Origin of the sequence: Pseudomonas sp. 65/3-MNA-CIBAN-0223 (assembly GCF_040310425.1) — a bacterium.
Lineage (GTDB): Bacteria > Pseudomonadota > Gammaproteobacteria > Pseudomonadales > Pseudomonadaceae > Aquipseudomonas > Aquipseudomonas gregormendelii.
This window is the reverse complement of record NZ_JBEOPV010000003.1, coordinates 170,697-227,522: the sequence shown is the minus strand read 5'-3', so window position 1 is coordinate 227,522 and position 56,826 is coordinate 170,697. Positions and strand designations below refer to the sequence as shown.

General features: G+C 57.7%; 51 protein-coding genes and 8 pseudogenes (2 of these 59 running past the window's edge). 21 read left to right on the top strand and 38 right to left on the bottom strand.

All coding sequences use genetic code 11. The features are described from left to right. Positions 1-304, top strand: partial view of a LysR substrate-binding domain-containing protein gene (locus AAEZ09_RS04390; protein WP_350598270.1) — the 3' end only. The gene continues 572 nt to the left of window position 1, outside the view; the window shows 304 of its 876 coding nt (coding positions 573-876); the start codon falls outside the window, past its left edge; it ends in the stop codon at positions 302-304. Positions 305-427: 123 nt separating this feature from the next. Here AAEZ09_RS04390 and AAEZ09_RS04385 read toward each other — a convergent pair whose 3' ends face one another. The 4 genes from AAEZ09_RS04385 to fae form a co-directional block, all read right to left on the bottom strand. Continuing rightward, complete coding sequence (locus tag AAEZ09_RS04385; RefSeq protein WP_350598268.1) at positions 428-1,792, bottom strand: MFS transporter; 1,365 nt, start codon at positions 1,790-1,792, stop codon at positions 428-430. A gap of 149 nt (positions 1,793-1,941) precedes the next feature. Continuing rightward, entirely contained in the window at positions 1,942-3,375 is a 1,434-nt protein-coding gene (locus AAEZ09_RS04380; protein WP_205894055.1) for an NAD-dependent succinate-semialdehyde dehydrogenase, read from the bottom strand. Then, the gene (locus AAEZ09_RS04375; RefSeq protein WP_122838341.1) at positions 3,372-4,406 is read right to left on the bottom strand and encodes an aldo/keto reductase; all 1,035 of its coding nucleotides are present in this window, start codon (positions 4,404-4,406) and stop codon (positions 3,372-3,374) included. Before AAEZ09_RS04375 ends, AAEZ09_RS04380 begins: the two co-directional genes overlap by 4 nt. Before the next feature lie 10 nt (positions 4,407-4,416). Continuing rightward, a complete protein-coding gene (gene fae / locus AAEZ09_RS04370) occupies positions 4,417-4,929 on the bottom strand; it encodes a formaldehyde-activating enzyme (RefSeq protein ID WP_205894054.1) in 513 nt (170 codons plus the stop codon). A 651-nt stretch (positions 4,930-5,580) separates the two neighbouring features. On the opposite strand from fae, the gene AAEZ09_RS04365 reads away from it, so the two are divergent. Then, complete coding sequence (locus AAEZ09_RS04365; RefSeq protein ID WP_350598265.1) at positions 5,581-5,835, top strand: hypothetical protein; 255 nt, start codon at positions 5,581-5,583, stop codon at positions 5,833-5,835. Positions 5,836-5,897: 62 nt separating this feature from the next. Then, positions 5,898-6,443 carry a hypothetical protein gene (locus tag AAEZ09_RS04360; protein ID WP_350598263.1) on the top strand — a complete coding sequence of 182 codons (546 nt, stop codon included), beginning with the start codon at positions 5,898-5,900 and terminating at the stop codon, positions 6,441-6,443. Positions 6,444-6,593: 150 nt separating this feature from the next. On the opposite strand, the gene AAEZ09_RS04355 is transcribed toward AAEZ09_RS04360, so the two are convergent. Both AAEZ09_RS04355 and AAEZ09_RS04350 read right to left on the bottom strand, forming a co-directional pair. Then, entirely contained in the window at positions 6,594-6,977 is a 384-nt protein-coding gene (locus AAEZ09_RS04355; RefSeq protein ID WP_350598417.1) for a c-type cytochrome, read from the bottom strand. Between the two features lie 290 nt (positions 6,978-7,267). Beyond that, a pseudogene (locus tag AAEZ09_RS04350) lies at positions 7,268-7,527 on the bottom strand (nuclease-related domain-containing protein); the annotation flags it as partial. Positions 7,528-7,592: 65 nt separating this feature from the next. On the opposite strand from AAEZ09_RS04350, the pseudogene AAEZ09_RS04345 reads away from it, so the two are divergent. Then, a pseudogene (locus AAEZ09_RS04345) lies at positions 7,593-7,763 on the top strand (transposase domain-containing protein); the annotation flags it as partial. A gap of 268 nt (positions 7,764-8,031) precedes the next feature. On the opposite strand, the gene AAEZ09_RS04340 reads toward AAEZ09_RS04345, so the two are convergent. The 5 genes and pseudogenes from AAEZ09_RS04340 to AAEZ09_RS04320 form a co-directional block, all read right to left on the bottom strand. Next, complete coding sequence (locus tag AAEZ09_RS04340) at positions 8,032-8,325, bottom strand: hypothetical protein (protein WP_045060703.1); 294 nt, start codon at positions 8,323-8,325, stop codon at positions 8,032-8,034. A 15-nt stretch (positions 8,326-8,340) separates the two neighbouring features. Then, on the bottom strand, positions 8,341-9,432 hold the full coding sequence (locus AAEZ09_RS04335; RefSeq protein WP_350598260.1) for a DMT family transporter: 1,092 nt from the start codon (positions 9,430-9,432) through the stop codon (positions 8,341-8,343). Continuing rightward, complete coding sequence (locus AAEZ09_RS04330; protein ID WP_045060701.1) at positions 9,429-10,799, bottom strand: trimethylamine monooxygenase; 1,371 nt, start codon at positions 10,797-10,799, stop codon at positions 9,429-9,431. The genes AAEZ09_RS04335 and AAEZ09_RS04330 overlap by 4 nt, the downstream gene beginning before the upstream one ends. Before the next feature lie 303 nt (positions 10,800-11,102). Further along, positions 11,103-11,380: pseudogene (locus tag AAEZ09_RS04325) on the bottom strand (transposase); the annotation flags it as partial. A 246-nt stretch (positions 11,381-11,626) separates the two neighbouring features. Beyond that, positions 11,627-11,908, bottom strand: a pseudogene (locus tag AAEZ09_RS04320) (short-chain dehydrogenase). A 455-nt stretch (positions 11,909-12,363) separates the two neighbouring features. Between AAEZ09_RS04320 and AAEZ09_RS04315 the strand changes: the two are divergent. Beyond that, positions 12,364-12,750, top strand: a pseudogene (locus AAEZ09_RS04315) (site-specific integrase); the annotation flags it as partial. A gap of 104 nt (positions 12,751-12,854) precedes the next feature. On the opposite strand, the gene AAEZ09_RS04310 reads toward AAEZ09_RS04315, so the two are convergent. The 10 genes from AAEZ09_RS04310 to AAEZ09_RS04265 all read right to left on the bottom strand — a co-directional run bounded on the left by AAEZ09_RS04310 (position 12,855) and on the right by AAEZ09_RS04265 (position 23,884). Continuing rightward, the gene (locus tag AAEZ09_RS04310; RefSeq protein ID WP_350598258.1) at positions 12,855-13,547 is read right to left on the bottom strand and encodes a nitroreductase; all 693 of its coding nucleotides are present in this window, start codon (positions 13,545-13,547) and stop codon (positions 12,855-12,857) included. 539 nt (positions 13,548-14,086) lie between these two features. Continuing rightward, positions 14,087-15,268 carry an acyl-CoA dehydrogenase gene (locus AAEZ09_RS04305; RefSeq protein ID WP_045060699.1) on the bottom strand — a complete coding sequence of 394 codons (1,182 nt, stop codon included), beginning with the start codon at positions 15,266-15,268 and terminating at the stop codon, positions 14,087-14,089. A gap of 34 nt (positions 15,269-15,302) precedes the next feature. Beyond that, positions 15,303-16,505: a 3-oxoadipyl-CoA thiolase gene (locus AAEZ09_RS04300; protein WP_350598255.1), complete on the bottom strand. Its 1,203-nt coding sequence runs from the start codon at positions 16,503-16,505 to the stop codon at positions 15,303-15,305. 2 nt (positions 16,506-16,507) lie between these two features. Then, complete coding sequence (locus AAEZ09_RS04295; RefSeq protein WP_350598253.1) at positions 16,508-18,022, bottom strand: 3-hydroxyacyl-CoA dehydrogenase; 1,515 nt, start codon at positions 18,020-18,022, stop codon at positions 16,508-16,510. A 10-nt stretch (positions 18,023-18,032) separates the two neighbouring features. Then, complete coding sequence (locus AAEZ09_RS04290; protein ID WP_350598251.1) at positions 18,033-18,977, bottom strand: electron transfer flavoprotein subunit alpha/FixB family protein; 945 nt, start codon at positions 18,975-18,977, stop codon at positions 18,033-18,035. Then, a complete protein-coding gene (locus AAEZ09_RS04285) occupies positions 18,977-19,726 on the bottom strand; it encodes an electron transfer flavoprotein subunit beta/FixA family protein (RefSeq protein ID WP_350598248.1) in 750 nt (249 codons plus the stop codon). The genes AAEZ09_RS04290 and AAEZ09_RS04285 overlap by 1 nt, the downstream gene beginning before the upstream one ends. A gap of 64 nt (positions 19,727-19,790) precedes the next feature. Continuing rightward, positions 19,791-20,933, bottom strand: a complete 1,143-nt coding sequence (locus tag AAEZ09_RS04280) for an acyl-CoA dehydrogenase family protein (protein ID WP_045060695.1) — start codon at positions 20,931-20,933, stop codon at positions 19,791-19,793. An 11-nt stretch (positions 20,934-20,944) separates the two neighbouring features. Further along, entirely contained in the window at positions 20,945-22,141 is a 1,197-nt protein-coding gene (locus AAEZ09_RS04275) for an acyl-CoA dehydrogenase family protein (RefSeq protein WP_045060694.1), read from the bottom strand. A 48-nt stretch (positions 22,142-22,189) separates the two neighbouring features. Next, positions 22,190-23,050, bottom strand: a complete 861-nt coding sequence (locus AAEZ09_RS04270) for an enoyl-CoA hydratase-related protein (RefSeq protein ID WP_350598246.1) — start codon at positions 23,048-23,050, stop codon at positions 22,190-22,192. A 57-nt stretch (positions 23,051-23,107) separates the two neighbouring features. Beyond that, positions 23,108-23,884, bottom strand: coding sequence for an enoyl-CoA hydratase (locus AAEZ09_RS04265; RefSeq protein WP_045060692.1), 777 nt, complete (start codon positions 23,882-23,884; stop codon positions 23,108-23,110). 227 nt (positions 23,885-24,111) lie between these two features. Between AAEZ09_RS04265 and AAEZ09_RS04260 the strand changes: the two genes are divergently transcribed. The 6 genes from AAEZ09_RS04260 (at position 24,112) to AAEZ09_RS04235 (ending at position 30,503) form a co-directional block, all read left to right on the top strand. Then, entirely contained in the window at positions 24,112-25,707 is a 1,596-nt protein-coding gene (locus AAEZ09_RS04260; RefSeq protein ID WP_350598244.1) for an AMP-binding protein, read from the top strand. A gap of 47 nt (positions 25,708-25,754) precedes the next feature. After that, entirely contained in the window at positions 25,755-26,522 is a 768-nt protein-coding gene (locus tag AAEZ09_RS04255) for an SDR family NAD(P)-dependent oxidoreductase (protein WP_045060690.1), read from the top strand. A 31-nt stretch (positions 26,523-26,553) separates the two neighbouring features. Further along, positions 26,554-27,336 (top strand): enoyl-CoA hydratase-related protein, encoded by a 783-nt coding sequence (locus tag AAEZ09_RS04250; protein ID WP_019689441.1) that lies wholly within the window; start codon positions 26,554-26,556, stop codon positions 27,334-27,336. A 59-nt stretch (positions 27,337-27,395) separates the two neighbouring features. Further along, positions 27,396-28,535: a cyclohexanecarboxyl-CoA dehydrogenase gene (gene aliB / locus AAEZ09_RS04245; protein WP_350598240.1), complete on the top strand. Its 1,140-nt coding sequence runs from the start codon at positions 27,396-27,398 to the stop codon at positions 28,533-28,535. Positions 28,536-28,608: 73 nt separating this feature from the next. After that, positions 28,609-29,088, top strand: coding sequence for a MarR family winged helix-turn-helix transcriptional regulator (locus AAEZ09_RS04240; protein ID WP_045060689.1), 480 nt, complete (start codon positions 28,609-28,611; stop codon positions 29,086-29,088). A 113-nt stretch (positions 29,089-29,201) separates the two neighbouring features. Next, positions 29,202-30,503 carry an OprD family porin gene (locus AAEZ09_RS04235; RefSeq protein WP_052673004.1) on the top strand — a complete coding sequence of 434 codons (1,302 nt, stop codon included), beginning with the start codon at positions 29,202-29,204 and terminating at the stop codon, positions 30,501-30,503. A 261-nt stretch (positions 30,504-30,764) separates the two neighbouring features. Here AAEZ09_RS04235 and AAEZ09_RS29380 read toward each other — a convergent pair. Continuing rightward, positions 30,765-30,888 (bottom strand): annotated as a pseudogene (locus tag AAEZ09_RS29380) (efflux RND transporter periplasmic adaptor subunit); the annotation flags it as partial. A gap of 128 nt (positions 30,889-31,016) precedes the next feature. Continuing rightward, the gene (locus AAEZ09_RS04230) at positions 31,017-31,649 is read right to left on the bottom strand and encodes a trimeric intracellular cation channel family protein (RefSeq protein WP_350598238.1); all 633 of its coding nucleotides are present in this window, start codon (positions 31,647-31,649) and stop codon (positions 31,017-31,019) included. 528 nt (positions 31,650-32,177) lie between these two features. On the opposite strand from AAEZ09_RS04230, the gene AAEZ09_RS04225 reads away from it, so the two are divergent. Continuing rightward, a complete protein-coding gene (locus AAEZ09_RS04225; RefSeq protein WP_045060687.1) occupies positions 32,178-32,363 on the top strand; it encodes a ribbon-helix-helix protein in 186 nt (61 codons plus the stop codon). A 239-nt stretch (positions 32,364-32,602) separates the two neighbouring features. On the opposite strand, the pseudogene AAEZ09_RS04220 reads toward AAEZ09_RS04225, so the two are convergent. Further along, positions 32,603-33,603 (bottom strand): annotated as a pseudogene (locus tag AAEZ09_RS04220) (SulP family inorganic anion transporter); the annotation flags it as partial. A 140-nt stretch (positions 33,604-33,743) separates the two neighbouring features. Between AAEZ09_RS04220 and AAEZ09_RS04215 the strand changes: the two are divergent. From AAEZ09_RS04215 to AAEZ09_RS04200, 4 genes are all read left to right on the top strand, one after another. Then, positions 33,744-33,974 (top strand): hypothetical protein, encoded by a 231-nt coding sequence (locus AAEZ09_RS04215; RefSeq protein ID WP_045060686.1) that lies wholly within the window; start codon positions 33,744-33,746, stop codon positions 33,972-33,974. A gap of 400 nt (positions 33,975-34,374) precedes the next feature. Further along, the gene (locus AAEZ09_RS04210; RefSeq protein ID WP_045060685.1) at positions 34,375-35,619 is read left to right on the top strand and encodes a malic enzyme-like NAD(P)-binding protein; all 1,245 of its coding nucleotides are present in this window, start codon (positions 34,375-34,377) and stop codon (positions 35,617-35,619) included. 353 nt (positions 35,620-35,972) lie between these two features. After that, a complete protein-coding gene (locus tag AAEZ09_RS04205) occupies positions 35,973-36,734 on the top strand; it encodes a YoaK family protein (protein ID WP_045060684.1) in 762 nt (253 codons plus the stop codon). Between the two features lie 343 nt (positions 36,735-37,077). Then, positions 37,078-38,091 carry an isocitrate dehydrogenase gene (locus AAEZ09_RS04200; RefSeq protein ID WP_045060683.1) on the top strand — a complete coding sequence of 338 codons (1,014 nt, stop codon included), beginning with the start codon at positions 37,078-37,080 and terminating at the stop codon, positions 38,089-38,091. 537 nt (positions 38,092-38,628) lie between these two features. Here the strand turns inward: AAEZ09_RS04200 and AAEZ09_RS04195 are convergent. Beyond that, complete coding sequence (locus tag AAEZ09_RS04195) at positions 38,629-38,859, bottom strand: hypothetical protein (RefSeq protein ID WP_045060682.1); 231 nt, start codon at positions 38,857-38,859, stop codon at positions 38,629-38,631. 520 nt (positions 38,860-39,379) lie between these two features. On the opposite strand from AAEZ09_RS04195, the gene AAEZ09_RS04190 reads away from it, so the two are divergent. The 3 genes from AAEZ09_RS04190 (at position 39,380) to AAEZ09_RS04180 (ending at position 41,870) form a co-directional block, all read left to right on the top strand. Further along, complete coding sequence (locus tag AAEZ09_RS04190) at positions 39,380-39,646, top strand: hypothetical protein (RefSeq protein ID WP_149658773.1); 267 nt, start codon at positions 39,380-39,382, stop codon at positions 39,644-39,646. Positions 39,647-40,964: 1,318 nt separating this feature from the next. Further along, a complete protein-coding gene (locus AAEZ09_RS04185) occupies positions 40,965-41,174 on the top strand; it encodes a hypothetical protein (protein ID WP_350598233.1) in 210 nt (69 codons plus the stop codon). Positions 41,175-41,426: 252 nt separating this feature from the next. Continuing rightward, on the top strand, positions 41,427-41,870 hold the full coding sequence (locus AAEZ09_RS04180) for a hypothetical protein (protein WP_350598231.1): 444 nt from the start codon (positions 41,427-41,429) through the stop codon (positions 41,868-41,870). A gap of 445 nt (positions 41,871-42,315) precedes the next feature. Here the strand turns inward: AAEZ09_RS04180 and AAEZ09_RS04175 are convergent, their stop codons facing one another. After that, positions 42,316-42,753, bottom strand: a complete 438-nt coding sequence (locus AAEZ09_RS04175; protein ID WP_350598228.1) for a lysis system spanin subunit — start codon at positions 42,751-42,753, stop codon at positions 42,316-42,318. A gap of 11 nt (positions 42,754-42,764) precedes the next feature. On the opposite strand from AAEZ09_RS04175, the pseudogene AAEZ09_RS04170 reads away from it, so the two are divergent. Next, positions 42,765-42,947 (top strand): annotated as a pseudogene (locus tag AAEZ09_RS04170) (tyrosine-type recombinase/integrase); the annotation flags it as partial. Between the two features lie 283 nt (positions 42,948-43,230). Further along, positions 43,231-44,685 (top strand): tyrosine-type recombinase/integrase, encoded by a 1,455-nt coding sequence (locus AAEZ09_RS04165; protein ID WP_057005066.1) that lies wholly within the window; start codon positions 43,231-43,233, stop codon positions 44,683-44,685. 205 nt (positions 44,686-44,890) lie between these two features. Here the strand turns inward: AAEZ09_RS04165 and AAEZ09_RS04160 are convergent, their stop codons facing one another. From AAEZ09_RS04160 to AAEZ09_RS04105, 12 genes are all read right to left on the bottom strand, one after another. After that, positions 44,891-46,093, bottom strand: a complete 1,203-nt coding sequence (locus AAEZ09_RS04160; RefSeq protein ID WP_057005065.1) for an MFS transporter — start codon at positions 46,091-46,093, stop codon at positions 44,891-44,893. Further along, positions 46,093-46,833, bottom strand: a complete 741-nt coding sequence (locus tag AAEZ09_RS04155) for an alpha/beta fold hydrolase (RefSeq protein ID WP_057005064.1) — start codon at positions 46,831-46,833, stop codon at positions 46,093-46,095. Before AAEZ09_RS04155 ends, AAEZ09_RS04160 begins: the two co-directional genes overlap by 1 nt. Positions 46,834-46,875: 42 nt before the next feature. Continuing rightward, entirely contained in the window at positions 46,876-47,733 is an 858-nt protein-coding gene (locus tag AAEZ09_RS04150; protein ID WP_350598225.1) for a cache domain-containing protein, read from the bottom strand. Then, on the bottom strand, positions 47,730-48,614 hold the full coding sequence (panC, locus tag AAEZ09_RS04145; protein ID WP_350598222.1) for a pantoate--beta-alanine ligase: 885 nt from the start codon (positions 48,612-48,614) through the stop codon (positions 47,730-47,732). The genes AAEZ09_RS04150 and panC overlap by 4 nt, the downstream gene beginning before the upstream one ends. A gap of 4 nt (positions 48,615-48,618) precedes the next feature. Further along, entirely contained in the window at positions 48,619-49,170 is a 552-nt protein-coding gene (locus AAEZ09_RS04140; RefSeq protein WP_057005061.1) for a glutathione peroxidase, read from the bottom strand. Positions 49,171-49,194: 24 nt separating this feature from the next. Beyond that, the gene (locus AAEZ09_RS04135) at positions 49,195-50,319 is read right to left on the bottom strand and encodes an acyl-CoA dehydrogenase family protein (RefSeq protein ID WP_057005060.1); all 1,125 of its coding nucleotides are present in this window, start codon (positions 50,317-50,319) and stop codon (positions 49,195-49,197) included. Positions 50,320-50,361: 42 nt separating this feature from the next. Beyond that, positions 50,362-51,162 carry a crotonase/enoyl-CoA hydratase family protein gene (locus tag AAEZ09_RS04130; protein ID WP_057005059.1) on the bottom strand — a complete coding sequence of 267 codons (801 nt, stop codon included), beginning with the start codon at positions 51,160-51,162 and terminating at the stop codon, positions 50,362-50,364. Beyond that, entirely contained in the window at positions 51,159-52,232 is a 1,074-nt protein-coding gene (locus AAEZ09_RS04125) for an acyl-CoA dehydrogenase family protein (RefSeq protein WP_057005058.1), read from the bottom strand. The genes AAEZ09_RS04130 and AAEZ09_RS04125 overlap by 4 nt, the downstream gene beginning before the upstream one ends. After that, positions 52,232-53,380: an acyl-CoA dehydrogenase family protein gene (locus AAEZ09_RS04120; RefSeq protein WP_057005057.1), complete on the bottom strand. Its 1,149-nt coding sequence runs from the start codon at positions 53,378-53,380 to the stop codon at positions 52,232-52,234. Before AAEZ09_RS04120 ends, AAEZ09_RS04125 begins: the two co-directional genes overlap by 1 nt. Positions 53,381-53,490: 110 nt before the next feature. Further along, positions 53,491-54,798 (bottom strand): amidohydrolase family protein, encoded by a 1,308-nt coding sequence (locus AAEZ09_RS04115; RefSeq protein ID WP_057005056.1) that lies wholly within the window; start codon positions 54,796-54,798, stop codon positions 53,491-53,493. Positions 54,799-54,911: 113 nt separating this feature from the next. Beyond that, positions 54,912-56,189, bottom strand: coding sequence for a cytochrome P450 (locus AAEZ09_RS04110; RefSeq protein WP_057005055.1), 1,278 nt, complete (start codon positions 56,187-56,189; stop codon positions 54,912-54,914). A 139-nt stretch (positions 56,190-56,328) separates the two neighbouring features. Next, positions 56,329-56,826 carry the 3' portion of a carboxymuconolactone decarboxylase family protein gene (locus AAEZ09_RS04105; protein WP_169850674.1) on the bottom strand. It continues 6 nt past the right edge of the window, so the window shows 498 of its 504 coding nt (coding positions 7-504); the start codon falls outside the window, past its right edge — the gene reads right to left on this strand; the stop codon is at positions 56,329-56,331.

The following is a 56,826-nucleotide window of genomic DNA, read 5'->3' as shown; positions in this document are numbered from 1 at the left end:
CAAGCGCTTGAGAGTTTGGGAGAATTGGTTGGCGGCAATGGGCCGTGACGATATCGATGCCGCTCAGGGGCTGGAATTCAGCACGCTGGATCAGGTGATTCACACGGCTCTGGCCGGTGGCGGGCTGGCGGTGATTGACCGGCAGATGATCGAGAAGGAACTGGCCAATGGCAGCCTGCTGCCGATCACTGCGGTGGAGGTGGTCGGGCCGTATGGGTATTGGCTGGATGTGGCGAATGACAAGCAGGGATTGTCGAAAGTGCGGTTGTTTGCGGATTGGTTGGGGTTGGTCAGCAATCCATAGAACACAGATGCCCCCTGTGGGAGCGAGCCTGCTCGCGAAAGCGCAGTGCCAGTCAACATAGATGTTGATTGTCACGCCGCCTTCGCGAGCAGGCTCGCTCCCACAGGGTATTGGTGGTCAGTTTTAGACCGGTGCCACGACCTTCACCGCAACAGGCGCGCCACCCTCAACCGGACTTTGCGCCTTGCATGCCTGGCTCAGCGTCAGGGATTTTGTCTCCGGTGCCCAGGCCCAGGAAATCATCGCACCAAGCGCCAAAATCGCCGCCAGAATTCCCATGGTAGGGCTCAACCCAATCCCCGCCACGCTCACCGGCAACAGGAAGGTACTGACCGCCGAACCCAAACGGCTCACCGCCGTCGCAAGGCCAATCCCGCTGGCCCGCACTTCGGTCGGAAAGCTCTCGGCCGGGAACACGCCTACCAGGTTGCTCACCGCCGACAACACCAGCGTGAACACGCCGAACACCAGCACCATCAGGAACGCCGCACTGCCCGGCAACACTGCCAGCAGGAACAACGCTACCGCGAGGATGATGAACGAGTTGATCAGGAAGCCCCGCCGCGAAAACTTCACGGTGCACCAGATCCCGATCAATGCTCCGAGGATCAGCAGCATGTTCAGCATCAGCTCGGTGCCAAAGCCTTCCGCCAGGCCCATCTTCTGCAGAATCGACGGCAGGAAGGTATAAATCGCAAAATACGGCATCACGATGCAGACAAAGAACAGGCAGTTAAACGCCGTACGCTTGCGGTATTCGCGGCTGAACAGCACCGCGTAGCCGGAACGGGTTTCGGTAGAGCGGTTTTCGTCGAGTTCGACGTTGTCGCCCAGGTGTTTCTTGACGATCGCTCGTGCTTCGGTGATGCGCCCCTGATTCACCAGCCAACGCGGCGACTCGGGCGTACCGATACGCGCGATCAGAATCAACGCTGCCGGGATCGCCGACGAGGCCAACATCCAGCGCCAGGCATCATCCCCCAGATTGAGCATCGCCGTGCCGACAAAGGTGGCGGCGACGTAGCCGAAGGTCCAGATCACGCTGAACGAACCGAGCAACACGCCCCGGTGTTTCTTCGGCGAAAACTCGGCCAGCATCGCGTGGCCGACGCTGAAGTCACCGCCCAGGCCGATGCCGATCAGCACCCGGCAGAGAAACAACTGCATCGCGGTTTCGGCGTAGAACTGCATCACCGAGGCAATCGTGATCAGCACAAAACTGACCAGGAAGATTTTCTGTCGGCCGACCCTGTCGGCGATCCAACCGAAGAACAGGCTGCCGAGAAACAGCCCGATCAGTGCCGAGGCGCCAATCAGGCCCTGCCAGAACGCATCGAGGTGCATTTGGGGGCTGAGCAGTGTGAACGCAATACCGATCAGGCCGAGAATGTAGCCGTCGGTGAAGTGCGCGCCGAAGGTCAGGCCGGCGATCTTGAGATGGAAGCGCCCGATGGGCAGGTCGTCGATCTTTATCGATTGAGCGGACATGTTCGTCTCCAGTTGTTGTTATTGACGGAGAAATGAAACCTGTGGGAGCGAGCTTGCTCGCGATGGCGGCCTTTCAGCCGATATCCATGTTGGATGTGCCGGCCCCATCGCGAACAAGCTCGCTCCCACAGGGTTTACCGCTGTTCTCTCTAGAGGCCGCCCATTAACAGGTATTTGATTTCCAGGTAGTCTTCCAGGCCGTACTTGGAACCCTCACGACCCAGGCCCGATTCTTTGATGCCGCCGAACGGCGCGACTTCCGTGGAAATGATCCCTTCGTTGATCCCGACCATGCCGGCTTCCAGGCCTTCGGCCATGCGCCACACGCGACCAATGTCACGGCTATAGAAGTAAGCCGACAATCCGTAGGGCGTGTCATTCGCCCGTTGCAATACTTCGGCTTCGTCCTTGAAGCGGAAGCATGCCGCCACCGGACCGAAAGTTTCATCCTGGGCGATCAGCATCTCGCTGTTCGCGTCGGTGAGGATGGTCGGCTCATAAAACGTGCCGCCCAGCGCATGTCGACGACCACCGCACAACAATGTGGCGCCCTTCTCCAGAGCATCACCGACATGCAGTTCAACCTTGGCCAATGCTGCGGCGTTGATCAGCGGACCTTGCTCGGTTTCACCGTCCAGCGCACTGCCGACGCGCATCGCGGCGACCGCTTCGGCGAGCTTGCCGGTAAAGGCTTCGTAAACGCCGTCCTGAATGAAGAAGCGGTTCACGCAAACACAGGTCTGCCCTGTGTTGCGGAACTTCGAAGCCATGGCGCCTTTGACGGCGGCGTCCAGATCGGCGTCGTCGAACACAATGAACGGTGCATTGCCACCCAGTTCCAGCGAGACCTTTTTCAAGGTCTCGGCAGCTTGGCGCATCAGCAATTTTCCGGTGCGGGTCGAGCCGGTGAACGACAGTTTGCGCACAACGCTGGAGGCTTGCAGCGCCCCGCCAATCGCCACCGCATCACCTGAGATGATATTGAACACTCCGGCCGGAATGCCCGCCTGCTCGGCCAGCACCGCCAGGGCGAACGCTGACAGCGGGGTTTCTTCCGAGGGTTTGAGAATCATCGTGCAACCCGCCGCCAACGCCGGGCCGACCTTGCGGGTGACCATGGCCAACGGGAAGTTCCACGGAGTGATCGCCGCGACTACACCGATGGCTTCCTTGACCACGATGATGCGTGAGTCGGCCTTGTGGCTCGGGATCACATCGCCGTAAGCGCGCTTGGCCTCTTCGGCGAACCACTCCAGGAAGCTTGCGGCGTAGACCACTTCGCCCATGGCTTCGGCCAACGGCTTGCCCTGTTCGCGACTGAGCAAGGTGGCCAAGTCCTTCTGGTTGCTCAACATCAACTCGCTCCAGCGCTTGAGGCGCTGGCTGCGTTCCTTGGCGGTCAACTTGCGCCAGGCCGGCAAGGCACGATTGGCGGCCGCGATGGCCAGGTTGGTTTCTTCGGCGCCGGCCTTCTGCACCTCGGCGATGAGTTCGCCGTTGGCCGGGTTGAGTACCGGATAAGTCACACCACCGCTGGACCATTGGCCGTCGATGAAATTGCCGTTACGGATCAGCGCGCTCATGCCACAGCCTCGGTCAGATTGAAGCGCTCCAGCCCCGGACGGGCCGAGCGCAGGATGCGTTTGCCAGCGGTGTAATCGTTGATCACATCGCACGGGGTGTAGTTGCGTTCCAGCTCATACAGTTCTTCGGCATCGAATTTGGTTTCCAGCGCCGCCAGGGCACTGTCGAACTGTGCGGTGGTGTCAGCGCCCACCAGCATGCAATCGACACCAGGATGGTTGGCGACCCAAGCCTGGGCGATCTGCGCGTTCGACACGCCACGGGCACGGGCGACGCGTTGTACCGAATGAGCAATCTCGAACGAGGCTTCGTCGCTGTACATCTGCTGGGTGAAGAAGTCGGTCTGGTTGCGGGTCGACTGCACATCGCCGGTCAGCAACCCACGGGCCAGCGGGCTGAACACCGAGACACCCAGGCCCTGATCGCGGCAGAACGGGATCATCTCGCGCTCTTCTTCGCGGTAGGCGCAGTTCAGTTGCAGCTGCATGTTGATCGGCTTGACCCAACCATTGCGTTCGCAAGCCATCAGGATCTTCGCCAGTTGCCCGGTGAGCATGGTTGACACGCCGATGTAACGGGCCTTGCCGGAGCGCACGATGTCGTTCATCGCGCTCATGGTTTCTTCAACCGGGGTATTCACGTCGAAGTAATGCAGCATGAACACATCGACGTAATCCATGTTCAGACGTTTCAGCGAGGCGTCAATGCTGTCCATGATGTGCTTTCGCGAATGCCCACTGGCATTGATGCCGTTGCGGGTGCCGTAGCCGACTTTGGTGGTGATCACCAGGTCTTCACGCCGAGCCAGGCGCTTGACGATACGCCCCACCACCTCTTCGCCGACGCCAGCGGAATAGAAGTCCGCCAGGTCGATGAAATTCACCCCGTTGTCCAGGGCGTGAGCGACGATCGGCTCACTTTGCTTCTCATCAAAAATCCACGGTTTCCAGTCCGGGGTACCCATGTTCATAGTGCCCAGGCACAGGCGGGAGACTTGCAGGCCGGAGTTACCCAAACGAATGTATTGCATGGCGCAGACCTCAGACTTTTGGGGTGTAGAAAGGGTTGCTGATGTGATCGACCACATCCGCCAGTTGCGCGGTCTCCGGCTTGCCGGTCAAGGCTGCGCGGATCGCGGTGCGGCAGGCGTTGTAGTTGTTCAAGTACACGGCATCAAGGTCATCGCAGGCCGGGTTGACCCAGTTAGCAGTAACGATGGCCCATTCGTCTTCGGCCTCTGGCGGCAAGGTGCCGTCCAGCAGGGCTTCCAGAACAGCCTTGGCGATCCCGGCCTGGGACGCGCCCCAAGTGGCGTTGCCGTGCATGTCGCTGCTGATCGCGGCTTTGTTGACGTAAAGGGTCATCGGCTTGACCGGAATGTTCGGCTGGGCGATCACCATGAATGGGCAATGCCCTTGGCTTGGCGACGCCAGGCTATTGGCAAATGCCTGTCCCGCCGGCCCGTTGCGCGGCCCGATCAGAATGTTGATGTGCGCGGCGTTCACGCCAGGGCCTTCGAAACCTTCACCGATGTACAGGTCGAGTTCTTTCATCAGTCATTACTCTTTTTGGATTTTTTGGGTGATCAGAAGCGCACGCGGATCGTGAAGACCGAGGGGCGGATATCGGGGTTCGAAGAGCGCAGCACAGCGCTGGCGAGGCCGCGGCGGTGAGGATCAGTCATGGTTGCAAACGCTCTTTTTTGTTGTTGATGAGCTGTGTTTGCGATTTTTTAACACTGGGGATTCGAGGGGCTGTAACCATTAAAAGTAATGGGGGCATGAGTTCTGGTCATACCCGGCAAAACTCAAGGGCGAATCAAGCCGAAAACTTGGTGCTCGGTAAAACTGTGCGGGTAAAAGGAGGGAATTGGATCGGGTCAGGATTGGTGAAAGTCGCAGGGTAAAAACTGTACCCGTTCAGATTTCCAGCCCGCTGAAATGTCGAAAATTAGCATAGCGGGCTATGGTTAAGGCTAGGGCATATAACAAGCCTGAGGAGAAGATCATGACCAAGTCTGGCGGAACCAAAAGCAGTTCAGGCGGTGCCGGGAAAGGTTCGGGTGGACAGCCGAAAAGTGCGCCCGTAGCCAATCTGCCCAGCACTACGGGAAATAAATCTGGCGGCGGAAGAGGAAATGCTGCGCCGAAGAATCAGTGACCACGGCTTAATCAAAAACACCACGCTCGCGGAGGGAGAAATAATTGGCAGATCTTATTCAGGGACTCGACGGACCAAGGACAGCGCAGCAGGCGCTATTTTATGACCTGGAGGATGCGGCCGCAGTGATCGGCTGGTCGATGAGTGAGCTGACGCGTATGGCGGGCTGCGGAAAAACGCCAGACGAAGCCAATGCGCTGATCAAGATCAGCGCATTACTCAAGGCTCAGCAAGAAAAAATCAGCCACTATGCAAGTGAAGTAAAAGCGGGGACTATTTTGCGAAGCGAGGCTGAGTGATCGGCTGCTACTTTCACACTGACTGCCCCTCAGCAGCAGAACCTTCTGGATATGGACATTCAATGAAAAACAGCAAAAATCTACTCGCCCTGTCATGCCTCATCGCCGTCTCGCTGCTTGGCGGCTGCGCAGCGTCCGTAAAAAGCGGTGGCGCTGAAACACTGACGATTGACGAGGCCGCCAAGAAGAACCTGGTAGTGAATATCCAGGGTAACGGCAAGGTCCAGCAAAACGAGGACTGGATTCGCCTTAGGCAAGAATGGAACCAGGCCCTCAAAGATGAAGCTACCCGTGCGGGTTACCGCCTCTCCGAATCTCATGTAGCGGACTCCGCAGTGAAGGACGGAGTGGGCATCAAAATCAACGTCACCAACTTCCGATACCTGACACCTGGTGCGCGCTATGCTGCGGGCGTGATGGTTGGTAACTCCTGGATCAACTCGAGTGCGGATTACTCGGATTTGAAGTCCGGGCGGTTAATCGGTAGCCGCACCTATGACACTTCTTCATCTGCTTGGGAGGGGGTTATGTCAGCAATGACTCAAAAGCAGGTCGAGGCGATCGCTCAGCAGATTATCAGCGACATCAAGAGCGCAAAAACACAGTAATTCGGTGCAGGCATTGGGGGAGTTTCCACCCCTCGCGGCTCGGCCATGGAGCTGCCTGTTCATGTAAACCACAACTGCATCGGCATCGTGTTGAGTCGCCACTCATCCGACTGCCGTCGCCAAATTCGCTTGCCACCTCACCTTTCAAAATCATCGATTTTTTGAGATCACACTGCTCATGTATTGATTCAGATCCCGAAAATCTTTAACCCTCCAGGCGTACGGCGACAGCTTTACACCATTCTCTTGCAACGTTCGTGGAATCAGGTCGCCATTTGGACGCAGTATTATCGATGACACAATAACGCCAGGATAGTCATTCAGTCGTTTCTTGAATGCGGATGTAGTCAGATCAGGTGTAGGAGGATTGCTTTTATTAGCCAGTGGTCCTGTCCTCTTGATATCTACTCCGTGGCACATGGAACATCTCTGCGAATAGAGATTTTTTCCATTGGCATTATCCGCGAAGGACAGTGATGTTTGAGTTAGCGATAAAATTCCTAGTGAAGCGATTAATAATGTTTCCACTCTCATTTTTGATGTGGCCTTCGTTGTACAAATCAGAGCTGTAGACACCCATCCGCGAGCACTCACGCCCTCCGCGTCACGTGAAAAGCCCAAGAACCCGCCCGACCCTGGCCTAGCAATCCATGCATGGTAAAGAGCCAGAGTCAGGCAGGTGGTCAAATCCTAGCAGATTGGATCCAAAACAGCATTTGGACTTTTTAGGTAGTGCGGTACGCAACGATTTCTACTCGCTCGCCCTTCGAAGCTGCGGCAAAATTTCTCGGCCAACTTCATCCGGCGCAAGCTCAAGTGAATCGGGCTCCCGCCAATGGAGGCTGCTGAAAGGACTTGATATAGCGGATGAAGCTGACGCCTTGGTGACATTGTCCGGCATGGCGGTCTTGAAGCTGCCGCCGCCCACGAAGGCGATTACCGAATGGATGTGCCCGGGCGGAACGCCTAGCAGCGCTTCTAGCGCCTTCAAGTGCTTGTAATTCTGCCGCAGAGGGTTCTGGAACCTTAAGCGATGCCGGAAAATCTGCTGTGTCTACTGGGCCTGGCGCTCACCTCGGAAAATCGTACGTCCGGCCAGGTCATCTACCCAGCACCGCAAAGGTGATTAAAGCTGTGGTTTATGACTTCGGCCCGAGCCGGGCCGGTGAGCATGCGCGTAACTTCCTCGGCACGTGCCAATCGTCACGTATGAATGGGCACGATCCGTATGCCTACCTCAAAGAGGTGCTAACGCGACTGCCGGCGCAGCGGGCGAGTGAGATTGAACGACTGCTGCCGCATCGTTGGGTATCTGCCTGAGTCATGCAAGGTAACTTCGGCGGACGCTTATAGATCTCCGAAGCTTCGTGCGTGTCTAGAAGCCCGGGGGCGATTCACCACATTTGGAAGCGGAAAGTGGCAGCAGCGGCCTTACAAAACTACAGCTTCGTCACAAAAGTCCGCGCCTGATACAGCGCAAAGCTGCTAAGCACGATAATAAGGGCGACTGCGAGCATGTCGGCCCCCGGAAAACCCCAGAATTCAGACATAGTGCTTCCTTATTGATAATAGTAAGTAGCAACAACCATCAGGCCAGCGCAGTGTCGCGCATGCGTTGACGGCCAAAGTCGTTAACCCTGAATTTGAACAGCACTCGGCCGGCACCAAAATAGGCCTGATCATCTAGCTTCTCCTCAACACTTTCGATGATGCCGCTGGAGAACAGGTCCGTCAGGGTGACACGGGTGTTACCGCGCCAGTAGGCACCGCTAATACCGTACTCACTCATCAGCGTATCTGTGATTTGCCAGTCCCAGATACCGACGTCCTGCTGATCGTTGATCAACTGGAGAATGCGGCCCTTCATATGCAGTTTATTCATGGCTTGCTCCCATCATCACGAGGTAACTGCATCAGCGGCAGTGCCAGTTTTTTTGCGGTCGGTTGATACGGCGCGCACGACTTCGAGCACCTCATCACTTTCGGTGAACATCACAAACCCGCCCGCCACAAACAGCACCAAACCTGCCAGGAAGTTCCACTCGGGAAACTTCAGCGTGAAGGCGGCGAGGAAGATCACCGCAAACAAACCATACAGCGCGGCAATAGCTTGCCCGCGGCCGACGCCAATCAGTGGGAACGACTTGTACCAAGAGACGTAGCAGAAGGCGAAAGTCACGCCCGCTAACGTCAGCCAGCCGATGGCGGCCCAATTGAATGTGGCGACCACGAGTTCGACTACCGGCTGATCGGTAAACAAATAGATGGCAGGCAAAATCAGTGCGACCCAATACAGCACTTCAGCGGTAAAACGCACTGTAATGCCTACATCCGGGTCGGCAACATCGAGCCCGCGACCGGCGATTGCGCCCTCTACACCCCAGCCAATAGCAGCCATTGCACCGCCTAAATAACCCAGCCAGCCGGTGTCACCGGTGCCGGTGATTTCAGCAATGATGCCGGGTGCATACACCGTCACACCGCCGGTTAAGATGATGAAAATACCCACAGCTGCACGCAGGGTGATTTTCTCCTGGTACCAGAGCCTGGCCAGCGTTGCGCCGATGACGGGGTACATCAATGCAGAAATCGCCGCGAAGGCCCCGCCGATATAACCGATCGCCAAATACGAGCCAAAGATGGCCATCGGACCGCCAAAGATGGCGCCGATGAAGAACCACTTAGAGATGTAACGCATCTGTTTGATGGTGCGAACGTACTCGCCCCACTTGCCCAGTACCCCGTTCCAAACGAACAAGAAGAACAACACGGCAACGGCGTTGAAGGTGGTCAACACGGCTGCCGCCAACAGGAACTCGGCATTGGTGTCGTACTTCAGGTCTACATAAGGCGCTTCGAACCAAACCGCGGAGCCTGGCACGTACCAAGCCCCCCAGAGCACTGCGCACCACAACGCCCACGTAAAACCCCAGCGGATGCTGCTGGTGGTAAAGCGCGACCGCGCCTGGCTCAGGCTTGGCTGATTCATGTAGATACCTTTGCTGGCTTCGATTGCTTGCCGTGCAGGAAGGCTTCCAGTGAATCGTCCATCGCATCCATCCACGGCGTGTGATGCACGGGCGCCATGGTGCCGGTCAGCGTGGAGCGGTAGCTTTTATTGCGATAGCCGAGGATGTCCGCTGCTTTGTGATGCTCCCACTCCTTGAAAATATCAGACACGGCGAGAACATCGAAGGGTGGGTAATCGGTCGATTCAAGCAGGTCGAGTATGTAGGCACCCTGATAGTCGATGGCTTCAAAGGGATCAGCCACTTGCTCTTCGCGGGCCACCCATTCACGGGTGTCGCTGGCCATGGCTTGTTCTGCTGGCAGCTTGATACGACCCAGCATAATGTCCCGGGCATACCAGGCCTGGGCATCGAACATGTTGAAGGTGTAGTACTGATCCTGCATGCCGAGGAACATTAGCTTCGGATTAGCCAAAGACACGATGCCTTTGTACAAACCTTCCGGGTACAGCCGGTTGTGCGTGGTCAGCGTCAGCTCGTTGGGCAGAAACGGGAAGTGATGCCGATACCCGGTGCACAGGATGATCGCGTCGACCTCTTTGCTGGTGCCATCCTTAAAATGTGCGGTCTTGCCGACCACACGGGTGAGCAACGGTACTTCGGCGAAGGACTCTGGCCAATCAAAGCCCATAGGCTTGGTGCGATAGCTGAAAGTAACCGACTTGGCGCCGTACTTGTGGCACTGCGTGCCGATGTCTTCTGCCGAGTAACTGCTGCCAACCAGCAGCAAGTTTTTGCCTTGGAACTCGCACGCATCGCGGAAATCATGGGCGTGCAATACGCGACCGGGAAACTGCTCCAAGCCTTCGAAGTAAGGCGCGTTGGGCGTCGAAAAGTGTCCCGTGGCAACGATTACGTGATCGAATTCTTCGGTGATCAGTTGGTCTTGGTTGAGGTCGCGCACGGTGACCGCGAACTTGCTGGTGCTCTCGTCATAGGCAACCCAGTGCACCGCTGTATTGAAGCGGATGTGCTGGCGCACGTTGCTTTTGGCTACGCGGCCGATGATGTAGTCACGCAACACGGCGCGTGGCGGATAGGAAGGAATCGGCCGGCCGAAGTGTTCTTCGAAGCTGTAATTGGCGAACTCCAGGCATTCCTTGGGGCCGTTTGACCAGAGATACCGGTACATGCTGCCATGGACGGGCTCGCCATACAGATCCAAACCAGTGCGCCAGGTGTAATTCCACATACCGCCCCAGTCACTCTGCTTTTCGTAACAAACGATCTCGGGGGATTCAGCGTCGTCGCAATGGGCGGCTTCGAAAGCACGTAACTGTGCCAAGCCGCTAGGGCCGGCGCCAAGAATGGCAACTCTAAAAGTCATAAAGACTCCTTCCTTCAGGCGCTTCATCGCACGCGGGATCTTGGCCCAAGCGACGACTGAACGCGGAAAAGAGTGACGCTCGTACCGGTATCGGTCGGGCCATCAAGCTCTGAGTGATGCGCACTAAAATCGGCTTAACCGATGGCGCGATGTGATGAAGGCTGCATCTGTCGGTGAAACAGAAGGCCGGGGGTGGGCAGGCCACCAATGAAGCGAAGGTTCTCGAGAAAACGCTGGAAGGCAGCGTTCGATCCGGTCAAACAGGAGAAAAAGTGCTTGAAACCGTTCACAACGTTAACACAGCTGACGTAGGGATAAGCCTTTTTCCTGCAAATAACCATTGATGATGGTGAAGATCGCATGGGCCAATTTATGTATTTCCAGCAGGAGCCGAAGGTCATGATCGTGGTGTCTTCGGAGGTAGGCGCGCTGAGGGTCAGGCGTGCAGACTGGCGTATTGGCGTGATTTCATACAGCGCTTCCATCGTCGGGTCGCTCAGGGAGAGCCAGTTTTGCAGCAAATGAATGCGCAACATGGTTTCCAGCGGATAGGGTTTTCGACCACCGGTCGCGGTAGGGAAGGCAGTTACCTGCTGCCCCCGCACAGATCCGTACGTGCGGAACTACCACATACGGCTCCTGCCGAGTCTGCACGGCTGGTTTTGAGTTTGTCCGATAGCAGGAAAGCCCAAACATAAGGTTGATCGAGTCAGTCGTATGTTCGGGCTTTTACGCTGCAGGCCTCGCTGCGTTTTACCCTGGGCAAAGGTTGCTTTACCTCAAGACGCAAAACTCAGGGTTTATTTCCTGATGTTATCGGAAGCCCTCTACTCTCTTGAAGAGGCGGGCTCTTTGTCCATGCGCCGCGCGATGACATCAAGAACGTCGCATCCGTCGCGCAGCGGGATACATCAGAGCAAAGCGAAGTCACTGAGGATTACAGAGTCGGTGTTGATGTCACCACGCATCGCGAGATTTTCCAGCATTTGGGTGACGGCACCAATTCTATAGCTGGCGGTGCTGAGTAGAGAATGGAGCGGCTGCGTGGTATTCACGTAAAGCGAAGGAAGGTCGTCGGCGTTGCTTGTTAAAGCCATGTATTCATTCATGAGTAAATCTCCACTATTTAGAGGTTTACCAACCAATCGTCGCCAAACGAAGGGGTGGCAACTGTACGCAGGTTGGCGAACCGGAGTGGAAGCCGGCAGACCCGAAGGTCTCCCGCGCACAGCTGCCATTACGACAACTTTGCGCATGCAAAAACGCCTGCAACGAAGCAAACGCTTTTGCATTCCACTGCGGGTCGCCAAACCCGGACGCCATATGGGCGACGGGCGGACTATAAGTCGCGTCGGGGTGCTGTGCAAGGGATTGATGGAGATGGGGATACCGAGAGCAATGCAGGGTTTTTCACGAGCCCCGTGAAACACAGGACACCGTTTCCCCCTACGATAAGGGATCGGCAAACGGGTAAAAGGGAGGCGGCCGAAACGAGCAGCCAGGCTTGAAGAGCGACGACGAGCAACTGGTGGTGCCGAATAACCCGGCTGAGTCGATCATCGAGCTGGATGATGGGCATGTGGACGTGAAAGTGGTGAGCAAACAGGTCCGCGATCGCCAGGCCCGGTTCAAAAACCGCAAGGCCCTCTCCAGACGGTGCCATGACGATACCCTGGTCCTTGCCGACGGCCACAACGGCGACTGGACTCCGCATGACCTGCGTCGTACGGGGGCGACCATGATGCAAGCCTTAGGCGTTAGCCTGGATGTCATCGATCGCTGCCAAAATCATGTACTGGCCGGCTCTCGGGTGAGGCGCCATGACTTGCACCACGACTATGCACAAGTGAAGAAAAACGCCTGGAACCTGTTAAGCGACCGACTCAATGCCGTGCTGTCCTCAACTTACGAGCACACGCCAAACGAGTCGATGTTGTCTTTTCCATCGTAAGCGGCGACAGCGACCCATCGCTTGCGGTAATCGTTCGTTGCTGACTTACCGAGCGGCCTGATTGACCCCGGGCAGTGCGCCCGGGTTTCACAAACCGGTTGGTCCTAGTTACCCTGCGCCCGCGCTTTGAAACCATGAAAAGAGGTAAACGCGGCCACCGGTTCGCGGTGTGTCTGCAGGCTGTTTTCCGGAGCGTCGCGGTCTTCATGCCCCAGTGCGATACCGCACACCAGAATATCCTCGTCCGCGAGTGGCACATGGCGGCGGACGATCTGGTGATACGAGGCGAATGCTGCCTGTGGGCAGGTGTGTAATCCCTGGCCGCGAGCGGCGAGCATGATGTTTTGGATAAACATGCCCAAGTCTATGTAGCTGCCGGTATTGAGTCGGCGATCAAGGCTGATCAGCAAGCCGATCGGCGCGTCGAAGAAGTGAAGGTTGCGCAGGTTCTGGCGCTCGCGTGCCTGCAGGTCGTTGCGGTCGATGCCGAGCGCTTCATAAAGACCAAAACCGGAGGCGCGGCGACGGCTCTGGTAGGGCTCGAACCAGCTGTTCGGATAGTACTGATATTCGGGATCATGTCCCTCGGCCTCAAGCGCCGTGGATTCCAGGATATCGGTACACAGCGCCTGCTTGGCATCGCCGGTCAGCACATGCACATGCCAGGGCTGTAGATTGTTTCCGCTGGGCGCCCGTGAAGCTACTTGCAAAATATGTTCAATCACCGGTTTCGAGATGCCCAGGGGCAGGAAGCGGCGGACCGACTTGCGTGAACGTATGGCATTATCTACATGCATGGATAGTCTCCGGATTTAGAACAAATAGCCCTAGGCACGCGTTCTGCTTCGATTTTCTGTGATTGGTGACGGTACTGATCCATCAGTCCGGTTCAGCATCTCTATCAGGTTGCGAGTGATGGTGCCTGCCTGGTCTAGCCTTGGGCGCCGGGTCAATACCTATTGACCGAGCCGGGCACATCGCCGGTGGCAATCAGCCTGAAGGCGGTTGATTATTTCGTCCGGCACCTCGAACCAATCACTGTGTTCATACCCGGAAAACCGAGGATTGCTGCTGACCCACAAACGCAGTTGCTGCACGGCGACAGGCGCGAAAAAACGCACCTGGCCTGACCAACCAGTTGCTGATATAGATGTGAAATTCCACATCCCTGAAGATCAGCGAGCCTATCGCGGTGCCGTGCTTGGGCACGGTACGCCAGCACGAGAAATGGTCCTCTACGAACAATCTGTATTCAGAACCACTCGGCCAATCACTTCGCTCAGGCTTGACACCCACATGGGTATCGGGCCTAGCGAAAAACCTTTTCAGGCTAGCATCAGAAAAATGCCTGGATACCGGTCTGCGCGCGGCCGAGGATCAGCGCATGCACGTCATGGGTGCCTTCGTAGGTGTTGACCACTTCCAGATTGACCAGATGACGGGCCACGCCGAACTCATCACTGATGCCGTTCCCACCCAACATGTCCCGCGCCAGGCGCGCGATGTCCAGGGACTTGCCGCAGCTGTTGCGCTTCATGATCGAAGTGATTTCGACCGCGGCAGTGCCTTCGTCTTTCATCCGTCCCAGGCGCAGGCAACCCTGCAGGGCCAGGGTGATTTCGGTCTGCATGTCCGCCAGTTTTTTCTGGATCAACTGGTTGGCAGCCAACGGTCGACCAAACTGGTTGCGATCAAGCACGTACTGGCGCGCCGTGTGCCAACAGTCTTCGGCCGCACCCAGCGCGCCCCAGGCGATGCCGTATCGCGCCGAATTCAGGCAGGTGAACGGACCGCGCAGGCCGCGCACTTCAGGGAAGGCGTTCTCTTCAGGGCAGAACACGTTGTCCATGACAATTTCGCCGGTAATCGACGCACGCAGCCCAACCTTGCCGTGGATAACCGGAGCACTCAGACCCTGCCAGCCCTTCTCCAGGACAAAGCCGCGAATCTGGCCTTCGTCGTCCTTGGCCCAGACCACAAAGACATCGGCGATCGGGCTATTGGTGATCCACATTTTGCTCCCGGTGAGACGGTAGCCGCCGTCGACTTTTCTCGCCCGGGTAATCATTGAGCCCGGATCAGAACCATGGTTCGGTTCGGTCAGACCGAAGCAGCCAATGTAATGACCGCTGGCCAGCTTCGGCAGGTATTTCTGTTTGGTGGCTTCGTTGCCGAACTCATTGATCGGCACCATCACCAGCGAGGACTGCACGCTCATCATCGAGCGATAACCAGAGTCCACGCGCTCGACCTCCCGGGCAATCAGGCCATAGCACACATAGTTCAGACCGCTGCCACCGTAGGTCTCGGGAATGGTGGCGCCGAGCAAGCCGGTCTCGCCCATCTCGCGGAAAATCGCAGGGTCCGTCTGTTCGTGACGAAAAGCCTCCAGCACCCGGGGCGCGAGCTTGTCCGCCGCGAACTGTTGGGCACTGTCGCGGACCATGCGCTCTTCTTCGGTGAGTTGCTGATCCAGCAGCAGTGGGTCGATCCAGTTGAAGCTTGCCTTGTTGGCCATGGGTAATTCTCCGGGTTAGTTCTTGTGATGTTTGTTAGTCGAGGCGTTCAATTACGCAGGCAATGCCCTGGCCCAGGCCAATGCACAAGCTGACCAGGGCGAAGCGCCCGTTGCTGCGTTCCAGTTGACGCACCGCGCTGTAGGCCAGACGGGCACCGGAAGCACCGAGCGGGTGACCGATGGCAATGGCACCACCGTTTGGGTTCAGGCGCGAATCATCGAAGGCCACGCCGAGTTGTCTGGCACAGCCGAGCACTTGCGCGGCAAACGCTTCGTTGATTTCGATCAGGTCCATGTCGGCCAGGCTCAAGCCTGCGCGCTGCAAGACCTTGGTGCAGGCAGGCACCGGGCCGAGGCCCATCAGGCGCGGTTCGACACCGGCCACGGCACCGGCCAGGATGCGTGCGCGCGGCTTGAGGCCGGCCTTCTCACCGATGGCGCGCGAGCCAATCAGCAGCGCAGCAGCGCCATCGTTGATGCCCGAGGCGTTGCCGGCGGTAACAACGCCGCCGTCAAACAGAGGCTGCAGGCCTGACAGCACTTCGAAGTTACTTTGGGGACGCGGATGCTCGTCACGTTCGACCCGCTTCGGTGGCTGCTTGCGCCCTTGGGGGACCTCGATCGGCAGAATTTCACCGGCCTGGAAACCGTCCCGCACCGCCGCGTCGAACAGCACCTGACTGCGAGCGGCGTAGGTGTCGGCTTCTTCGCGAGTGATGCCCAGTTCATGAGCGATGTTGTCCGCCGTCTGCGGCATCGAATCGGCACCGAACCCGGACTCTACCTTCGGGTTGGGAAAGCGAGCTCCGATGGTGCTGTCGTAGACATGGAAGTCACGGGACCAGGCGCTTTGCGCCTTGGCCACCACGAACGGCGCCCGGCTCATGCTCTCGACGCCGCCTGCAATAAACAGCTCGCCTTCGCCGGTGCGCACGGCGCGGGCAGCATCCAGCACGGCGGCGAGGCCGGAGCCACATAAACGATTGACGGTCAAACCGCCCACGGCCGTCGGCAGACCGGACAACAGAGCCACATGACGCGCCAGGTTGCGCCCGTCCTCACCGGCCTGGCTGCTGCAGCCAGCGATCAGGTCTTCATAGTCGCCCACGTCGAACGGGTTACGCGCCACCAGGGCACGCACCACACTGGCCAGCAGGTCATCGGGGCGCACACCGGCCAAAGCCCCTGCGTGGCGACCGAACGGCGAACGCAAACCATCATAAATATAGGCCGTCATGCTCAATCCTCAGCAGTGGTCAGTGGCAGGCCGAGCTGGACCCGGCGACGCAGCCAGGGGCTGACCCGATAGCGTGGCTCCTGATACAGCTCATGCAGTTGGTGCAGGATCTGCTGGATCTGCAACGCACCGTAATGGTCACCGAACCCCAGCGGGCCATGGGGGTAACCGAGGGCCAACTGCACCGCACGGTCCAAAGTGGCGGGCTCGGCGATACGGCGCTGGGCAATCTCGCAGCCCAGGTTGACGATCCCGGCGAGCACACGCTGGGCGATGAAGCCCGGCGAGTCATTGATGACCTCCACCGGTACGCCATCGGCACCCAGGGCCTGGCGTGCCTGCGCCAGCACCTGCGCGTCGAGCGCCGGTTGGCGCATCAGTACGCGGCGCGTGTCGAAGCCGACGAAGGTCTCCAGCGCCAGGCTGCGTCGCGGCGGCAGTCGCTTGCGGGCGATCACGCTGCTGGCATCCTCGCCCAGCGGCGTCACCAGGCAGATGGCGCTCGCACTGGGCTGATCACCCTGTTCCAGCACCACGCCGGCAACAGACAGAATCGCCGCTATCCGCTCGCGCATTGTCGAGTCACCGCAGTCCAGCCAGAATGGCTGGGTGATGGCCACCTGCGGCGGCGTCTGCTGCGCTTCCTCCACGACACTGCCATCCTGGTAGCGATAGAAGCCCTGCCCTGTTTTGCGCCCCAACAAGCCACTGGCCAGACGGGGTGGCACCAGCGCCGACGGGGTGTAGCGCGGGTCCTGATAAAACTGGGTATGAATCGACTCCATCACCGCATGGGAGACGTCGAGGCCGACCAGGTCGTACAGCTCGAACGGCCCCATGCGAAATCCGAGGCAGTCCTTGAGGATGCGATCGATTTGCGCCGGGGTGGCAATCCCCTCGCCCAGGATACGCAATGCCTCCGGACCGAAGGCCCGACCGGCATGATTGACTAGGAAACCCGGAGAGTCTGGCGTCGTCGCGGCAAAATGTCCCGCATGCCCGGCCAGTGTCGCCAGGCGTTCGATCACCTGCGGATCGGTCAGCTCGCCGCGTACCACTTCGACGATCTTCATCAGTGGCACCGGGTTGAAAAAGTGAAACCCGGCCACCCGCTCGGGATGCTGACAGGCACTGGCAATCAGGCTCACCGACAAGGAAGAGGTGTTGGTTGCCAGCACCGCATCGGCCCTGACCACTTGCTCCAGCGCGCGGAACAGCCCCTGCTTGGCGTCGAGGTTTTCAACGATCGCCTCGATCAACAAATCACAATCGGCCAGGGCCTCAAGGCTTACGGCCGGTCGCATGCAAGCCAGTGCGGTCGCCAGTGCTTCACTGCTCAACTTGCCCTTGGCTGCGGAGCGCTCAAGCAATGCCCGGTTAGCTTGCAGCGCCTCTTCCGTCGCTTCGCTGCGGCTGTCGTACAGCAGAACCGGAACGCCTGCGGTGGCGAACAACTGAGCGATCCCCCGGCCCATGGCGCCGCTTCCGATCACACCGATTTGTTTGAAAGTATTCACAAGCACCTCCTCAGATCGCCCGTTCCAGTTCCGGCACGGCGTCGAACAGATCCGCCACCAGGCCGTAGTCGGCCACCTGGAAGATCGGCGCCTCTTCGTCCTTGTTGATCGCCACGATGACCTTGGAATCCTTCATGCCAGCCAGGTGCTGGATCGCGCCGGAGATGCCCACGGCGATGTACAACTGCGGCGCCACGATCTTGCCGGTCTGGCCGACCTGCATGTCGTTCGGCACAAAACCGGCATCGACGGCGGCGCGCGACGCCCCAACGCCCGCGCCGAGCTTGTCCGCCAGCGCATAAAGGTGTTTGAAGTTGTCGCCGTTCTGCATGCCACGCCCACCCGACACGACGATCTTCGCGGCGGTCAGCTCCGGGCGATCGGACTTGGCCAGTTCTTCACTGAGGAAAGTCGACTGACCGCTATCGATGACCATGGCGAGCGTTTCGATGACGGCTTTTCCACCTTCGGCGGCAGCGGCGTCGAACCCGGTACCGCGCACAGTGATCACCTTTACGGCGGCAGACGACTGCACCGTCGCGATGGCGTTACCTGCATAAATCGGGCGCTTGAAGGTGTCGGCGCTTTCGACCGCGATGATCTCGGAGATCTGGTCCACATCCAGTTGCGCGGCAACTCGCGGCAAAATGTTTTTACCGTTACTGGTGGCGGCAGCCAGGATGTGGCTGTAGCGGTCAGCCCCTGCTTCTTGAACAAGAGCGACTACCAAAGGAGCGACGTTTTCCGGCAGTTGGTGAGCGTAGGCGGCGTTGTCGGCCAGCAGCACTTTCGTCACGCCAGCCACCTTCGCCGCCGCTTCTGCCACGGCACCAGCGCCCTGACCTGCGACCAGCACATGAATGTCGCCACCGATCTGCTGCGCAGCGGTCACTGTATTAAGGGTGGCAGCTGCCAGTGCTGCGTGGGTGTGTTCAGCGATAACCAGGATAGCCATTAGATTACCTTCGCCTCGTTTTTCAGTTTCTCGACCAGTTCGGCCACCGACTTGACCTTGATCCCGGCGCTACGAGCGGCCGGCGCTTCGACTTTCAAGGTGTGCACGGTGCAAGCGCAGCTGACGCCCAGAGCGCTGGGCGTGAGCACCTCTAGCGGCTTCTTCTTGGCTTTCATGATGTTGGGCAGCGACGCGTAGCGCGGTACGTTCAAGCGCAGGTCGGTGGTGACGATGGCCGGCAGTTTCAGAGCAACCGTCTGTGCGCCGCAGTCAATTTCGCGGGTCACCGCAACGCTGTCGCCGCTGATGGCGACTTTCGAAGCAAAAGTGCCCTGACCGTAGCCGCTCAATGCGGCAAGCATCTGGCCGGTCTGGTTGTTATCGCTGTCGATAGACTGCTTGCCGAGGATCACCAGTTGAGGCTGTTCCTTGTCGACAACAGCTTTCAATAGCTTGGCCACGGCCAGGGAAGTCAGATCTTCGGCAGATTCGACGAGGATGGCGCGGTCGGCACCCAGGGCCAGCGCCGTGCGCAGTTGCTCCTGTGCCGCACTGCTGCCGATGCTCACGACCACAACCTCAGTGGCAATGCCCTGCTCTTTGAGGCGTACCGCTTCTTCCACGGCAATTTCACAGAAGGGATTCATCGCCATCTTGACGTTGGCCAGGTCGACGTCGGAGTTGTCCGCCTTGACGCGGACCTTGACGTTGAAATCCACCACACGCTTTACCGCCACCAGTACTTTCATAGTGTGTTCCCGTCTTGGCGCGGTGACCTGTGCCCGAGGCGGTCACCGCTTTTGCAGTGATTGATCAGGCGCTGCGCAGCAAGTCTGCGTAGGCCTGCAAATGGTGGTCGTCATCACCCAACTGATGACCCAGCATCACTAGGCGCTTGGCGTGATGGGCCAGGTTGTATTCCCAGGTCATGCCGATACCACCGTGCAACTGGATCGCTTGCTCGGCGATCAGGCGTGCGGCGCGGACAATCACGAATTTGGCGGCGGCTAGTTGCCGGCTGCGCTCATCGCTATCGGCCTGATCGGCCACGCAGGCGGCAAGGATTGCCATCGAGGTGGCCATTTCCAGTTCGCCGCGCATGTCGGCCATGCGGTGTTGCAACACCTGGAACTTGCCGATCGGCGCACCGAACTGTTTGCGCGTCTTGAGGTAGTCGAGGGTCAGGCGAAAGGCTTCCTGCATGCCGCCGATGGCTTCGGCGCACTGTCCAGCAATGGCTCGGCCCTGCTGATAACGCAAGGCCGGCAAGGCCTCGCCGACATCGCCCAGCAGCGCAGCGCTTGCCACAAACACATCGTCCAGGATCAGGTCGCTGGCACGCGGGCCATCGATGCAGGGGTAATCGCGACGCTGCAGCCCCTGGGCTTGCGCCTTGACCAGAAACAGGCTGATGCCTTGTTCGCAACGAGCATCACCGCCGGTGCGCGCCGACACCAGGATCAACGCCGCACTGGCAGCGCCAACCACAGCAATCTTGCGTCCGGACAGACACCAGCCCCCCTCGACCGGGCGCGCCTGGGTCAGCACATCGTGCAATTGGTAGTGGCTTTGCAGTTCTTCCAAAGCCACCGCCAGTTGCAGCGAGCCTTCAGCCACTTGCGGCAACAGGTCTGCCTGCTGGCTGGCATCGCCCAGTTGCTGCAGCAGACCGGCCGCGTGAATCTGCGACTGCAAGAACGGCTCCAGGCACAGGTTGCGACCGAGCTCGGTCATGATCAGCATGTTGTCCACGCCGCTGCCACCGAAGCCGCCATGTTCCTGGGCAACCGGCACCGAACACAGGCCCAGTTCGGCCATCTGGTTCCAGAACGCCGGGCTCATGCCGGCTTCGCTGTGGTAGTAGCCTTCGCGGGCTTCGAAGCTGTAGTGATCGCGGGCCAGTCGGGCCACGGTATCTTGTAGCATCTGCTGCTCGGAGCTGAGTGTGAAGTCCATTGCTTACCTCCTTAAAGCTCAAGAATCATCTTGGCGATGATGTTCTTTTGAATTTCATTGGAGCCGCCGTAGATAGACAGCTTGCGCAGATTGAAATACTGGCTGGCGGGGGCGGCGCTGTAGTCGGTGTGCAATGGGGTTCCGGCAAAATCGTCATGCAGTTCCGCTTCGACGAAAGGCAACGCCTTGGCGCCCAGCGCCTTGCGCAGCAAGTGGCTGATGGCTTGGCGGATTTCCGAACCCTTGATCTTCAGGATCGAACTTTCGGCGCCCGGAACCCCGCCGGCCTGGGCTGCGGCGAGGATGCGCAGGGTGCTCATCTCGATGGCCAGCAGCTGAATTTCCACTTCGGCGACCTGCAAGCGAAACTGCGGGTCGTCCAGCAACGGCCGACCGTTGCGCAGCTCCTGCTCGGCGACCTGCTTGAGGTGTGCCAGTGCGGCCTTGGACTGGCCGATGCCGGCCTGCCCGGTGCGCTCGTGGGTCAGCAGGTACTTGGCGCAGGTCCAGCCCTGATTCTCTTCACCCACCAGGTTTTCCAGCGGTACGCGGACGTTGTCGAAGAAGACTTCGTTGACTTCGTGCTCGCCTTCAAGGGTGATGATCGGCCGCACGCTGATACCGGGCGTGGTCATATCGATCAGCAGGAAGGAAATGCCCCGCTGCTGCTGGGCTTCGCTGTCGGTGCGCACCAGGCAGAAAATCATGTTGGCGTGCTGGCCCAGGGTGGTCCAGGTTTTCTGGCCGTTGACCACATAGTGGTCGCCCTGACGCACGGCGCGGGTCTTGAGGCTGGCCAGGTCCGAGCCTGCGCCCGGTTCGGAATAGCCCTGGCACCACCAGTCTTCGCCGGACAGAATACGCGGCAGGTAATGCGCCTGCTGCACTGGGCTGCCGAACTTCATGATCACCGGCGCAACCATGTTGACGCCGAAGGAGATCAGGCGCGGCGCACCGAAGGCGGCGCATTCCTCTTCGAAAATGTGTTTTTGCACCACGCCCCAGCCAGTGCCTCCAAAGGCCCTTGGCCAATTGGCTGCGTACCAGCCGCGCCGGGCGAGGATCCGCTGCCAGCGTTGGTGGTCTTCTTTGCTCAGACGCTTGCCCAGGCGAACTTTGGTGGCGATGTCTGCCGGCAGCGCGTCACGAAGAAAGGCACGCACCTCAGTGCGGAACTCAAGTTCGGCAGGTGTGTAGTGAATGTCCATGCAAAGTCCTCGATCGATGGTCAGGCCAACACCAGGCTGGCCGCGGGTTCAGCTCTGGCGGTTCTTGGCCGCCTGGCGCCGGGCAAAGAAGTCTTCGATCAGCGCCGCGCGCTGGGGTGAGGCCATGCATTCGAGAAACAGCGCGCGCTCATGTTGAAGGCCTTCGATCAAGGGCAGCCGGGTCGCCGCCTCGATCGCGGCGACGCAGCGCGGCGCTGAAAAAGAATCGGGCCGAGTGCGGGCGATGTCGCTGCGCTGCGCGGCAAACAAGGCGTTCGCCTCGGCAGGTTCAGTGGGCACCGCAGCCTGGCCAACGCGCCGCACGGGGGCCTTTTCGGCCAGCAGTTGCCGGGCATGCTTGAGGCCAGCAACCAGCGGCTCGTCGCTGTACAGAGCATCGACAAGGCCAAGATCCAGCGCTTGTAGCGCCTCGATCGGCTCTCCTCCGATGATCATCTCCAGCGCTGTGGCCACACCTACCAGGCGCGGCAGGCGCTGGGTGCCGCCACCACCGGGCAACAGACCCAGGCGGGTTTCGGGCAAGCCAAGCCGGGTGGCGCCGTTGGCAATGCGGTAATGACACGCCAGGGCAACTTCCAGTCCGCCGCCCAGCACTGATCCGTGCAACACCGCCAGCACAGGCTTGTTGCAGTTTTCAATTGCCAGGGTCAGTTCTTGCAGGATCGGCGCTTGGGCAGGCTGGCCGAACTCGCGAATATCAGCACCGGCGATAAAAGTCTTCCCTGCGCAACAGAGCATGATCAACTCGACCTGCTCGTCGCGCTGCGCCTCCATGAAGGCTGCCAGCAGCCCGGCGCGTACGGCGTGGCCCAAGGCATTGACCGGCGGGTTGTTGACCAGGATCAGGGCCACGCCGCCCTCGCGGGTCAGTTGCACGACTGAAGTCATCGGACAGCTCCTATTGCTCTTGTTGTTTGTATGTTGCTGGTCCATCAATCGCGGGAATCAGCGATGGGTCCACACTGGCTTGCGCTTCTGCGCGAAGGCCTGCATGCCTTCCTTCTGGTCCTGACTGGCGAAGCTGGCGTGCATCAAGCGCCGCTCGAACTGCACACCCTCGGCCAGCGTGGTTTCGAAAGCGCGATTGACCGCCTCCTTATTCAGCTTTACCGCAATGGCCGGGTGACCGGCGATTTGCGCAGCCACGGCCAACGCTTCATCGAGCAGATCGGCCAGGGGTACCACACGGCTGATCAATCCCAGGCGCTCGGCCTCATCGACCTCCATGAAGCGCCCGGTCAGGCACAAGTCCATGGCCTTGGCCTTGCCGATGGCCCGGGTCAGCCGTTGGGTACCACCGGCACCGGGCAACGTGCCTACCTTGACTTCGGGCTGCCCAAAACGGGCGTTGTCGGCGGCGATAATCATGTCGCACATCATCGCCAGCTCGCAGCCACCGCCCAGTGCCAGACCGGCAACCGCTGCAATCACCGGTTTGCGGCAGCGAGTGACGGTTTCCCAGTTGGCCGTGACGAAATTCTCCAGGTACACATCGGCAAAGCCCTTGAACTGCAATTCGCTGAGGTCGGCGCCGGCCGCGAAGGCTTTGTCGTTGCCGGTAATGACGATGGCTCGAATCTGCTCGTCGGCCTCGAAGGCAAGCAACGCCTGGCCCAGCTCGATCATCAAGGCGTCGTTGAGCGCGTTGTAGACGGCCGGGCGATTAAGGCGGATCAGGCCAACGGCCGCTCGCTGTTCGACAAGGATGTTCAGGAAAGCCATGTCACCTACCTCTTGTTATTCGGGGCTGGCTTCGACTATATCCACCGAAAAATATAAAGACAACATGTTGACATATTAATTTTCAAAGCATTATCTTCAGCACATCGAAAGGGCACATCCAGATTCAATGAAAACAATAACTGCAACCCTGAAGAGTCGACCTCGAAATGAATATCTGCACAGGCTCACCACCAGATCGTCATTCCAGAACTAGTGCGCGTAATGACATGTCCATTACAGATTTATGGAGCACGCAGCTTGTCCGAGGCGCAGATGACCTCGCCCTGACCAGCTATCAGGCGGGTGAGGACAGTCCTGTCTCGTTTACCTACGCCGAGCTGAATACGGTGGTCACTCGCATGGCAGCCGGGATGGCCGCCATGGGTGTGGAAAAAGGCGGCGTGGTGTCTTGCCAGTTACCGAACTGCTGGCAGATGACCGCCTTGCTCCTGGCCTGCGCCCGCCTCGGTGCGGTGTTCAATCCGCTGATGCCGATCTTTCGTGAGCGCGAGTTGCGCTTCATGCTCGACCACGCCCGCAGTCACTTGCTGATAGTGCCGCAACGCTTCCGGGGGTTCGATTACGCCGGCATGGTGGAAGGCCTGCGCGCAGAACTGCCGGAACTGCGCCACGTACTGGTGATCGGTGCTGACGGCGACAACAGCTTTGAACAGCAACTGCTGAACCAGGAATGGGAAACACACTGCGATACCCAGAGCCTGTTTGCCCAGCGCCACCCCCATGCCGATGACATCGTCCAGCTGCTCTTTACCTCCGGCACCACCGGCGAGCCCAAGGGCGTGCTGCATACCTCCAGCACCCTGCTGAACAACGTTGGCCCCTACGCCGAACGCCTGGCGCTAGGCCGCGACGACATCATCTTCATGGCCTCACCCATGGCGCATCAGACCGGTTTCCTGTACGGCATGCTGATGCCCATCTACCTCGGTGCGTCAGCGGTATTGCAGGATGTCTGGGATGCGCACACCGCGCTGAAGATCATCGCCGCCGAGCGCCCGACCTTCACGATGGCGTCGACACCTTTTCTCGCCGACCTGATCGAGCTTGCGCCTGAGCATCGTGATGCGCTGTCGAGCCTGCGGATTTTTGTCTCGGCGGGCGCGCCGATTCCGGAAAACCTGGTGGAAAAGGCGGGCAACAGCCTCAACGCGAAAATCGTCTCGGCCTGGGGCATGACCGAAACCGGTGCCGTCACCATGACCCGCCCGCAAGACGATCCCCAGCGAGCCATTTTCACCGACGGCGTGGCCCTGCCCCTGGTGGCAGTACGGGTGGTCGACGATGCCGGGCTTGAGATTCCAGCTGGCAGCGAAGGTCATCTGCAAGTCCGCGGCGCCAGCCTGTTCGTCGGTTACCTCAAGCGCCCCGATCTTTATAGCGTCGATGCCCAGGGCTGGTTCGCCACCGGTGACCTGGCCCGCATGGATGACCAGGGCTATATCCGCATCACCGGGCGGACCAAGGATGTGGTCATTCGTGGCGGCGAAAACATCCCGGTAGTGGAGGTCGAGAACCTGCTCTACAAGCACCCGGCCATTTCGGCGGTGGCACTGGTCGGCTGCCCCGACGAGCGTCTCGGTGAACGTGTCTGTGCCTACGTCACCTTGCATGGCGGTTATACGGACCTGAGCCTCGAAGACGCCGTGGCCTTCCTGGTCGAACACCACCTGTCGCGCAACTACTTGCCCGAATACCTGGAAGTGCTGCCTGCCCTGCCCCGCACACCGTCCGGAAAAATCCAGAAATTCAAACTGCATGAGCGGGCCGCGAGCATTCGCATCGACCCGGTCAGGCGCCGCTGACGCACTCACTCGAATCATGCATTACAACTGACTTGGAGAATGCCCCTATGAAAGGCCTTAGTGGAAAAACCGTGATCATCACCGGCGGTGGCGGTGGCATCGGTCGCGCCGTCTGCCAGCGTTTCGCCGCCGAAGGCAGCCTGGTTGCCGTGCTCGATCGCGACAGCGCCGCCGCGCAAACCACCGTCGACCTGATCCGCGAAGCCGGTGGCAAAGCGGTTGCCTACGCCGCCGACATCGCCGATTACGCCGCCATCACCGACACCGTGGCCTCGATCGAAAAAGACCTGGGCGTACCGACGGTTCTGGTCAACAACGCCGGTTTCGACCGTTTCATGCCCTTCCTCAAGACCGAGCCCAAACAGTGGGAGCAGCTGATTGCGATCAACCTGACCGGTGCCCTGAACATGCATCACGTGGTGTTGCCGAAAATGCTCGAGGCCGGTGGCGGCAAAGTCATCAACATCGCTTCCGATGCCGCCCGCGTCGGCTCCTCGGGCGAGGCCGTGTACGCGGCCTGCAAGGCGGGCCTGGTGGGCTTGAGTAAAACCCTGGCGCGGGAACTGGCGACCAAGAACATCAACGTCAACGTGGTCTGCCCCGGCCCGACCGACACTGCGCTGCTCAAGAGCGTGGCCGAAACCTCCAGCAACCCGGAAAAGCTTCTGGAAGCGTTCAAGAATGCCGTACCGATGCGTCGCCTCGGCCAGCCCGAAGACTACCCGGGCATCATCGCCCTACTCGCCAGCGACGATGCCAACTTCATCACCGGACAAGTGATCAGCGTGTCCGGCGGACTGACGATGGCCGGCTAAGCCCGACGACCCACTACCAGGAGTTATTGCAATGAACTACGAAGACATCCTCTACCAGGAACTCAACGGCGTCGCCACCATCACCATCAACCGCCCGGAGCGCTACAACGCGTTCCGCGGCCAGACCTGCATGGAGTTGCTCGACGCCTTCAACCGCGCCGGCTGGAACAAGGAAATCGGCGTCATCGTCTTCACTGGCGCTGGCGACAAGGCTTTCTGCACAGGCGGCGACCAGGGCGCCCATGAAGGACAGTACGACGGTCGCGGCTTGATCGGCCTGCCGGTCGAAGAGTTGCAGAACCTGATCCGCGAAGTGCCCAAGCCGGTGATCGCCCGGGTCAACGGCTTTGCCATCGGCGGCGGGCACGTATTGCACGTGGTCTGCGACCTGAGCATCGCCTCCGACAAAGCCGTATTCGGCCAGGTCGGCCCCAAGGTCGGCTCGGTCGATCCGGGTTACGGCACCGCGTACCTGTCTCGCCTGATTGGCGAAAAACGTGCCCGCGAGATCTGGTACCTGTGCCGCAAGTACAGCGCCCAACAGGCACTGGACTGGGGCTTGGTCAACGCCGTGGTGCCTCACGAGCAGCTCGATGAAGAAGTGCAGAAGTGGTGCGAGGAGATTCTCGAGAAGAGCCCGACCGCCCTCTCCATCGCCAAGCGCTCGTTCAATGCCGACAGCGCCAACATCGGCGGTATCGGTGGCCTTGGCATGCAAGCCCTGAGCCTGTACTACGACACCGAAGAATCCAAGGAAGGTGTCGCAGCCTTCAAGGAAAAGCGCAAGCCCGAGTTCCGCAAGTTCTACAAGTGAGCCCTGTGCCGGCAACCATCCCGTTGCCGGCACAGCACCTGAATGTCCTGGAGAGCATCATGAATTTCGCCTTCACAGAACAACAAAATGCCATCCGCGAAAGCGTTGCACGATTCAGCGCCGACGTCCTCGCCCCCGGTTACCGTCAGCGTGATCGCGAGGGCCGCATCGAGCGTGAAGTCATTGCGCAAATGGGCGAAATGGGGCTGCTCGGCGGCGAACTGCCGGCAGCCTTCGGCGGCAGCGACCTGGACTGCGTCACCGCCGGCCTGATCATCGAAGAACTGGCCCGTGGCGACTTCAATGTGGCGTATATCCCGCTGCTGACTTCGCTCAACGGCCAGATCATCGCCCAATACGCCGAGTCCTCGCTGGCCCGAGAATGGCTGGGCGAAATGACCGCCGGGCGCAAGGTTGCCTGCATCGCCCTGACCGAACCCAGCGGCGGATCGGATGCCGCCAGCCTGCGCCTGAAGGCCGAGCTCAAGGGCGATGTCTATGTGCTGAACGGCGAGAAAACCTCCATTTCCATGGCCGACCAGGCTGATGTCGCCGTGGTCTTCGCCCGCACCGGCACCGTGGAACAACGCGCCAGCGGCATCAGTGCCTTTCTTGTACCGATGGACCTGCCGGGCATCAGCACCACGCGTTTCGAAGATACCGGCGAGCGCGCCATCGGTCGCGGCTCGATTTTTTTCGACAACGTCCAGGTACCGGTCAACCATCGCCTGGGCGATGAAAACAAGGGCTTCAAGCAAGTCATGCAAGGCTTCGATTACAGCCGCGCCCTGATCGGCCTGCAGTGCCTGGCCCTGGCCCAGCAGTCGCTGGATGAAACCTGGCAGTGGCTGACCGAGCGCAAGGCCTTTGGCCAGGCCTTGTCAACCTTCCAGGGCTTGACTCACCCTCTGGCAGAATTGCAGACCTACGTGCATGCTGCGCGCCTGCAGTGTTATTACGCCTTGTGGCTCAAGGATAATAAGATGCCGCACAATGCCGAGGCGGCCATGAACAAATGGTGGGGGCCGAAGCTCGCATTCGATGTGGTCAAGCAGTGTTTGCTGGCCCACGGGCACACTGGTTACGGTGAGGATCTGCCGTTTGCCCAGCGCTTGCGCGATGTACTTGGCCTGCAAATCGGTGACGGCACCGCGCAGATCATGAAAAATATCATTGCCCGTGAGTTTTTCCCCCATTGACGCCCTGCCTGCTCTACCAGGCCGGGCGCTCATGCAACCGCGCTTGACCTCACGGAGCCGACAAGGAGCATCCATGAACAACAGCGACACCCGATCCGTCCCGAACAGGTTGTTTTTCCGGTTGTTCCAGACCGGCAACGTCCTGCAAAGGCAGGTCCAGAAAGAAATGGGCATCAGCACGGTGCAATGGGCCGTGCTTGGCGCACTTTCACGCCAAGGCTATGAAGGCGGTATCTCGTTCTTTGAACTGACCGAGTACCTGGTCGTCAGCCGACAAAGCCTGGACGGCGTGCTCAAGCGCATGGAGCGCGACAACCATGTGCTGCGCGTGCCGCACCCGGACGACGGGCGCGCGCGCCTGGTGCAATTGACTGACACCGGAAAGGCGTTCTGGGATTCATTGCAGGAGCGGATCCAGACGTTTTACGAGCAGGGCCTGAAAAGCTTCAGTTTCGACGACGGCATCAGCCTGCTGCATTTTCTCAACAAACTACAAGACGACATGGCGGCCATATCGCTCGGCAACGAGCAGCAAGACGACGAGGCGCAATAGGCTGACCCCATCCTTCCTGCCCTCGCCGAAGCGTCACTGTTCATGAAAACCTGAAAGCCCCTGTGCGGGGCTGCTGAACAACAACTACTCACAGCAGGCAGGAACTTCTCATCATGCGTACAGCCAATCCCGTCACCGGGCATCTGGCCGGGCCGACTCGTGCCCGGTATTTCTTGAAAGTCCCTTTTGTCTCGGCGTTATTGCTCACCACCCAGGCCCAGGCGGACCTGCTCGGCGACAGTCATCTGAGCTTGGAAACACGAAATTTCTACATGAACCGCGACTACCGCGATGCGGGTCTGTTTGATGGCCCGCGCCATGACGGGAAACCGCAAAGCAAAGCTGAAGACTGGGCACAAGGATTCATCCTGCGCGGCAATTCGGGATTCACCGAAGGGACGGTTGGTGTAGGCCTGGATGTACTGGGGCTGGTCGGCGTCAAGCTCGACTCCGGTGGCGGCAGCAGCGGCACCGGCGTGCTGCAGCGCAATCAACGGACCGGCGAACCCGTCGATGAGTACAGCTTCCTGGCACCGACCGCCAAGCTCAAGGTCGCCAAGACCCTGGTTACCCTCGGCGACCACGAACCGGTGATGCCGGTACTGTTTCGCAATGACACGCGCCTGCTGCCACAAACCTATCGGGGTGGCCAGGTCGTCTCCACCGACATTCAGAACCTGAGCCTCACTGCCGGGCAATTTCGCCAGGCCCATCAGCGCGACTCGTCCGACTACGAAGACCTGCGCATGGCGGCCGACGGTTCCACCGGCGGCGTGCCCACCGACCGCTTCAACTATGGCGGAGTGACCTACGCCTTCCTGCCCAACCTAAGTGCTACGTTTTATCGTGCCGAACTGAAGGACAACTACAGCCAGAATGCCGCCAGTCTTCTGTACAAGACGCCTTTAAGCGAAAGCGTCAACTTGAAGGCCGACCTGCGCTACTTCGGCAGCGCTGATGAGGGCCGGACCAACGTCGATAACCGCTACCTGGGCAGCATGTTCACCTTGAGCAGCCGCGGCCACTCCCTGGGCCTGGGCTATCAGAACCAGAGCGGCGACACTGGCCTGCCCTACCTGTTGGTCGCCGACCCATGGGCCTTGAACAACGGCACTTACCAGCCCTTCGTCCGCGCCAAAGAAGACTCATGGCAACTGCGTTATGACTTTGACTTTGCCGTCCTGGGCATCCCCGGGCTCACCCTGATGACCCGCTACATGCGAGGCGATGATTTCGATATTCGAGGGGTTGCCGCCAAAGAGTGGGAGCGTAATACCGACATCGGCTACGTGATCCAGAGTGGGCCTTTACGAAACCTGAGCCTGCGCTGGCGCAACGTCACTTATCGCGGAAGCGAAACGACGGATGTCGACGAAAATCGCCTGATCGTCGCTTACACGTTCAAGTTCTGGTAATCCGTTAGGGTATTGGTCTTCGCCAATTGTCCCTGAATTGGATTCAGACTGCGTGGCATCACCATAACCCAGGTACGGATATACCTGGGTTGTGCCACCGCGACGTCGAGGGCCTGCTTCAATTGCTGCCCTTCGCGACAGGCAAGAGTCGGCCAAAAGCAATGGGATGGACTCTTCCTCACTTCGGCATCTTGAGTGCCAGACTGAAGGTGCGAACCACAGTCAGCTGGCCTAAACGGACGCTGCCTGCACGCGGGTTTGCCCGTAGAGCTCAACCGTCGCCGCCGAGCCACAGCACAGGATGTAGCGTCTCGGGTAACTGGATCACGGCCTCGCGGTGCCCTGAATGGGCAACGCGTACCACCATTTGTCCCGCGCAAACCATGTCTTGCGTGAGGAAACAGGGTGAAGGAAAAAAAGGCTGCAGGTGCAGCCTCAAGGATGGGGGCAGAGATGACTAAGCATCACTCATGTTTTCTTATAGAGCGTAGCTTTGTCGGCCAGGCAACAAGATCAATCGACTACATGGAACCTGGGTAGCATCCATTTCCAACGAATGGCGGCAATACGGCTGACAAAAACGAACGCAATGGCGATTGCAGACGCCACTTCAAGAGAAATCTGAAAATCCAACAGCGTGATGTAGGCGACTGCACCCAAAATACTGATGGATGCATAAACCTCACGTTTAAACACCAACGGTATTTCGTTACACAACACATCACGCATCACACCCCCGGCGACTGCGGTAGCTACACCCATGATCACTGCGATGCTGGGAGGGAGGTTTTGCTGAAGAGCCATATCTGTTCCTCTGACCGTAAATACAGCCAATCCAAATGCATCGGCTACCAACAACACCCTCTCGTTGAAGGTTTTCAAGGTCCTCGCCCAAATCATGGTTCCTAGCGAAGCACTAACCCCTACCAAAAAGCCATTCTCATTGGAAACCCATTCGATCGGATAATGTGCCATCAGTACGTCACGCAAGGCACCGCCGCCTAAAGCGGTGACTAAACTGATGGTGATCACACCGAACCAGTCCAACGATTTTCGCCCTGCCATCAGGGTGCCAGTCACTGCGAAGGCTGCAACGCCTGACAACTCACAGTAATAAATCACCCAACCAGCGTGGTAAGCCTTCATTTACGGAACCAGCCTGTACTGCAAATGGGAGAAGTTCTTGAAATGAAGCACCCTCAAAGACTCACATTGAGGTCTAATTACATTATCATATCATGATAATAAAATCATAACTGAGGCGAGCGATGAATACAGGGCAATAGACACAGCGGCGTATCGTCATGAGGGTTATCCACTTGGAAAAACCACTGTCGAATCAAGCGTGCGGGTCGAAACGATAGGTGACCTGGCAATGGCGTATAGCCCAGGGGTCGCGCGGCCTTGCTTGGCAATAGCCAAAAATCCGGACGACGTTTCCCAAGCCGTTGGATGGGCGCCTGCATTCGGGGGTAGCTGGAGCAGAGGCTAGATCGGCAATTGATTCGGGCGAGGCCATCTATCCCTTCATTTACCCGTTTCTGGTAAGCGTACCGTCGCCATTTTCTGATCACGGTCAATCTAGTTAACTGTCACGAACCTAATCGGTGACAAATAAATCCCCGACCATTACAATTTGATTAACATCGACCGTTTTAGGGTACTGGCAATTCCATGGAAAATAAGACTGCACGACTAACTGTGCTCATTGATCCCGTCAAGAAAAAAGCGCTTGAAGAGCTGTGCGCGTCTCAGGATCTGACGCCCTCTCAGGTCGTTCGTCAGCTTATTCGGGACTATCTGGAGACGCATGGCGTGTCCTACGCCACCAAAAGCAAAACTGCGGCCAATGGTAAGTGATTCATCTGCGCCTGAGCGGGCACGACGAATGCCTGCTCATCGCTCCTTCTACTCTCTTGCACCTATCTCTAGCCCTGTGGCTCGGAGTAGCTGCCCAGTGCACCACTGAAGTCAGCATGATAATGCTGTGAGCCGAGTGCCTGAAGAACCCCTGCCTTGTCGAGCTTGCCAAGGACTTTTTCGTTGGCTTCACACAACTTCACGACAATGCTGCGTTTACGCAACTGCTCAATAACTTCGAGCAGAGTGATCAACGTGACGGCGTGCGCAAAACCCGCAATGGGGCTGTTGCCGCCGTTGCGGATGTTGGTCGCAGTTCGAGCGATCGCGCCTGTCGCAGCAAAGCCACCCAACAGAGGAGTGACCAGGCTGGCAATGCCTTGTCCGATTAACTCCTGATTGGAGTCATGTTTGGTGCCGGCCATCCCGTCGGCGACAGCAGCAGACAACAGCGACCCGATCGCCCCCAGCATCGCGATCGCGAACGCAGGACCAATCAATTCAATGATCTGCGGCAGCGTTATTTCAGGAAGGCCAATTTTGGGCAGTCCTTGAGGAATCCCCCCGAATGCACTCCCGATCGTTGCCACGCAGTAGAATGTAAAACAGGAATGCAACGCCGTCACAACGACCATGGAAATCAGAGGACCAGGAACACGCCTTACGCCTGGTACTTTAGACGCGAGTATCACCAACAGCGGCTCAAAAGGGCTAAGAGGGTCGTTGGCACATGGAGTGCGGGCAGAGCCTGGATGAGGTGCCAAAGCCGCTCATGAAAATGGTCGCCACTGATGTTCGGCAAGCCCAAAAAGTCTTTCCACTGCCCGACCCAAATGATCACGCCGATGCCGGCGGTGAACCCAACGATCACGGGATCGGGAATGAACTTGATAAGTGCGCCAAGCTTGGTGATGCCGGCAGTAACTATATTGCACCCGCCATCATTGTCGCGATCTGCAAGCCATCAATGCCGTACTTGGCTGTCACGCTGGCCAAAATGACGATGAACGCCTCAGTAGGGCCGGCAATCTGTAGTCGACTCCCGCCGAAAAGCGAAACCAATAAGCCACCAACAATTGCCGTGTAGATTCCTTGCTCCGGCTTGACGCCCGGGGCGATGGCAAACGCCATGGCCAAGGGTAACGCCACGACGCCGACTATGACCCACGAGACGATATTTCGGAGCCAGTGCTTGCGCCCCTAGCAAGCCCGCTTTCCAAGCTTCTCGTATGGCAATCATGACTAGCCTCACGCTGGCGGCATGTGCATACTATTCACACGTAGTGATAATACCAAAGCAATTGGCCTAGCCTCGTACGACACCAGCGACCCTGTAGATACAGTGTCGAGAGCGCAGAAACATATGCCCGGAGACCCCGAATGAAACGCGAAGACGTCAAAACCAAACACGGTGAAGGCATGCACTTCGACACGCATGTGATAGTCAACCCGGCCAATACACACGAGTGGATCATTCTTTTTAAAAAGGAAGCCGGGAGAAGCTATTTTCTGGTCAATGACAATGAGGAAATTGAGTCATTTGGACACCTCGATGAACTGATCCGCGAGCTTCGAGAGCTGGGTATCAAGTCCGCCGAAGTTCATTTTTGATTGTTCCACCCAAGGCGTTCGATCATGTCAGTAAAGGTTGATCATGGCCTCCTCCCCTTTCGCTCCCCGCTATTTTGATCCGCTACACCGCGCTCATCCGCGCCACTCGTTCACCCCATGACTTGAGTGTCTGACGCGCAGGGCATTCGAGCGCGCAAAAAAAATGGCCACACAAGGTGGCCTAAGACGGGTTCAAGCATAGGAGGATCTCTATTGACCAATAGATACAGGCCCACCCTGAAGTCTTAGGGCCAATAGAGTGGGTCCGCTGGCTGATAAACCCCTTCATCAGCAGCGCGCAACTGACAATTTGATCCTGGTCTGTGGATCAGGACCTCGTTGCCTATCATTATAATAGTGTTAGCATGTGATTGTAATCAACATCTAATTAGGTGCTCGCATGACTACCGACTTCAAGAAGGCTGCACTGGATTACCACGAATTCCCAATCCCAGGAAAAATCAGCATCGCGCTGACCAAGCCTGCCGACACAGCCGCCCAGCTCGCACTGGCCTACAGCCCAGGCGTAGCGGAGCCCGTACGCGAAATTGCGAAGAATCCAGAGAACGCTTACCGCTTCACCGGTAAAGGCAATCTGGTGGCCGTGATCACCAACGGCACGGCCATTCTGGGCCTCGGCAATCTAGGCCCCTTGGCCAGCAAGCCGGTAATGGAAGGCAAAGCATTGCTGTTCAAGCGTTTCGCCGGAATCGATTCGATCGATATCGAAGTCAATGCCGAGAGCTCCCAGGCCTTTATCGAGACCGTCGTGCGCATTGCCGACACCTTTGGTGGCATCAACCTGGAAGACATCAAAGCGCCTGAGTGTTTTGAAATCGAAGAAGCACTGATCGAACAGTGCAGCATCCCAGTCTTCCATGACGACCAACACGGTACGGCCATCGTCACTGCCGCCGGCATGCTCAATGCACTTGAGATTCAGGGCAAAACCCTGGGTAATGCGAGAATTGTTTGCCTCGGCGCCGGTGCAGCTGCCACTGCTTGCATGCGCCTGCTGCTTAGTCTCGGCGCTCAAAAAAGCAACCTATACATGGTCGATCGTGTCGGTGTTATCCACTCCGCTCGGGAAGGCCTCAATCAATACAAAGCACAGTTCGTTAACGACGGTGGCCCTCGTACGCTGATGGAAGCCATGACCGGTGCTGACGTGTTTGTCGGCCTGTCTGGAGCCAATCTCCTACCGGCAGAAGCATTGGCAGCGATGGCACCTAACCCGATCGTGTTTGCCTGCTCGAACCCGGACCCTGAAATCAGCTACGAGCTGGCCATGGCCACACGTGATGACCTGATCATGGCGACCGGTCGCTCTGATTACCCTAACCAGGTCAATAACGTTCTGGGCTTTCCGTTCATTTTCCGCGGGACGCTGGATGTTCGCGCAACCCGGATCAACGAAGCGATGAAAATTGCGGCGGTGGAAGCACTGCGCCAATTGGCCAAAGAGCCGACACCGGTGCAAGTGCTGCAAGCATTCAACGTCGATAAACTTGAGTTTGGCCGCGATTACATCCTCCCCAAAGCGCTCGATGCTCGCTTGCTCGGAGCAATAGCCGGTGCAGTGGCCAAGGCCGCTATCGACACCGGCGTTGCGAAGCTGCATTACCCGGCGCACTACCCGCTTTAAGCTGACGTCAATCATGCAGAAGTGCAGCAGCTATAAGACCTTTTTCACGGTTGGCAGCTGTTGCACCCCGGGTTATCCAGCCGCTGCACCTCCTGAATATCGACAGTCCGCCATTTTGCAAAATTACCCGCTTTTGGCCTATCGCCAAGTGAAGCTATCGCGATCCCCGGCAGGCAATCAGCACGCAGGTTTGCCATCCCAGGCAGTCCTGATCACCGATCAGAAGAAACGGCAGCCATCGGCTTCAACACTCAACGCGCAGCTCCGTCCAAATCGCGAGGACCAGGTGATATCAGATATACATAATCGGTTGGCTTTTTTGCTCCTCATCTGCTTGAGACAAGGGTGAATAAATGCCGATCAAATATGTCAGGAGTCTCACCGGGCGAAGGCGTACCACCGCCGCAAACCGACATCTTGGCTTCTCCTTGGCCTTCGTCGCGGGAGCAATCAACGCTGGCGGTTTCCTGGCAGTGCATCAGTACACCTCACACATGACGGGCATCGTCTCTTCGATGGCAGACAACAGTGTGCTGGGAGCCTACGACCTGGTACTTAGTGGCGCCGGCGCATTGTTGTCTTTTCTGGTTGGGGCTGCGTGCTCTGCGGTCATGGTCAATTACTCCCGACGCAGACGGATGCACAGTGAGTTTGCAGTGCCACTTTTGGTCGAGGCCTTTCTGCTTATCTGCTTTGGCTTTCTGGGCGCCCAACTATCCACAGTGAATGGTTTGTTCGTGTCAGTCACCGTGATGCTCCTGTGCTTCATCATGGGGCTACAAAACGCGGTGATCACCAAAATTTCAAAAGCCGAAATCCGAACGACACACATCACCGGCATCATCACGGACATCGGAATTGAGCTGGGAAAACTCCTCTACTGGAATGCCGCCAGCACATCGACACACCCAAAAGTTCTCGCCAATCGGACCCGGCTCAAAATACTGATACTGCTGGCGCTGAGTTTTTTCTTCGGCGGCGTGATGGGGGCATTTGGGTTCAAGCACATTGGTTACATCTCAACGGTACCGCTCGCGATGGTTCTGGTGACGCTGGCAATCGTGCCTGCCTTTGATGACGCCAGGCTTTTTGTCCGCCGCGCCATGCGAAAGTGAGCCAATGACTTTTGCTGAGCGCGCCCACCGCAAACATTAACATTATATGTTAATGTTATGCGCGTATTCGGTGGAGCAGTGACAGCACGCTTGATCCGGTAGCTCGCCCCGTAACAGCAGCATCCTCGAGTAGTTCTGTGCGGCGCGAGATCTGACATCCGTCTCAGGATGACCGTCATTTGATCCGCGATGACCTGCGCAGTCACGGCGCGGAGGATGAAACACAGCACACTGGCGCGGTGAAAGCCGTCAGACAGTCAATGCCTATCAGCAGACTCGTGACACCAGTCTCAATGACCCAATCAATACAGCAGGCTGACAAAGCTCTGTTAAGGAAGAGACCATGAGCAGAACAATCGCAATCATCAAGGGCGACGGCATCGGCCCCGAGATCATGCAAGCGACGCTACGCGTACTCGACGCCCTTGACTGCAATCTTCGCTACGACTTCGTTGAGGCCGGCCTGGAGGCGTTGCAGCAACATGGACAGCTGATGCCACCCGCCTCTATCGATACGATCGCCAAACATGGCATCGCACTTAAAGGCCCTCTGACGACACCGATTGGCCGTGGGTTCTCATCGATCAACGTTCACCTTCGCCGCCATTTCGATCTCTACGCCAATGTTCGACCAGCGATCAGTTTCCCGGGAACCCGTTCGCGCTTCGAAGATATCGACATCATCACAGTGCGCGAAAATACCGAGGGGGCTTACTTACCCGAAGGACAGAGTATTTCAGAAGACGGCGAAGTCGCTTTGGCGAGCATCCGCGTAACACGCACCGCCTCCGAACGCATCGTGCGATACGCGTTCGAGCTGGCTCGTAGCAAAGGCCGCAAGAAAGTTACCGCGGTGCACAAGGCCAACATCATAAAGTCTTGCTCCGGTTTGTTTCTTGAGGTTGCGCGCGAGGTCGCTGCGGATTATCCGGAAATCGAATTCCACGAAATGATCGTCGACAACGCCTGTATGCAGTTGGTAATGAACCCCCATCAATTCGATGTCATTGTCACCACCAACCTGTTTGGTGACATCCTTTCAGACTTGTGCGCAGGCCTGGTGGGTGGATTGGGCTTGGCGCCCGGGTCTAACATCGGCGCCGATGCGGCCATCTTCGAAGCGGTCCACGGTTCGGCACCGGACATCGCTGGCAAGAATATCGCAAACCCTTGTGCATTGTTGTTGGCTGCCGCGGACATGCTTGATTATATGGGCATGGTGGATAAGGGGACACGCATTCGTACCGCTATCCGCGTTGTTTTGAAAACCGCCTGCGATCAGGTGACACCGGATATGGGGGGAACCGGAACGACTGAGTCCTTCGCTGACGCCTTGGTGGCCTACTTGCGTGACTAGATAGACGTAATCGCCAGCTCAGTCAGAGCTGGCGTTTTTATATCCTGCGCTACGGCTACCGCCCCTCTTTGATTGAAGAGAAATCAAAATGCCCAAGAGGGGTAGGTCTTTACCCATCAGCACCGACTACAGGCAAAATTACCCACGAATCACTGGCGCCCCTTCGCAACAGGAAGACAGGCAACCCGATTAAAAAACCTCCTGGTGCTCCTCTGATTGGAACTTATAACTCGTCGAGTCTTGCACCACCCTCAAGCAGGGAATCTTGTTATTTTTGTTATGTTTCAATCTTTATAATAAAACAAGGGCAACACATTTAATTACTTACTGCAGTTTCTGTCGCCGGTTGCCGGCACTGCATACGGGTATATATGTGGAGCTTCTATACGCTCTTTCAGCTTTGCAGCATAGTCCTTTGCACCCTGCTCATTGCGGAACTGAATTCGCCGGACACCTACACACACGGACCATAGATCTTCACTCTGACTAGACAGATGTTCGACCCTGACAGACATGACGACACTCCAAGAAAAAAATTCAAAAATGAATTTCAGCCACCTTGATACCGATTTCACGCAGCTCATGAATCAAATCATCAAGGTGTCGGAAGGGTTCAATTTCTTCATTGTCATTGACCAGGAAAAAGCTTCTTCCTGCTTCCTTTTTAAAGAATGCGATCCACTCCTGGGTGTTGGCCGGATTGGCAATTAAATGGGTGTCAAACTGAATGCCTTCAGCGTGTTTGATTTTTACGTCCTCACGTTTCATGCAGCTCTCCAAGCGCTCACATCTTTCTGTTCTCATGCGTGATTTGCCTCCCGGCAGTTGAGCAAAACCGTCGCTCCCGCCTGAGGCAAGGTCGAGCAGATTGCCTTTCTATTATCACCGCATGATAATATTATGCACATATGAACCCCCGGAGGCTAGTCATGAACAAAACCACCGATCTCTATGAGGTACCCCGGCCTGAGCGCTGCCACCCAATTCTTTGTCTTTGAAAGCCCACAACCTTGCGGGTAAGCGTCAAGTGATAAAGCTCTGACGGCCAGATCGAGGACATAGCCGAACCCAAAAAGCTCTCACGATCAGCAATGAGCTATCAGCTCCACACCCTGGAGGTAATTGCCTGTACGGGTTCATAGTGACTTACTTCACCGTGATGATTGCACCTTCAAGTGCACATAGGACGTCATTTTAAAAGACATGAGATGAGTCCCTCGCCACAACGGATCGCCTTTGCTTTTGATTTACCGCGTACGGTTTCTGAATTTTAAGGACGAAAGTCATCATGCGAAAAACAGAAATTAAAATGTGTGTCCCGCTCAATGTACCGACACTAGAGCCCGGGCAGCGATTGTTGGTTTGCCTTGAGCAATGCGTCGTCGTCCAGCAGCGAGAAACAAAAATCTATCAGGTTGTTTTTGACTGCAAAGCACCTAAAACAACACGAATTCTTTGGACAGAGGACGAGTGGATTTTCATCGGCAGGCACAAGCAAAATGCTGAAAAAGATCCTTTGCTGGCTACATTTGTATCAACACTAAAAACTGAGTAGAGGGTTTCCTACATAATGTTAAAAATAACTATCAGTGTAGGGCATTAACTGCTTAAAGACGCTTAACGCTGATTACTTGCAGGGGCGTACTTTAAATATTCTCTCGAATCAAGCCCGTGGCCATTGATCACCAACAATGGAACTCCCATGGAGCGCTCATAATCTGCGCGAAGCGCGAAGAAGCTGTCCTCCGCCCGGCCGTCGAGCAGCGGCATCGGCATCGGGTCAGTTTCTGTGCATATAGAAAAGCTGCCCATGTCTCACACGCCAGCTTTGGCGCCTGGCAGCTTGCCCCATGGATAACCGCAAACCTGCAGGGCTGATACGAGCATCATCATGTGGTTTGGGAATGACGATCGGTTTCGCTCTAATGCAGCTGACTGTCGATCCATTGCCCAGCCGCCGCCATCGCCTCGGCCAGCGCACTGGGGCCGAGAAAGCCATCAGATGCTGGGGTGTAAAGCTGTATGGATATCGTGAAGTTTCCACCTAGAGCCAGTGGTTTTGTGGGGGTAAAAACAATCAAAAATAAAAAAGGGTCGCGAGATAAAATCTCGCAACCCTTTGAATTATATGGTCGGGACGGAGTGATTCGAACACTCTACCCCTAGCACCCCATGCTGCAGGGGCGCTAAAGAGCTATACAGAACAGTCCTTTGGAACGGCGCCCACTGCAATCGATGCCTGACCATGACTAACCGTGTTTTACGAATCCCCGCAAAAGTCCCTACACCCTGCATCCCGGCGTCCTGCCGACCGCACAAACATCAACCTCGCCAAATATTTCAGCAGCTTTTCTAGCTCTGCTTCGAAAATCACAAAGAGTGTTTCCGCGCCACCCAGAGCACTGTTTTTTTTTGACGTCAAAAATTGATGCTTTGCCATTATTTCGCCACCAGCTACGATCCGCAGACGACCTATGCATTGGGTAAAATATGAGCATCGCACCGAAGCATGGCTGGAAATGGGCCTACAAAAAACTGCGCGGACTGGACTGCTCACGACGAGCGGCCTTTTACAGGGCGACGCTCTATTCAATTCGAGGCGATACGGGATCGTTTTACGTCGACCGGAGCTGGGAGAAGGTCCGCCTTCGTCGTTAATTGTGTGCCATCAACAGGAAGTCCGGATCATTCTTACTCCGGGCGTCTATGGCCCAGCCCAAGACCACACTTCAGTAATGCAGCAGTAACATCGGGAATGGCCTGCAGGTCTTTTGTTTCGCGAGTGTGCATTGACGATTGTCTAAAACCTTCTGCCGACCGAATACCAACCCTTTTTTTGACTGCTACGCCGACCTCTTCACGGAGGAATCTCGATGCCCAACTCAGACCTGCTTCCTTCACTGCTCTTCAAAATCAACGAAAACCAGCTTGCCCTGGAGGCTGCCATCATGGAGCTAAAGATTTGGGTCGAGCAGCGCGCTGCAACCGAGGTCGGTGGCAATGTGAGAGGTGCCTTGGAAACGATCGACAAAAATGAAGAGTTCATCAAGATGACGCTGGCGGTGATGATGACGCCGGAGTGATCGCTCACAGGCAGAAATCGGCCGATTCTGTTGAAAAAATCGGCCATGGTTCTTGCGGCATAAAAGTGCGCGTCACAGGATGAGGGTTCAGCGACAGTGGCCTCGAAACGCGGGGCCATGGAAAACATAGGCGTGTCTGAAAATGGCACAGTTCTACCGATGACCGCCCATCAGCTAGATTCCGCGCCCGGAGCAGGCCACTAAACTTCACAAGGGGGATGAATCAACGCACTTCAAATCAGGAGCTCTGTGATGAACAGAAAATCTTGGCTGGCGTTGGTAGTGACGGTAGGGGCGATTTCAGGTTGCGCAATCAGAACCGAGATTGTCGATGTCCCCCTCAATGCTACCCCGCAAAACGCAGAGCATGTCGCTCGAGCCACCCTCAGTCCGGTGGGCAACCAAACCAGTATCTGGCTCACCGTCGCTGGTGTCCCTCACGACTTGGCCGTACCTAGCCGCCTCGTTAGTGCTATCTACTCTGGCTCGTGCCAGCGGTTGAGTGCACAACCGGTATACGAGACCCGTCAGGCCAACAGCGTCGAGTATCCATCGTTGGCCCCGCGTACCCAGCATTGGGCCGAGGCGCCGGTGGCGCTGAGCGAACTGACCAAGGGTGACTATGTCTTGCTCGTTCGCACAAGCTCAGCGGACGGTAGCCGCCCCCTTTTCTGCGGCAACATCAGCGCGAGCTAGGGGCACATCAAGCAAATCGCTCGGAACCGTGGCCTGCTCAAATCTGCCAGGCCACGGTGAGGCCTTCATCAGTACTGCCGCCAATACTGAGGTGCCAGTAGCCGCAAGGTCCACGCACGCCATCGGCGTAGCTTGTCAGGGTGGCGATACCAAGCCTTCGATTGATCGAAAGGTGGCGTCAAGCTCAAGCCTGATCACGCCGCAAAAGCCTGCGAATCTGCGGTTATACAACCTCGAGCGAATGATGAGCATCTTTGGCATTTGGGGATTGCTTGAAGCGATCAAGGCATGATCATATCGCTGCAACGTCGGTAAGAGGCTATGTTGACCGCACAGACCAATCGTTACTTCCTACTACCAACTTCACAGGCAATCCAAAAAATCTCAGCCTTGAACGTATCAAGTGTGTTTTCGCACAGTCTGGGTCGATTGTAGCCCCCAATCATCAGCGCAAAACTTCCCTTACATATGCCTGGCATGAAGCCAGCGCAATCAATCCTTGGTCGCCGGCGTCGGTGATTCCGATAATTCGTTGAGCATGCGCTGGGTCAAGTCCGGCGCGCGCTCCTCCCTGAACCACGCCGCCGGCGCCGGTATCGGCTGGCACTGAACAGCCACTGGCTGTATCCGTTGCGTCGAGAAGGACTGACAGCCGCAAATCAGAAGTGGCAAGGCGATCGCGCAGGCGAGCTTGGTCTTTTTGAGCACCGCTCAGCTCCTTGTAGTGGGCTTGGTCGCTGGCCGCCAGTCGCTGCTCGAGCGCCAAGCGTTGTTCCTGATCCGCGCGCACCTGGGCGGCGGCTGCGTTGCTGAAGAAGGTCAGGTCTGCCTGATACGTGGCGGACTGCTCGGCGAGTTGCTTACCGTAGCGCCAGTCCAGCACCTTCCATGCCCCGCCTACGTGCGGCTGGCGTGACGGAGGAAGATCGGAAAGCGCTGCTCGGCCACAAGAACGGCAGCATCACCAGTCACTACTCGGGCGCTGAGCTCGGGCATTTGATCGAAGCTGCGAACATGGTATCAGCAACCGATTCGCGTGGACCGGTCCTGACAATCTTGAAGAGGAGGCAGGCGTGAAAAATCGAGAAGTCACGCAAAAGTCACGCACATGAAAAAGCCCAACTCGCTAAAGTTGGGCTAAGTCATTGAATAATATGGTCGGGACGGAGTGATTCGAACACTCGACCCCTAGCACCCCATCTCCTTTTTCATACTTCTTGAAAGATTCCAAAATTTTACTCTGGATTTTTCTAAGCTAGTATTTACTTGAGCTCCAGCGGTGTTCTGCTCTACGAGAGTCCAGGAACGTCCATCAAGAGCCGACGTTTTTGTGGGGGTAAAAGTAGGGGGAGTCCATTTCATGGCCAAAATCACCATCAAAGAACTTGAGTCGCTGACCGTCAATGATGCCGGCCGGATCCTCCGCGAGGATGGTAATCTCGCCGGTCGAATCTCAGTCCGCAAGGACGGCGTGTCAGTCAGCTTTTTCTACCGTTATCGCTGGGGCAATCAAAACAAAGAGTACGCCTGCGGAACCTGGCCGCGCAAATCCCTGACGGACATCCGCAAGGCCCGCAACCAGGCCCGGGCGCTCATTGATGAGCAGATCAATCCCAGCGAGCAAAAGAAAACCGCCAAGGCCCAGGCATACGCCGCTACTAACGTAGAGGCTGAACAAGTAAAAACGACGAAGGTGAAAACGCTGACCGTCCAGGATCTGGCCAGCGCGTGGCTGCTGGATGGCGTAGCGCGGAAAGATGGCAATGCTGAATTGCAACGACGCTTTAACAAGGACCTTTATCCGGCACTCGGCAAGACCGCGGTGAGCAGCGTCTCCGAACACGATGTTCGGGCGCTGATCCGCGCCGTGGTCAACCGCGGCGCTCACCGGCAAGCCATCAGTTTCTTCGCCGACCTCACTCAGATGTTCAGCTGGGCCAGAAAACGTCAGCCCTGGCGGGCCTTATTGATCGAGGGCGATCCGACGGAACTGGTCGACATCTCCCCTCTGATCCCAGCCGACTACGAGGCCGAAAGAAGCCGCATCCTTTCACCGGCTGAGCTGTTGGAACTGCACAACCGCTTCCAGCAAATGACTGCCGATTACAACGCCCTGCCCGCCGGGCAAAAATACGACGGCATACGGCCGCTAAAGAAAGAAACCCAACTCGCACTCTGGATCAGCCTGGGTACGCTGTGCCGGATTGGCGAGTTGCTCCAGGCCGAATGGAAAAATGTCGATCTTGACCGGCAGACCTGGTTCCTCCCCAGTGAAAACGTCAAAGGCACCCGGGGCAAGAAACAGGACCACCATGTGTTCCTCTCGCCATTTGCCCTGCATTTCTTTCAGGAACTCAAGACGCTGACGGGAAACTCTGAATGGTGCTTTCCCAACAAGCAGGATGATGGGCATGTGGATGTGAAAGTGGTGAGCAAACAGGTCGGCGATCGTCAGGCTCGGTTCAAAAACCGTAAGGCCCTCTCTAGACGGCGTCATGACGATACCCTGGTGCTTGCTGACGGCCAGAACGGTGACTGGACCCCGCATGACCTGCGCCGTACCGGCGCGACCATGATGCAGGCCTTGGGGGTCAGCCTGGACGTCATCGATCGCTGCCAAAATCATGTGTTGGCCGGCTCTAGGGTGAGGCGTCATTACCTGCATCACGACTATGCCGAAGAGAAGAAAAGCGCCTGGAACCTGTTGGGCGATCGGCTCAGTGCCGTTCTTTCCTCAACCTACGAGCATCCTCCGGTCGAGTCGATGATGTCCTTTCCAGACTACGCAGCCGCAGAGACTCTGCCGTCGTCATAAGTCGAATTCTTATAACGCTGAACTCCTTGTAGTTATGTATATATCGCTGAGAGCTCGGTTCGGGTCGATTCCGACCCGACATGACACGCAGCAATCGGCCAATAGCGGTATAGCTGGTTCTGTTATTTTCCCGCTGACAGATCGTCGGAGAGCTTACTTGCACGTCAGTTATGTGAAACAGAGGTATGCTATTAAACAACTAACACTAATCGCGTATACGCCCCTTCCGCCATAGGCAGAGCACTACCAGAAACCCGCCCATCGACATCAGTGCTGCACAGAGAAATATCGCAGCAAAACCAAAACCTGACGCAACCAGGCCCATCACCGGACCGGCCATCCCCACTGCAATATCGAAGAATAATGAAAGGGCGCTGAGCGCCGAGTTACGGTTCGCGGCCGGAGTGCTAGCCAAAGTCTCCACCCCAAGCCCCGGATAGACCCATGACACCCCTATCCCGGTTAACGCCCCGCCGGCAATGGCCAGCGCAGGCGAAGGCGCGAGCCATATCAGCAGCATGCCCAATGTCTGCACAAGCAGGCAGCCGCCCACCACTTTGTACCCTCTGAATCGCTGCAGTATTCCTGGCGACGACAATCGGGCAACGATAAAACCTGCGCCGAAACCACTTAAGCAATAGGCGGCGTAATCCCAGCCGAGACTATCGAAATACAGTGCGACGAACGCCGTAAGCCCGCCAAATCCCACCGAGCTGCAAACCAGGACCAGGCCATTGGGCATGACGGCGAACAGGACTCGGTGAAATGCCAGACGGGCGCCTGCAACCAATGGCGCTGGGCGCTTGCCCAGAGCCAAAAGCAGGAACGCCAAGCCAAGCAACACGGTGCACAACCCCACACTGGCGATACCCATCGAATTGCGCAGCAGCACACCCAGTGGCGCGCCAACAGCCGTGCCGCCGTAAGCCGCTATTCCGTTCCACGACATGACCTGTGCCGCCCGCGGGGCACCACATAACCCGATGGCCCAGGTGCAGCAGGGCGTGGAGATCATGGCCGTGGACGCCCCCAACACCAGCCTCCCCAGCAGTAATAGCGTCAGGGTCAACCAGGGTTGGGTGGGCAGGATAATGGCGAGCGCCGTCAGGGCGCCGCTCAACATCAAGCCACTGAACCCGCACACAACCGCGTATTTGGCACCCAGGCGATCGGCCACACCACCGGCCAAGGGGCGGGCCAGGAGCGTCGCCAGGTATTGCGAGCTGATAACCACGCCGGCGAAAACCGAGGTCAGGCCCAGGTCATTGAGGACATAGCCCGGCAACACCGCAAGCGGCAAGCCACTGCATATGTACGAGATAAAGTTGAAGCTGATAATGGACAGGATCAACCAATCGCTGCGGATTGCCTTGCCGTTGCTACGGATTGAAACACCGATATCGCTCATCACTCATGCCGCTCTATACCTCGTATGACATCCGCCAGTAGCTGCGGGTGTGATACGAACGGCTCGTGCGCCGTATCTATCTCAATAACCACGCCCGCGCCAGCACGTTGCGCAAAACGGCGTTGCCAGTCGACGGGCAGGATGTTGTCGCGCAGTGTGATGATGTAACTCGCCGGAATCATTCCCAGGTATCCCGCACGACTGATGGAGTCTGTCGCCACACAGAGTGGCGTCGTGTCCTGGCTCGCTTCGCTTAACAACCAACTCATGGTTTGCTCACTCAAGTCCTGACCGAACATGGCCACCGCCAGCGCTTGAGGGGTTGTGTGCGCGGGGTCCAGCGGCCAGCCGACATGTTCCGGGCTTTCGCCATGCAGCGTTGTGCCAAGTAACTCCAGAATCGATTGGCCTTCACTGGGCAATGCGCAGGCCAGGTAAACCAGCTGCGAATATAGTTGCGGAGCAGCCAGCACCATCATTGGCAGCACGACCCCCGCAATGGAATGCCCAAGCAACACGGCCTGGTTCACACCGAGTGCATGCAGGTCGTCATTAAGCTCCTTGACCACATCGTCGAGCCGCAGGGACGCAACATCTCGACCGCGCTTCTTGCCGCACCCAGGCATATCCAGAGTGATCACTCGTTTGAAACATCCGGGTTGTTGGTTTAACGCCTCCACAAAAGGCTTCCAACACCACGAGCCATGGTTGCCGCCATGCAGCAATACTAAATCAGTCATGCGCACACTCCTTGCTGCGGGCGCCGGTGGTCCCTGTTTTGATCACTTGATTGCATAGCAGCCCACGGCGACGACGTATCCATTAACCCGCTGCAGAAAAGTCCTCTTGTATTCATTCTGCCCCGTCATAGGGTTACGCCATTGATAAGTGATCTCCCCTGCTTCATGCGTGTTCATCTGCTTGAGTATGTCCTCGCCAATCGGCTTGCCGTCGGTAGAGCGCAATGACTTGAAGTCGGTGCCGATCAGCCGGGGCGAAAAGCCGTGAGCGATGAACCGCCTGGTTTTCAGGTCCACCACAAAGGCATAGAGATCATCCTGGGTGAGCTGCTTATCGTGCTGATTAATGCGCCCGACAGTGGCTTTTGCGTCGCTGGCAACTTGCGCCGAAATCTGGCGCAGCAGCTGTTGTGCCTGTTCAGGGCTGGACCGTGGCATGTAGTAACCCACGGAGATCACCCGATCTTTCACACGTTGATAGAACACGCGCTTACGCTCGACCTTACCGTGTTGCCAGTTCCACCAGCGGTATTCGGCGCTACGCACGATGCCGTCGTCTGGCTGCGAAATCGCTTGCTGGAATGCAGCCTTGAGGTCGTCGTCCAGAATGCTGACCACCGGTTTTCCGACCAGTGAAACCGAAGGCCCTCCGCTGGCAAGCATCACGCCGGAGGTATCGACAACGTAGATGTACAGCTCTCCATCGACATAGGCTCCCTGGCGACTGAACTCAGCCAGGGCGGTGTCGCCCTTGGCTTTGTATTCGGCGACAGCTTTTAACAGCAAGGCGTTGGCACGCTGGGTGTCGGCACCATAGGCATCCACTGGCGCTTGTTGAGCCATGCCGACAAGAGAGACAAGGCACAGGCCAAGAACAGTGAACGCTCGATAGAGGCTCATGGGTGTTGTTCCTCTGGTGATCTTTTTGATGGCCGAAGGTCCACCGTCAGATTGTCAATGAGCCGCGTTTTGCCGATGCGCGCCGCCACAAGAATCACAAAGTGAGTATCGGAGCTGGTCAGAGGTTTTAAATCCTGAGCATTCCTGACTTCAAAGTATTCCGGCTGAAAACCGGCGTCGCTTATACGTTGATGACATTCAATCAACAGGTGCTCAGTCACCCGCCCCTCAACCTGGATACTCGCCTCCATTTGCTTCAAACAAGCGTAAAGGACGGGGGCCACCGAACGCTCATGGTCACTCAGATAGCCGTTGCGCGACGATAATGCCAAGCCGTCCGCGGCCCGGATCGTCGGTGCACCGACAACGTCAGTCACCATATTCAGATCCCTGACCATGGAGCGGACGACTGCCAGCTGCTGATAGTCCTTTTCCCCGAAAACAGCCACGTCTGGCTGAACAATGTTCAGCAGCTTGACGACGACAGTGGCCATGCCATCAAAGTGACCAGGACGTGCCGCAGCGCAAAGACCTTCAGACACGTTCGGCACACTGATGATGGCCTGATTGAGCATTCCATCTGGATAGATCTGTTCGACAGCAGGGGCAAACAGCGCATCACACCCGGCGTTGACCAGTCTTTCGCGATCGGCGTCGGGGGTCCGAGGATAGTTGGCCAGATCCTCATTCGCCCCGAACTGGAGTGGATTGACGAAGATGCTGGCGACCACAAAATCGGCTCGCTGCTTTGCGCAATGAATCAGGGCGATATGACCGTCATGCAGGTTGCCCATTGTCGGCACCAGCGCGACTTTCTTGTTTTCACCTCGTGCACGGGCCACGAGCGCACGAAGCGCGCTAACCGTATCGACTGTCAGCACCGCTTCACGCCTCTTGGACCAATTGAGCTTCGATTGCTTCAAGCAAACGAGGATCATCAGCCGCGATGTCTGGAGCGAAACGGGCAACGACCGTGCCCTGCCGATCAATCAGAAACTTTTCGAAATTCCAGAGTACGTCCGTTGTGTTGTCTGACTTGATGCCATAACCCGTCAAGCGCTCTCGGAAAGGACCTTCACCCGTGGACTCGGGCTGTGCAGCAGTCAGCTCGGCGTAGAGAGGATGCTGGTCCGCGCCGACAACCGAGATTTTCGAGAACAACGGAAAGTGAATGTCATAGTTCACTGAACAGAACTCAACGATTTCCACATCGCTACCCGGTTCTTGCTCCTTGAAGTTGTTGGCGGGGAAACCCAGTATTTCCAGGCCTTGGGATTTTTTGTCTTGGTACAGTTTTTCCAAGCCCTCGTATTGCGGGGTCAGCCCGCATTTTGAAGCGACATTGACCACCAACAGGACCTTGCCCCGATAGTCGCCAAGGGTGCGGACGCTTCCATCGATCTGCTTCAGCGAAATGTCGTAAAGGGAATTACTCATCTGTTTGCCTCATGCAAATGTGCTTCAAAGGGTACGGCCGATAATTTCTTTCATGATTTCAGAGGTGCCGCCATAGATGCGCGCGACCCGGGCGTCAACCCAGGCGCGGCTGATCTTGTATTCGCTCATGAAGCCGTAGCCGCCATGTAATTGCAGAAACTCATCAAGCAGCTTGCCTTGCATCTCCGAGCCCAGCAGCTTGGCCATTGCCGCGATTTCCGGCGTCAGTTCACCGCGCATCACTTTGGCCAGACAGTCGTCGACGAACACCCGCAGCATGGTGGCCTGGGCCTTGGCTTCAGCGAGTTTGAAGCGGGTGTTCTGGAAGTCGAGCACCGGTTTTCCGAAGACCTTGCGCTCCCGCGTGTAGCCGATGGTTTCTTCCAGCAGCGTGTCGATGGATTGCGCGGCACGGATCGCGATGATCAGGCGTTCCCAGGCCAATTGATGAGTCAGGTATTTGAATCCCATGCCCTCCTCACCCAATCGATTGCCGACGGGCACCCGGACTTCATCAAAAAACAATTCGGCAGTGTCTTGCCCTTTCAGGCCAATCTTTTCCAGCAGACGCCCCTTGGCGAAGCCGGCTCGGTCTTCCTCAACGCAGATCAGTGTGAGTTCCTTGGCCGCCGGATCAATCTTGGTGGCGGTGACCACCAGTCCGGCATTGCCGCCGTTGGTGATAAAGGTCTTCTGGCCGTTGACGATGTAGTCATCACCGTCACGCCGCGCCGAAGTGCGCATGGCACGCAGGTCGCTGCCGATACCCGGCTCGCTCATGGCGATGACGCCGATCAACTCACCACTGACCATACGTGGCAGCCATTGCTGCTTCTGCTCTTCGCTGCCATAGGCAACGATGTAAGGCGTGACGATTTCCGAGTGGGTGGTGAAACCCACGGCGGTAGCGTTGGCCCGCGCCAGCTCTTCGATCATCACCGCCGAGTGACCGAAGTCGCCTCCGGGGCCACCGTATTCTTCAGGCACCGTGGAGCATAACAAGCCGTTCTCACCGGCCTTGAGCCAGACTTCCTTGGGAACGATGCCGTTTTTTTCCCACTCATGCAGGTAGGGCACGATTTCGCGGTCGACGAAACGGCGGGCCTGATCACGGAACATGTTGTGGTCTTCTCGAAATACGCCACGCATTTTGCTTACTCCAGATCGATTCTTGTATTAGGCGATGGGTAATCAGCGGTCCTGGTAATTGGGATCGCGCTTGTCGACAAAAGCCGCCACCGCTTCATGATGGTCTTCGGTGTGATGCGCCAACGCCTGATACGCCGCCGACAATTCCAGCAGCGAATCGAGGCGCATATGTTGGCCTTCGCGCAGCAGACGCTTGCACAGGCGTAACGCATGACCCGGGTTGCTGGCGATTCGGCGCGCGAGCGCCTGCGCTTCCGATTGCAGCGTTTCGTGGGTGCAGACTTGCTCGACAAGCCCCCATTCCAGCGCCTTGGCTGCATCGATAGCGTCACCGGTAAACGCCATCAGACTGGCTTTAGGGATACCAATGATGCGCGGCAACAGCCAGGCGCCGCCGTCACCCGGAACGATGCCCAGACGCACGAAACTCTCGGCAAAGATCGCCTTGGGCGCCGCCAGCCGGATATCGCACATACAGGCAAGATCGAGGCCCGCACCGATCGCCGGGCCGTTAACCGCGGCGATCACCGGGATATCCAGCTCATAAATCGCCAGGGGAATACGCTGAATGCCGTCCCGGTAGGTATTGCGCAGTTCATACGGCGAGCCGGCGAAAATGCCGCCGCGCTCGTGCATGTCCTTGACGTTGCCACCGGCACAGAAAGCGCTGCCATTGCCGGTAAGCACCATTACCCGTACCGACATGTCACGGCGCAGTTCAGCGCAGAGATCGACAAACTCCTGGATCTGCTCGCGCGTCGTCAGGGCATTGCGCGTGTCGGGATGGTTCATGCGCACGGTGACGATGCCGCCCTCACGCTCAATCTGTAGAAACGGGCTCATACCGGATTACTCGCGAGACGGGTTAAGGGTTGTTGGCCATGGCTGGTGAGCAAGGGCCAGTATCCATCGCTGCCGCCTTGGCATATCTGAGTACCCAGGCGTTGACTCCAAAGGCTGGCCGAGCCGAATTCACTGCGCCACGCCCACAACCGACGGGTGAGCAGATGCAGCGGATATTCCTCGGTAAAGCCAATGGCGCCATGCACTGAATGGGCGATGCTTGCGCCGACGCTTGCGGCTTCTGCGGTGCTGATTTTTGCCGCGGCAATGGTCAGCGCCGCGAGCCCCGCACTGGATTCCGTGAAGGCCGCCTCGGCCGCGATGCCGGCGGCGGCAGCCTGCTCAGCGAACACTGCAAGCTGTTGTTGAATGGCCTGGAAAGAACCAATTGCCTTGCCGAACTGCTTGCGTTCACCGGCATAGTTGGCGGTCATGTCCAGTAGGGCGTGCAAAGCCCCGGCGGTCTGCGCCGCGCGCAGCATCGCGCCGCCCAGTTCCAGGACGTTGGCGTCGAGCCCGCCGGGCAACGGTGCTTGTGCCAGTACCTGGGCACTGGTGAAACCCAAATCATCGCGCGGTTCGCCTGCCACATTCAGACTCAACGTCAGTTCACTCGCCGCGATTCGCGACAGCAGCACCACATGCGCCACGCCGGTTGGGCTATTGGCGATGGCGACGACCGCTTCAACGTTGCGCCCCCAAGGGACCGAGTAGACGGTGCCGTAAACGCGCTCGCCCTCAAGTACCAGATCGGCGTTGGCGGCCACGCTGATGGCACCTGCCCTGCCCTCCAGGCCAGCCCTGCTCAGCAGCCAATTGCCGAGCAGGGCTTCACCCAAAGGTGCAGGTACTGAAAAGCGCCCAGCGGCACGGATCAGCACATACATATCGGCCCAACTGGCCTCAGCGCCGCCCAGCGCTTCGGTGACACCCGCCAGGGTGAAGCCCGACTCGTCCAGCGCAGCCCATAACTCGGCCGGCCATTCGCCGCCTTCACAGCTCATCACATAAGCCGGCGTCGCCAGATCGGCAAACAGGCGTTCAATCGTCGCTTCGAATATCTCGCGCATTATCGCAACCCCAGGCCGCGGGCAATGATGCCGCGCAGAATTTCGCGAGTGCCCCCGCGCAGTGAGAATGAGGGCGCCATCTGTGTCAGGTAGGCCAGCACGCGTGCGTGCTCGCTGCCGCCGTCCTGCCGTGGCTCGGTTTCCAGCAACAGCTGGGCTACTTCGGGAATTTCCTGCTCAAAAGCATTGCCAAGGTCTTTCACACAGGAGGCCGCCCAGGCTGGATGTTCACCCGCTGCCAACTGTGCCGTGACCGACAACGACATATTGCGCAGCGTCAGCAGCTTGGCTGACAGTCGCCCGATCTCCCGCGCTTGTAGTGCGTCAGGGGACTTGCCCACCGCGTCGATCAGTGTTTTCAACAACGCCATACAACTGAGGAAGCGTTCAGGGCCGCTGCGTTCGAAGGCCAGTTCGGCGGTCACCTGGTCCCATCCCTTCCCTTCAGTGCCGATCAAAGCGTCGGCGGGTAGCCTTACATTGTCGAAGAACACTTCGTTGAAGTGCTCGCCACCGGCCAGGTCGCGAATCGGGCGAATGGTGATGCCGGGCAGGCTCAGGTCGACGATGAATTGCGACATGCCCTCATGCCGGGCCGCTTGTTTCTCACCGGTACGCACCAGGGCAATCATGTACTGCGAATGGTGCGCGTTGGTGGTCCAGACCTTCTGGCCATTGACGAGCCAGCTATCGCCATCACGCACAGCAGTGCTTTTGATCGAAGCCAGGTCCGAGCCGGAATTGGGCTCGCTCATGCCAATGCAGAAGTAACTTTCACCCCGGCAAATGGCTGGAAGAAAGTGCTGTTTTTGTTGCTCGGTACCGAAGCGATTGATCAGCGGCCCACTTTGCCGGTCGGCGATCCAGTGAGCCGATACCGGCGCACCGGCGGCCAGCAATTCTTCAATGATCACGTAGCGTGCAAAAGGACCCGCCTCGCCACCGCCGTAGGCTTTGGGCAAGGCCATGCCCACCCAGCCCCGCGCGCCGAGCTTCTTGCTGAATTCAGCGTCGAAGCCCATCCAGGACTGTGCACTCAAGGTCGGTGGGTAATCGGCCAGTGTGTCGAGAATGAACGCCCGCACTTCGGTGCGAAGCGCTTCCGCCTCGGGAGGAATATTACTGTAGGAAAATTGACTGATGGCCATATGCGCTCTCTAACGCTGAACACAGGCGCAATCGCTTCGAACGAAGCGACCACAGATCGGCAACCGCTCCACAGTCGCCGTTGGCCGGCGACTGTAGGAACAGCGGCAACTTACAACGCGGTTTGCGCGTCAGCCTCGGCAAACATCGCATTGATGTCGCCGGAGGTGACCGGCTTGTTGTCGTGACGACCATGATCGGCACCACCCAAGCCCAGTGCTGGCTCGGTGCTGACGTGCGTGGCCTGAGCCCGCAGCGCGCCGACCGTGCAGTTTTCCCGACCGTGGATAGCGAACGGATCGAAGGAAAACTCACGCATTGCGTTCAAGTGAGTGACTTTGTCGATCATCTCTTTAGGCAGGTGCTGCAACCCTTCCCAAGCGGTTTCCGGCGAGTTCGGCCAGGTGCAGTCGGAGTGCGGGTAATCGCTTTCCCACGTAACCATCTCGGCGTTCAGATAATCGAGGTTCTTCAGGCCGAAATTATCTTCAATGAAGCAGGTGATGAAGTGCTTGTTGAAGATGTCGCTGGGCATCTTCCCGTCGAAGTTGGAATTGGTCCACGCGTTATGGTGACGGTGGGTGAAGTCAGCACGCTCCAGCAAATAAGGAATCCAGCCGATGCCGCCTTCGGAAAGCGCCATGCGCAGGTCCGGGAATTTCTTCCACATCGGCGCCCAGATCCAGTCTGCGGCGGAGTTGGCGATGGAAATCGGCATGGAGGTGATCCAAGCGTCGATAGGCGACAAATCCGAAGCGTGTTGAGCTTTCACGCCGGTACCGATATGGCAGCAGATCACCACCTTGTTATCGCTGCAGGCTTTCCACAGCGGGTCCCAGTAATCGCTATGGATCGACGGGTAGCCATGAATAGCCGGGTTGTCCGACAGCGAAAGCGCGTGCACACCTTGTCTGGCCAGACGTTCGACTTCGGCAGCCGCGGCTTTCATGTCCCACCACGGCACGATCATCAGCGGAATGAAACGGCCTGGCGCAGCGTTGCACCAATCGTGCAAATGCCAGTCGTTGTAGGCCTGGATGGCCGCCATCGCCACGTCTCGGTCAGCGTGTACCTGGAAACGCTGTCCGGCAAAACCCGGAAAGGTGGGGAAGCACAATGAACCGAGTACGCCGTTGGCGTTCATGTCGTCGACGCGGTCCTTGATGTTCCAGGTGCCACGGCGCATTTGCTCGTAGCCCAGCGGCTCCATGCCGTATTCCTCTTTTGGTCGACCGACCACGGAATTGAGGCCCATGTAGCCAGTGGCCTGTTCCTCGAAGACCCACACATCACGATCACCCTTTTTGACCACATGCGGCTCACGACCCTTGAAGCGGGCGGGCATGTGGCGAGCAAAAGCATTCGGCGGCTCGATCGCGTGGTCATCGACGCTGACAAGAATCAGATCTTCAACTTTCATTGTTTTCCCCTTCGCATTCGGGCTTGTTGTTGTGCCTGAATCATAGTGCACATCTCTATTTAATTAAACACATTTTTTGAATCTGTTCATATTAAATCGAGTGCGCATCTCCATCAGTCCCACAGCACGTGCAAATAGTGCGGACCGCGCAGCTGTGCGCCGACGATCTGCGGCCCGGGTTTGTCAGGGTCGAGACGGATGTTGGGCATCAGGTCGAGGATCGCATTCAGTGCGCAGTTGATCTCGGTTTTGGCCACGAATTGACCGATACACATGTGTGGGCCAAAGCCGAAGCCAAACGAAGGTTTGGGCTTGCGGTCGATGTCGAATTTATCGGCGTTTTCGAATGCATCTTCGTCGCGATTGGCCGAGGTCACGATGCATTGCACCATTGCCCCTTTGGGGATGGCTACACCGCGGATCTCCAGGTCCTTGGCGGCCTGACGCACCTTGAAGGTGGCCACAGGCTCGAAGCGCACCGCCTCGTCGATGGCCTTGTTTACAAGGCTACGGTCATTACGCACCCGCTCCAGCACCTCCGGATTTTGCAGCAGCAACGACATCAAGGTACCGAAGGTGCGAGTCGTGGTTTCGCTGGCAGCCGGGAGCAGTGAGCGTACAAAGGTGGCGATTTCATGATCGTCCAGCGACCGTCCTTGATACTCCGCGTTGATCAGCCGGCTGATCAGGTCATCGCCCGATGCGCCCTCGGCGCGACGCTCGGACACCACCACTTTCACCACATCGTACAGAGCCTGAGCGGCCTGCATGGCCGCGCCGCGGGCCGCGGCGGCTTTTTCCGGATCGACTTGCGGGCCCGCCAGGATGGCCAGCGCCCAGGCCGCGTACTGCTCGATCTGCTCGGGACGATCCTCGGGAAAGCCGATCAACGCGTAAATCACCCGGATCGGAAAATACAGGGCAAAGTCCATCAGATCGGCACCCTTGGCCGGGACCATCGGCTTGAGATACTCCTCGCGAATCACCCGATCGATCTTAGTTTCTTTCCAGCGATTCACCGTCTCGGGCATGAATACCGGTTGCAGCAGATTACGGATGTTCTTGTGAGCATCCCCGTCCATTGCAGTGAGGATCAAGCCATCGAAAAACGCACCCAGCCCCTCGGCGATAAAACCGCTGGTAAAGGTGCCGGCGTCACGCATGACCGCCATGACATCGTCGTATTTGAACAGTGTGAAGGTTGGCCGGCTGGCATCCAGGCCGGCAATCGACGGCACGCCCAGACTTGCCATGAAGTTGCCTTGCAGCACGGGCGAATTGGCGCGCATATCGCGGTAAGTCGCGTGCAGGTCGATATCGCTGGTACCGCGATAATTACTGGCTACGTCGGTGAAAGCCTTCGTCAGATCGTTCTGCACCGGTGTGGACATGATCGTCTCCGCTATTTTTGTCATTATTTTTTGTCAGGTAGCTGCTTAAGGCCATACCTTCTGGCTGATAATAGGCCTGACTAGATCGGTATTGGACACTTATTAATAATTCGATCAACTATTTGTGCTGCGAGACGTGTCAATAGGCCTGCTGCACCAGTGTCATGCGGCCACCCGCCAACATCAGGGCGCAGTACAGCCCCAGCTCTGCCACCTGGGCGTCAGAGAAAAACTCCCCGAGTCGCAAGAAATGCGTGTCGTCGATCTCCAGGTAATCGCTGGCAAACAACTCGGCATAACGCAACGCGGCACGTTCGGCTGGCGTGAAGGACTCGCTGTCCGTCGCCATGCACGCAATATCCTCTTCAGTAACTGAGTCGGACTTGCGCGCCAGTTGGCAGGCCTGGCAAGTGGTGATGCTGGCGATTTTCAGCCGCACCAACTCGCGTAAACGCTCATCGAGCAGGCTGTCGCTGTGCAGGCTCTCCATCAAACCCAGCCAGGCCAGGGCTACCTTGGGTCGGTGAGCCCAGACCTGCACCGGCGTCGTTGAACTGAGCATGCGACTGCGCCGGCCCCGCTCCACCGCGTCTTGCAACGCAGCCGGCATGGCATCCAGTGGGATCAGCGGTAGGCG

Excerpts from the sequence above, each read along its gene's own strand:
- AAEZ09_RS04355 (WP_350598417.1), bottom strand. The coding sequence starts at position 6,977 with ATGAGAGTGGAAACATTATTAATCGCTTCACTAGGAATTTTATCGCTA.
- AAEZ09_RS04230 (WP_350598238.1), bottom strand. The coding sequence starts at position 31,649 with ATGAAGGCTTACCACGCTGGTTGGGTGATTTATTACTGTGAGTTGTCA.
- AAEZ09_RS04215 (WP_045060686.1), top strand. The coding sequence starts at position 33,744 with ATGAAACGCGAAGACGTCAAAACCAAACACGGTGAAGGCATGCACTTC.
- AAEZ09_RS04255 (WP_045060690.1), top strand. The coding sequence starts at position 25,755 with ATGAAAGGCCTTAGTGGAAAAACCGTGATCATCACCGGCGGTGGCGGT.
- AAEZ09_RS04130 (WP_057005059.1), bottom strand. The coding sequence starts at position 51,162 with ATGAGCCCGTTTCTACAGATTGAGCGTGAGGGCGGCATCGTCACCGTG.
- AAEZ09_RS04280 (WP_045060695.1), bottom strand. The coding sequence starts at position 20,933 with ATGGACTTCACACTCAGCTCCGAGCAGCAGATGCTACAAGATACCGTG.
- AAEZ09_RS04290 (WP_350598251.1), bottom strand. The coding sequence starts at position 18,977 with ATGGCTATCCTGGTTATCGCTGAACACACCCACGCAGCACTGGCAGCT.
- AAEZ09_RS04165 (WP_057005066.1), top strand. The coding sequence starts at position 43,231 with ATGGCCAAAATCACCATCAAAGAACTTGAGTCGCTGACCGTCAATGAT.
- AAEZ09_RS04305 (WP_045060699.1), bottom strand. The coding sequence starts at position 15,268 with ATGGCCAACAAGGCAAGCTTCAACTGGATCGACCCACTGCTGCTGGAT.
- AAEZ09_RS04285 (WP_350598248.1), bottom strand. The coding sequence starts at position 19,726 with ATGAAAGTACTGGTGGCGGTAAAGCGTGTGGTGGATTTCAACGTCAAG.
- AAEZ09_RS04375 (WP_122838341.1), bottom strand. The coding sequence starts at position 4,406 with ATGCAATACATTCGTTTGGGTAACTCCGGCCTGCAAGTCTCCCGCCTG.
- AAEZ09_RS04195 (WP_045060682.1), bottom strand. The coding sequence starts at position 38,859 with ATGAAACGTGAGGACGTAAAAATCAAACACGCTGAAGGCATTCAGTTT.
- AAEZ09_RS04200 (WP_045060683.1), top strand. The coding sequence starts at position 37,078 with ATGAGCAGAACAATCGCAATCATCAAGGGCGACGGCATCGGCCCCGAG.
- AAEZ09_RS04160 (WP_057005065.1), bottom strand. The coding sequence starts at position 46,093 with ATGAGCGATATCGGTGTTTCAATCCGTAGCAACGGCAAGGCAATCCGC.
- AAEZ09_RS04185 (WP_350598233.1), top strand. The coding sequence starts at position 40,965 with ATGCCCAACTCAGACCTGCTTCCTTCACTGCTCTTCAAAATCAACGAA.
- AAEZ09_RS04125 (WP_057005058.1), bottom strand. The coding sequence starts at position 52,232 with ATGCGCGAGATATTCGAAGCGACGATTGAACGCCTGTTTGCCGATCTG.
- AAEZ09_RS04380 (WP_205894055.1), bottom strand. The coding sequence starts at position 3,375 with ATGAGCGCGCTGATCCGTAACGGCAATTTCATCGACGGCCAATGGTCC.
- AAEZ09_RS04260 (WP_350598244.1), top strand. The coding sequence starts at position 24,112 with ATGTCCATTACAGATTTATGGAGCACGCAGCTTGTCCGAGGCGCAGAT.
- AAEZ09_RS04300 (WP_350598255.1), bottom strand. The coding sequence starts at position 16,505 with ATGACGGCCTATATTTATGATGGTTTGCGTTCGCCGTTCGGTCGCCAC.
- AAEZ09_RS04155 (WP_057005064.1), bottom strand. The coding sequence starts at position 46,833 with ATGACTGATTTAGTATTGCTGCATGGCGGCAACCATGGCTCGTGGTGT.
- AAEZ09_RS04210 (WP_045060685.1), top strand. The coding sequence starts at position 34,375 with ATGACTACCGACTTCAAGAAGGCTGCACTGGATTACCACGAATTCCCA.
- AAEZ09_RS04120 (WP_057005057.1), bottom strand. The coding sequence starts at position 53,380 with ATGGCCATCAGTCAATTTTCCTACAGTAATATTCCTCCCGAGGCGGAA.
- AAEZ09_RS04205 (WP_045060684.1), top strand. The coding sequence starts at position 35,973 with ATGCCGATCAAATATGTCAGGAGTCTCACCGGGCGAAGGCGTACCACC.
- AAEZ09_RS04385 (WP_350598268.1), bottom strand. The coding sequence starts at position 1,792 with ATGTCCGCTCAATCGATAAAGATCGACGACCTGCCCATCGGGCGCTTC.
- AAEZ09_RS04190 (WP_149658773.1), top strand. The coding sequence starts at position 39,380 with ATGCGAAAAACAGAAATTAAAATGTGTGTCCCGCTCAATGTACCGACA.
- AAEZ09_RS04330 (WP_045060701.1), bottom strand. The coding sequence starts at position 10,799 with ATGACTTTTAGAGTTGCCATTCTTGGCGCCGGCCCTAGCGGCTTGGCA.
- AAEZ09_RS04135 (WP_057005060.1), bottom strand. The coding sequence starts at position 50,319 with ATGCGTGGCGTATTTCGAGAAGACCACAACATGTTCCGTGATCAGGCC.
- AAEZ09_RS04335 (WP_350598260.1), bottom strand. The coding sequence starts at position 9,432 with ATGAATCAGCCAAGCCTGAGCCAGGCGCGGTCGCGCTTTACCACCAGC.
- AAEZ09_RS04340 (WP_045060703.1), bottom strand. The coding sequence starts at position 8,325 with ATGAATAAACTGCATATGAAGGGCCGCATTCTCCAGTTGATCAACGAT.
- aliB (WP_350598240.1), top strand. The coding sequence starts at position 27,396 with ATGAATTTCGCCTTCACAGAACAACAAAATGCCATCCGCGAAAGCGTT.
- AAEZ09_RS04270 (WP_350598246.1), bottom strand. The coding sequence starts at position 23,050 with ATGACTTCAGTCGTGCAACTGACCCGCGAGGGCGGCGTGGCCCTGATC.
- AAEZ09_RS04225 (WP_045060687.1), top strand. The coding sequence starts at position 32,178 with ATGGAAAATAAGACTGCACGACTAACTGTGCTCATTGATCCCGTCAAG.
- AAEZ09_RS04265 (WP_045060692.1), bottom strand. The coding sequence starts at position 23,884 with ATGGCTTTCCTGAACATCCTTGTCGAACAGCGAGCGGCCGTTGGCCTG.
- AAEZ09_RS04240 (WP_045060689.1), top strand. The coding sequence starts at position 28,609 with ATGAACAACAGCGACACCCGATCCGTCCCGAACAGGTTGTTTTTCCGG.
- AAEZ09_RS04140 (WP_057005061.1), bottom strand. The coding sequence starts at position 49,170 with ATGAGTAATTCCCTTTACGACATTTCGCTGAAGCAGATCGATGGAAGC.
- AAEZ09_RS04110 (WP_057005055.1), bottom strand. The coding sequence starts at position 56,189 with ATGTCCACACCGGTGCAGAACGATCTGACGAAGGCTTTCACCGACGTA.
- AAEZ09_RS04360 (WP_350598263.1), top strand. The coding sequence starts at position 5,898 with ATGAAAAACAGCAAAAATCTACTCGCCCTGTCATGCCTCATCGCCGTC.
- AAEZ09_RS04275 (WP_045060694.1), bottom strand. The coding sequence starts at position 22,141 with ATGGACATTCACTACACACCTGCCGAACTTGAGTTCCGCACTGAGGTG.
- AAEZ09_RS04310 (WP_350598258.1), bottom strand. The coding sequence starts at position 13,547 with ATGCATGTAGATAATGCCATACGTTCACGCAAGTCGGTCCGCCGCTTC.
- AAEZ09_RS04150 (WP_350598225.1), bottom strand. The coding sequence starts at position 47,733 with ATGAGCCTCTATCGAGCGTTCACTGTTCTTGGCCTGTGCCTTGTCTCT.
- AAEZ09_RS04180 (WP_350598231.1), top strand. The coding sequence starts at position 41,427 with ATGAACAGAAAATCTTGGCTGGCGTTGGTAGTGACGGTAGGGGCGATT.
- AAEZ09_RS04250 (WP_019689441.1), top strand. The coding sequence starts at position 26,554 with ATGAACTACGAAGACATCCTCTACCAGGAACTCAACGGCGTCGCCACC.
- AAEZ09_RS04235 (WP_052673004.1), top strand. The coding sequence starts at position 29,202 with ATGCGTACAGCCAATCCCGTCACCGGGCATCTGGCCGGGCCGACTCGT.
- fae (WP_205894054.1), bottom strand. The coding sequence starts at position 4,929 with ATGAAAGAACTCGACCTGTACATCGGTGAAGGTTTCGAAGGCCCTGGC.
- AAEZ09_RS04115 (WP_057005056.1), bottom strand. The coding sequence starts at position 54,798 with ATGAAAGTTGAAGATCTGATTCTTGTCAGCGTCGATGACCACGCGATC.